Raw genomic sequence first — 51,375 nt, forward strand, 5'->3', positions numbered from 1 at the left:
AACTCCGCCGACCACACGATGTTCGGCCGCCCGCTGATCCCGTCGCCGTCGGCGTCGTCGGGGTCGGCATGGGCGAGGATGTCCGCCGCCGGGATCGCCTCGACGAGCCCGAGCCCGATCATCTGCGGCGCCACCCGCGGCGACATCATCACGTCCTCGGCCATGGGGCCATAGGCGAGGTCGGCCACGCCGTAGCTCGGCCGCCGCAGCCGCGCCGTCTCGCCCCCGGCGAGCGCGACCTCCTCCTCGGCGTAGTCGATGGTGAACCGCCCCTCGGCGGGAATCCCGGCGATCGAGAAGGTCTGGAACTGCCCGCCATAGACCGGCTCCGGCGCCGCCCCGATCCAGTCGGCGATCTCGCCCGCCAGCGCATCGTGGTCCGACGGCACGGAGAGCCGCAGGAACATCTGCGTCGCCGGCTCGCCCGGCGCCGGCGGATGGCCGCGCGCGTCCTTCAGGTGGCAGTTCTGGCAGGCCCGCGAATTGAAGATCGGCCCGAGCCCGTCCGAGGCCTGGGTCGAGGACGGCGCCGAGACCCAGAGCTTGCGGAAGATGCCGTTGCCGACCTTGAAGTCGAGCTCCTTCGCGAAGTCGAGGTTCGCCGACGAGAACGAGAAGGCGTTGGCGTCCGGCCGCCGCCGGTTGGTCGCCGCCCCGCCGGGGTTGGTCTCGAACGGCTCCGGCGCCGCGAAGCTCGTCGCCGGCGCCGTCACGGAAACGACCCGCCCGGCCTCCTCGGCCGTGCGGGGCGTGACGTTCAGGTGCGCGTCCCCGGCGGGTTGCGACGCGGCCAGCGGCGCCGCGAGGACGAGCGCCCCCGCGAGGAGGACGCGCCGCATCGCCGCCGCCTACTGGAAGACGGCGTCGGGGTTGTCGAGGCTGTCCGAGCCCTCGAAGGCGATCTGGCTGAGGCCGAGCGCCGACACCGCCCGCTCGATCGCCCGCGTCTGGTCGATCAGCGCGTTGACGCCGCCCATCACCAGCGCCTCGCCGGCCGTGTTCCCCGTCGCCAGCATCTGGTCGTAGGAGGTGCCCGCCTCGGCGGTCGTCTTGATCGCCCCGAGCGCCGCCATGGTGGCGTCGAGCTTCCCGCGCAGGTCGGCGTCGACCGTCGGGTCGACCGCGGCGACCAGCCCGGACACCGACGGCCCCTCCACGACGCTGCCGTCGATCCGGGTGTAGTGCCCGAGATAGACGTTCCGCACGCCCATCCCGTCGTAGTAGTGGCTGTTGTAGGTGTTGTCCGAGAAGCAGTCGTGCTCCTCCTCCGGGTCGTGCAGCATCAGCCCGAGCCGCATCCGCTCGCCGGCCTGCTCGCCGTAGCTGAGGCTGCCCATGCCGGTCAGGATCGCCACAACCCCGGCGGCCGGATCGGCGAGCAGCGTCTTGCGCGCCTCGCCGTCGTCGCCCCACTGCGCGACCATCCAGCTCAGGTCGTCGACGAGAAGGTCGGTCGCCGCCTGCAGATACTGCCCCCGCCGGTCGCAATTGCCCCCGGTGCAGTCCGCCCCGGAAGCGTAGTCCGTCCACGGCCGCTCGCCGGCCCCGTGGTCGGTGCCGTGCAGGTCCTGCCCCCAGAGCAGGAACTCGATGGCGTGGTAGCCGGTCGCGACGTTCGACTCGATCGCGTCCGCCTCCTGCAGCTTCTCCGCCAGCAGCTCCTTGGTGATGACGCTCGCGTCCACCGTCTCGCCCGAGAGCTCGAAGCTCGGATTGGCGATGACGTTCAGCACCGCATAGGGGTTCTCGTCCGTCGCGCCGCCATAGACCGGATCGACGTAGTCGATCAGCCCCTCGTCGAGCGGCCAGGCGTTCACCTTGCCCTCCCATTCGTCGACGATGGCGTTGCCGAAACGGAACACCTCGGTCTGCTGGTAGGGCACCCGGCTCTGCAGCCACGCCGTCCGCGCCGCCTGCATCGTCTCCGCCGACGGCGTGGCGATCAGCGCCGCCACGGCGGCCTTCAGCCGCTCCGCCGCGGCGAGGCTGTCGCCGTAGCCCGCCTCCGCGATGTCGGCATAGGTCCCGAGCACGTCCGCCCGCTCATCCGCCGCCGCCGCCCCCGCTCCCGCCAGCAGGCCGAGCGCCGCCGCCCCCGTCCACAATCCCCGCATGACCCCACTCCTCGCCTGTCCGCGGCCCGCGGGCCGCCCCTGTCGCGGCGCACCCTAAGCCGGAGCAATCGAGTCGGGAATAGGGGGGCGAGAGAAATCATCGGAAATGCGGGGGTTCGCGCAGGCGATCCTTGGGGCGTGAACTCATAAGCCGGTCTGCCGATGCGAAGGGCAGGCTTCGGCCCGAAGCGACCTTGCCGCGCCATCGGGTGAATGACCGCGTCGAGCCCAAACCGTTGGTGCTGCACCGGTCGCGGAAGGCCATGATGCGCAGAATGGGGGCGGCCTATGAAATATCCCGTTAGGGCGCCAGGTAGTCATCGACGATAACCTCGCAATCCAGTCCGAGCTGCTGGGCGAGATCTTCTGCCCAAGCCTTCATACTCTCATTCCCCACGAAAATCGCAGTGATCAACTTCTGATCCACCGGGTCGAGAACCTGGACCTCGGCATCGTTCCATGTCGGACGGTTATCCGGGATCTGGTAGTGATCTCGTCGGGAGCGGTATCCCCTCTCCTCGGGGATATAGACGTCTTCATCCTCAAACATGCTGTTGAAACCCCAGGGCCCGCCCAAAAAGCCGCGGGCATTCCGAACAGCACTGGTGGACGCATTCTGCCGGCAAAACCGGCAGGAGTGCGTCCAAAGCACTTCGCGTTCCACCCGCAGAATGATCCAGCCCCTGTGATCGACTTTTCGCTTCGCATCGAACATCGAGGAGTTAATGGAGTCGATCGAAAAGGAGATCGCCCGCGGCGTGTCATCCCATCGCGCATCATCGGTGTACGTGTATTGGAGGTTCGTGTCGGCGAGGTCTTCGCGGGAGAGTAAGCCATTGCTCAGAATGCTCAGCAGGTTCTCTCTTCGGGTGAAGTGGTACAGCGCTAGGATGCCGCGGCCTTCGGCGGCCCGCCTGATCTTCTGGCGGAAATGCGCCATACCGCGGTTACCTTTCTGAAAATCAGCTTGGGAGCAGATGAACGTTCACTCCGTCCGTAACTCGGTTTCAGGTCCGCGACTTTCCGGTGACCGCTCTTGGCGCTTTCCGACTGTGGTGTTGGTCTTGGGGTACGCGCCCTTAACCGCCGATGAAAAAACGGCAAGCCGGATTCCAGCCCGGTTCTTCCGGGCCGGAACAACGGGATAACCCCCGCCGTCAGGCGTCGGTGACAAACGTCTGCTTCTGCCGCCCCAGCCCCTCGATGCCGAGCTCCACCACGTCGCCCGCCCGGAGGAACGTCGGCGGCTTCATCCCCATCCCGACGCCCGGCGGCGTGCCCGTCGAGATCACGTCCCCCGGCAGCAGGGTGAAGAACTGGCTGAGATAGCTCACCAGGAACGCCACGCCATAGACCATGGTCGCGGTCGAGCCGTCCTGCATCTTCTTGCCGTTGACGTTCAGCCACATCTTCAGCTTCTGCGGATCGGCCACCTCGTCGCGCGTCACCAGCCACGGCCCGATCGGGCCGAAGGTGTCGCAGCTCTTGCCCTTGGTCCACTGCCCCTGCCGCTCCGCCTGGAACGCGCGCTCCGAGACGTCGTTCGCCACGCAATACCCCGCGACATGCCGCATCGCATCGGCCTCCGCGACATACTTCGCCTTCGCCCCGATCACCACGGCGAGCTCGACCTCCCAGTCGGTCTTCACCGAGCCGCGCGGGATCAGCACGTCGTCGTCCGGCCCGCAGATCGCGCTCGTCGCCTTCATGAACACCACCGGCTCCGACGGCACCGCCATCCCGGATTCCGCGGCGTGGTCGGCGTAGTTGAGCCCGATGCAGATGAACTTGCCCGTCCCCGCGACGCAGGGCCCGAAGCGCACCCCCTCGGGCGCCTTCGGCAGGCCCGCCGGGTCGAGCTTGCGCAGCTTCGCCAGCCCCTCGTCCGTCAGCACCTCGCCCGAGATGTCGAGCACGTGCCCCGACAGGTCGCGGATCCCGCCCTCGGCGTCGATCAGCCCCGGCTTCTCCGCCCCGGGCTCTCCATAGCGAACCAGCTTCATCCCGATTTCCCCCTGTTCAGACGTTGGTCCAGCCGCCGTCGACCACATGGATCGCGCCGGTGGTGAAGGCGCTCTCGTCCGAGGCGAGATAGACCGCCAGCGCCGCGATCTCCTCCGCCCGGCCGAGCCGGCCCATCGGCTGGCGCGCGACAAAGGCGGCGTGCGCCGCGTCGAAGTCGCCGGTCGCGCGCATCCGCTCGTGCAGGCTCGGGCTCTCGACCGTCCCCGGGCAGATGGCGTTGCAGCGGACGCCTTGCGTGACGAAATCCGCCGCCACCGCCCTGGTCATGCCGATGACGCCCGCCTTGGTCGCCCCGTAGACGAAGCGGTTCGGCACGCCGACCACGCTCGACGCCACGGAGGACATGTTGACGATCGACCCGCCGCCCCGCGCCACCATCCCGGGCAGGAAGGCCCGCATCATCCGGTACATCGCGGTCATGTTGAGATCGACGGAGAAGGCCCACCTCTCCTCGGTGCAGTCGAGGATGGTGCCGCCGTCGACATAGCCCGCGCAGTTGAAGAGCACGTCGATCCCGCCGGTCCGGTCGCGCAGCGCCGCGATCGCGCCCGCGTCCGTCACGTCGAGCCGCGCCGTCTCCAGGCCCGCGGCCGCGAGCTCGCCCAGCGTGGCCTCGTTGATGTCCGTGGCGACGACCCGCGCCCCCTCGGCGCGGAACGCCAGCGCCGTCGCCCGCCCGATCCCCTGTCCCGCCGCGGTGACGAGGCAGGTCTTGCCGTCCAGCCGGTTCATCGCACCTCCCCCGCGCGGTCTCCCGCCACGCCGGGAACGGTTGTAGGGGGAGAGCGCAGGACTTGTCCACCCGACGGGACCGCCCGGCCGCGGCGCGTCAGTCCCGGGGCCGGGTCGGCGCGCCCGGTCCTGCCGGTCGCGCCGCAGCTCCGCGCTCTCGGCGCCGTCGGCCCGACCCCGCTCCGCGCCGCGGGCGAGGGCGACCCCGCCGCCCGTCGGTCGCGGATCGAAGCCGGCACGCTCCCCGTCGGGCCAGTCGAGCCGCAACCGGCTCACCCCGAGCGCCGTCGGCCCGGCCCCCGCTCCGCGCCGCGGGTGTGGGCGACCCCGCCGCCCGTCGGTCGCGGATCGAAGCCGACACGCCCCGCCGGGCCAGTCGAGCCGCAGCCGGCTCGCCCCGAGGGCCGTAGGCCCGGACCCGGCGCCCGGTCCACGCCGCAGGCCCCCGCTCCTGCCCTCAGTCGCGGGTCAGCGTCAGCACCCCGCCGTCGTACCAGTCGAGCCGCAGCCGGTTCGCGCCGAGCGGCGTCAGCGTCGCGCCCGGCCCCCAGGCGGCGCCGCCGCAGGTGACCGCGACCCCGCCCGCGCCCGGCGCGAGGCGCGGCGCGGCGCAGCCGTCGTAGGTCCCCTCGCCGTTGGTCCGGCCCGTGTCCCAGGTGATCCCCGACGGCGCGATCCTCAGCACCGCCCCGAGGTAGGACGGGTCGTCGTCCACCAGCGCGGTGGCGCGCATCCCCGGGTCGTTCTCCACCTTCGTCACCACCCACGTCCCCAGCGCCGAGACCGGCGCCGCCGAGGCCGCCCCCGCCAGCCCGAGCCCCACGAGCGCCGCTCCGATCGTCCGCATCCGCCGGACCCTCCCTCTGCAATCCCCGCGCAGCATCCCGGCCGCCGCGCCGGAGTCAACCGGGACGCCAAACCAACCCCATGGAAACACGGGGCAAACGCGATCCCTCCCCGATCTTCTACTTATCCACACCCCGTCCCCCCGTTTCGTTCCGCTTCCCGCCCGCCCGGCGGGCTGTATAACGGCCGCGACCGGGAGGCACGCCGAGGGGGGCAGCGACATGGCGGACGGACCGGCAGGCGCGGACGCGGACGTCGCCGGCGCGCCCCATTCCATCGAGGCCGAGCAGGCGCTCCTCGGCGCGCTCCTCGTCAACAACGACGTCTACGACCGCGTCGCCGCCGTCGTCCGCGCCGAGCACTTCTACGAGCCCGTCCATGCCCGCATCTTCGAGGCGGCGGCCAACCGCATCCAGAAGAACGCGCTCGCCTCCCCGGTCACGCTCAAGGCCTTCCTCGAGGACGACGAGGGCCTGCGCGCCCTCGGCGGCCCGCCCTACCTCGCGCGGCTCGCCGGCGCGGCGATCTCGCTCTTCGCCGCGAAGGACTACGCCCGCCTCGTCTACGACCTCGCCATCCGCCGCGAGCTGATCGGGCTCGGGCAGGACATCGCCGCCAAGGCCTCGCGCATGGACCTCGACGACGAGCCGCGCGACCAGATCGTCGCGGCCGAGCAGGCGCTCTACCAGCTCGGCGAGCAGGGCAAGGTCGACAAGGGCTTCCAGTCCTTCCTGCGCGCCGCCACCGACGCGGTGAACGTGGCCAACGCCGCCTATCGCCGCGACGGCGGCCTCGCCGGGCTCTCCACCGGCCTCGCCGACCTCGACGCCAAGCTCGGCGGGCTCCACCCCTCCGACCTGCTGATCCTCGCGGGCCGCCCCTCGATGGGCAAGACCTCGCTCGCCACCAACGTCGCCTTCAACATCGCCAAGGCCTACCGCAAGGGGATCAGGCCCGACGGCCCCGAGGGCGCCATCGACGGCGGCGTCGTCGGCTTCTTCTCGCTCGAGATGTCCGCCGAGCAGCTCGCCGCCCGCGTCCTCTCCGAGGCGGCCCGCGTCCCGTCCGACCGCATCCGCCGCGGCGACCTGACCGAGGACGAGATGCGCCGCTTCATCGAGGCGGCCAAGGCGCTGGAGGCCTGCCCGCTCTTCATCGACGACACGCCGGCGCTGCCGATCTCCACCCTCGCCGCCCGCGCCCGCCGCCTGAAGCGCCAGCACGGCCTCGACGCCCTCTTCGTCGACTACCTCCAGCTCGCCAAGCCCGCCTCCTCGCGCAGCGAGGGCCGGGTGCAGGAGGTGTCCGAGATCACGCAAGGGTTGAAGGCCATCGCCAAGGAGCTGAACATCCCCGTCGTCGCCCTCTCCCAGCTCTCCCGACAGGTCGAGAGCCGCGAGGACAAGCGCCCCCAGCTCTCCGACCTGCGCGAGTCGGGCTCGATCGAGCAGGATGCCGACGTGGTGATGTTCGTGTTCCGCGAGGAATACTACAAGGAGCGCGAGAAGCCCGGCGAGCACGACGGCGAGGCGATGATGAAGTGGCAGACCGCCATGGACGCGCTGCGCGGCAAGGCCGAGGTGATCATCGGCAAGCAGCGCCACGGCCCCATCGGCACCGTCGACCTCGCCTTCGAGGGCGAGTTCACCCGCTTCTCCAACCTCGTGAAGGCCTATCAGGCCACGGCGCAGGTGGATTTCCGTTGACGAAGGTTGACCGTGAGTTACCGGAATCGCCAAATCTCTGATATCGCGACGGAATTAGCCACTATCGCGCGTGTTAGCGAGGAGCCCGAGCCATCGCCCGCGCCCGCCTGACTATCGACCTCGGCGCCCTCGTCGCCAACTGGCGGGCGCTCGACGCCCTCTCCGGCCCGGGGGTCGAGACCGCGGCCGTGCTCAAGGCCGACGCCTACGGGCTCGGCGCCGGCCCGGTCGGGCGGACGCTCGCAGCCGCCGGGGTGCGGACCTTCTTCGTCGCGCTGGCCGAGGAGGGCGCCGCCCTGCGCGACGCCCTCGGCCCCGGCCCGGCGATCCTGATCCTCGGCGGGCTGATGCCCGGGGACGCCCCCCTCGTCGCCGCCCGCGACCTGACGCCCTGCCTGAACAGCGCCGCGCAGGTCCGCGCCTTCGTCGCCGCCTGCCCGGGCCGCCCCGCGGCGGTCCAGCTCGACAGCGGCATGAACCGCCTCGGGCTCGAGCCCTCCGACCTCGACGCCCTCGCCGATGTCCTCCCCGGCCTCGCGCCCGTCCTCGTCCTCAGCCACCTCGCCTGCGCCGACACGCCGGACCACCCGCAGAACGCCGCCCAGCGCGCCGCCTTCGCCGCCGCTGCGGCGCGCTTCCCCGCCGCCCGCCGCAGTCTCGCCGCCACCGGCGGCGTGCTGCTCGGGCCGGACTACCACCTCGATCTCGTCCGCCCCGGGATCGGCCTCTACGGCGGCCTGCCCTTCGCCGCCGCCCGCCCGGTGGTCACGCTCGCGCTGCCGGTGATCCAGGTCCGCGACGTCCCCCCGGGCGAGGCCGTCGGCTACGGCGCCGCCTGGACCGCCTCCCGCCCGTCGCGCATCGCCACCCTCGCCGCCGGCTACGCCGACGGCCTCCTCCGCGCCCTCGGCGCGGCTTCCGTCCGCCTCTGGGCCGGCGACACGCCCGTGCCCCTCGTCGGCCGCCTCTCCATGGACCTGATCACCGCCGACGTCACCGACCTCGCCGCCGTCCCCCCGACGCTCGACATCCTCAACGCCCGCCAGGGCGTCGACGCGCTGGCCGCCGCCGCCGGCACCATCGGCTACGAGATCCTGACGAGCCTCGGCGGCCGCTACGAGCGCGTCTACCTGGACGCCCCATGACCTGCGCCCGCCCGCTCCTCGTCGTCGCCGCCGCACGACGCGCCCTCGTGGCGCGCCCGTGACCGGCGGCCGGGCTTCGACAAGCCTTGGCGGCCGGGCCCGGGGCGTCTATCTGGGCGGCCCATGACCGCCGCCCACCTGCTCCTCGGCCTCGCCGCCTCGATCGGCCGCTCCACCCTCGGCCTCCTCGCCGCCACCGGGCGCGTGGCGATCTTCGCCGCCGACGCGGTCTCGCAGCTCTTCCGCCCGCCCTGGTACTGGGGCGAGCTCGGCCGCCAGCTGATCCGCATCGGCTACTTCTCGCTGCCGGTGGTCGGGCTCACCACCCTCTTCACCGGCGGCGCCCTCGCCCTCCAGATCTACGCCGGCGGCTCGCGCTTCAACGCCGAGACCGTGGTGCCTTCCATCGTCGCCATCGGCATCGTCCGCGAGCTCGGGCCCGTGCTCGGCGGCCTCATGGTCGCCGGCCGCGTCGCCTCCTCGATCGCGGCCGAGCTCGGCACCATGCGCGTCACCGAGCAGATCGACGCCCTGACCACGCTCTCGACCGACCCGATGAAATACCTCGTCCTGCCCCGCGTCCTCGCCGCCACGCTGGCGCTCCCCGTCCTCGTCGGCCTCGGCGACGTGATCGGGGTGATGGGCGGCTACCTCGTCGGCGTCTACCGGCTCGACATCAACGCGGCCAACTACATCCGCAACACCGTCGACTTCCTCACCACGATGGACGTCGTCTCCGGCCTCGTGAAGGCCGCCGCCTTCGGCTTCATCCTGGCGCTGATGGGCTGCTACCACGGCTACAACTCCGGCCGCGGCGCCCAGGGGGTGGGGCGCGCCACCACCGACGCGGTCGTCTCCGCCTCGGTGCTGATCCTCGCCGCCAACTACCTGCTGACCGAGCTCTTCTTCTGATGACGCCGCGCATCGAGCTTCGCGGCGTGCGCAAGGGCTTCGGCGGGCCCGAGGTGCTGGCCGGCGTCGACCTCGCGGTCCTGCCGGGCGAGAGCCTCGTCATCATCGGCGGCTCCGGCACCGGCAAGTCGGTGACGCTGAAATGCATCCTCGGCATCCTGACGCCGGACGCCGGCCAGATCCTCATCGACGGCACGCCGGCCTCCCGCATCGACCGCCGCGCCTTCCTGCGCGACTTCGGGATGCTCTTCCAGGGCGGCGCGCTCTTCGATTCGCTCCCGGTCTGGCACAACGTCGCCTTCCGCCTGATCCACGCCCGCAAGCCCCTGGCGCGCCGCGACGCCCACGCGCTCGCGGTGGCGAAGCTCGCCCGCGTCGGCCTCGGGCCGGAGGTCGCCGACCTCTACCCGGCCGAGCTTTCGGGCGGGATGCAGAAGCGCGTCGGCCTCGCCCGGGCGATCGCCACCGACCCTTCCACGATCTTCTTCGACGAGCCGACCGCCGGCCTCGACCCGATCATGGCCGGCGTCATCAACGACCTGATCCGCGCGCTGGTCGAGGAGATGGGCGCGACGGCGATCACCATCACCCACGACATGACCACCGTGCGCACGGTGGCCGACCACGTGGCGATGCTCCACGGCGGCGTCGTGCGCTGGGCCGGGCACATCGACGACATGGACGCCGCGCCCGACCCCTACCTCCAGCAATTCATCCACGGCCGCGCCGAGGGCCCGATCCCGGCGATCCGCTGAGGCGCCGGCGGCCGGGCCGCCGGCGCGCCCCGCGCGTCAATGCGCGATCATCTCGCGGACGACGGCCGCGTCGTCGAGCGAGGCGGGATAGTAGGTCGGCCAGTTCGTCAGCTCCCCGAGCAGCGCCGCCCGGTCGTCGCCCGCGTAGAGGTGGAAATGGTCGGACGTCTCCGGCGCGATCTTGTGATCGCTGAACTGGATGAACCCCGGCGCCGCCGCGTCGCCCGCCACCTTGCGGAAGACGAACCGCACGCCGCGGTTGCCCTTCTCGTAGGTCAGGACCTCGAACCCGTCCCCGGCATAGGTCCCCGCCACCGTCCCCCCGGCGCTCTCGAAACGCACCACGTCGCCGTCGATGACGATCCGGTCGACGTCGGTCGCGTAGCCGATCTCGTAGTAGGCGCGATATTCCTCCGCGCTCTTGTCGCCATGCTCGGCCTTGTGCGTCATCACCGGCTCGAGCGTCCCGGCGACGAGCAGCGGATAGACCGAGCGCCATTCGCCCGCCCAGTCGGCGAGCGGCCGCGCCGCGATCCGGGCGTCCTCGAAATAGCCCTCATAGACTGAGCCCTTCGCGCCATGGTCGTGCCCGTGGTCGTGCGCCGCCGTCTCGGCCAGCGCCGCCGCGCCAAGGAGGAGCGCCGCCCCCGCCACGATGGCGCCGACGCGCCTGTTGATCCCCGTTCGCATCCTGTCCCTCCGTTCCGCAGATATGTTATATTGTAACATATCAGACGAGACCCATAGCCGCCCGCGCCGACGGACGCAAGGGCGACCTGCCGCGGCGCCGGCTCGGATCGGGCTTCCGCCCGCGACCTCCTGCGTCTATCCAGCCGGACGTCCGCAGGAACGGCGATCGGCGGCGCGGCGGGGGAGGGACGGGGGAGAGATGACGGCCTTCGACGACCAGACGCCCCCGAGGACCGCCGCATGAGCCGCCGCCTCGCCTATGCCTGCGCGGCCTGCGGCGCGACCTTCGCCAAGTGGGCGGGGCGCTGCGAGGCCTGCGGGGCGTGGAACACCATCGCCGAGGAGGCGGGCGGCGCTCCCGGCCCGCAGGGCCGCCGCGCGCCCCGGGGCCGTGCGGCCCCGCTCGTCGACCTCGCCACCGAGGAGGCCGCGCCGCCCCGCCGCGAGACCGGCATCGCCGAGCTCGACCGCGCCCTCGGCGGCGGGCTCGCCCATGCCTCGGCCGTCCTCGTCGGCGGCGACCCGGGCATCGGCAAGTCCACGCTCCTCCTCCAGGCCGCCGCCTCGGCCGCCCGCGCCGGGGCAAAGGTCGTCTACGTCTCCGGCGAGGAGGCGGCGAGCCAGATCCGGATGCGCGCCGCCCGCCTCGGCCTCGCCGCGGCCCCCCTCCGCCTCGCCGCCGAGACCAACCTCGGCGACGTCCTCGCCGCGCTCGAGGCCGAGCGGCCCGAGATCGCGGTGATCGACTCGATCCAGACCATGTGGCTCGACCACGTCGAGAGCGCCCCGGGCTCGGTCGCCCAGGTCCGCGCCTCGGCCGACGCGCTCGTCAGCTTCGCCAAGCGCCGCGGCACGGCGGTGATCCTCGTCGGCCACGTCACCAAGGACGGCCAGATCGCCGGCCCCCGCGTCGTCGAGCACATGGTCGACGCCGTCCTCTACTTCGAGGGCGAGCGCGGCCACCAGTTCCGCATCCTGCGCGCGGTCAAGAACCGCTTCGGCCCCTCCGACGAGATCGGCGTCTTCGAGATGACCGGCGCCGGCCTCGCCGAGGTGGCGAACCCCTCCGCGCTCTTCCTCTCCGAGCGCGAGAGCGCCGCCCCCGGCTCGGCGGTCTTCGCCGGCGTCGAGGGCACGCGGCCGCTCCTCGCCGAGGTGCAGGCCCTCGTCGCGCCGTCGCCGCTCGCCACCCCGCGCCGCTCCTCGCTCGGCTACGACGGCGGCCGCCTCGCCATGATCCTCGCAGTGCTCGACGCCCGCGCCGGCGTCGGCTTCGGCGGGTTCGACGTCTACCTCAACGTCGCCGGGGGCCTGCGCGTCACCGAGCCGGCGGCCGACCTCGCCGTCGCCGCCGCCCTCCTCTCCGCCCGCGAGGGCAAGGCGCTTCCCCCCGACGCGGTGCTCTTCGGCGAGGTCTCGCTCTCCGGCGCGCTCCGCCCCGCCGCGCAGGCCGACGCCCGCCTGCGCGAGGCGGCCAAGCTCGGCTTCACGGCCGCCTTCGCGCCGCCCGGGCCCGGGGCCGCCGGCCCCGCGCCGCTCGAGCTTCGCCCGGTTGCGGATTTGCCCGGCTTCATAGAGAAGTGCTTCGGCGGCATCGAGGGATAAGGGCCCGACATGGAAGGCTTCAACATCGTCGACGGCGTCGCGCTGGCGATCGTCGTTGTCTCGGCGGTGCTCGCCTGGGCGCGGGGCTTCGTGCGCGAGGCGCTGGCCATCGCCGGCTGGATCGTCGCGGCGGTGGCGGCCTTCGCCTTCGCGCCCTCGGTCGAGCCGCTGATGCGCGAGATCCCGGTGCTGCGCGACGTGATCGGCGCCTCCTGCGAGCTCGGCGTGCTGGCGGGCTTCGTCGCGGTCTTCGCGGTGGCGCTCATCATCGTCTCGGTGTTCACGCCGCTCCTCTCCGGCGCGGTGCAGAACTCGGCGATCGGGCCGATCGACCAGGGCCTCGGGCTCGTCTTCGGCGCGGCCCGCGGCGTGGTGCTGATCGCCATCGCCTTCGTGGTCTACGACCGCGTCCTCGGCGGCGCGGGCGGGGCGCCGATGATCGACGAGAGCTACACCCGCGCGCTCTTCGCCGGCATCGAGGCCGACCTCGCCGCCGTCCTCCCCGACGACGCGCCGCAATGGATCGCCGGCCAGTACGAGCGGCTGATCGGCTCCTGCGCCCAGCCGGCCACGCCGGTCGCGCCCGAAACCCCGCCCGCCTCGGGCGCCTGACGCCCCTGCTCCGCTCTCCCGCGCCCGCCTTCCGCTCTTCGGTCCGGATGCTGCGCGTGCGAAAGATCACGCAATAGCGAAAAAGCGCGGCGGGCGGCTGACATCCCCGGCCGCTCCCGCTATATGACGGCTGCGCGACGCGCGCCCCCCGCGCGCCCCCGGAGAGAACCGGTTTGCTGAGCCACCCGTTCGACGACGACAAGCTGCGCGAGGAATGCGGCGTCTTCGGCGTCATCGGCGTGCAGGACGCCGCGAGCTTCGTCGCGCTCGGCCTCCACGCGCTCCAGCACCGCGGCCAGGAGGCGGGCGGCATCGTCGCCTACTGCCCGCAGGAGGGCTTCTCCTCGGCCCGCCGCTTCGGCTACGTCCGCGACAACTTCACCTCGGCCTCGCTGATGGAGACGCTGCCGGGCTCGCTCGCCATCGGCCATGTCCGCTACTCGACCGCCGGCTCCAAGGGCAACACCCAGATCCGCGACGTCCAGCCGCTCTTCGCCGAGTTCCAGATGGGCGGCTGCGCCATCGCCCATAACGGCAACCTCACCAACGCGCTGGCGCTCCGCGAGGAGCTGATCGCCCACGGCTCGATCTTCCAGTCCTCCTCCGACACCGAGTGCATCATCCATCTGATGGCGCGCTCGATCCAGAAGACCATCCCGGAGCGGCTCAAGGACGCGCTCCGCCGCGTCGAGGGCGCCTTCTCCATCGTCGCCATGACGCGGACCAAGCTCATCGGCGTGCGCGACGCGCTCGGCGTGCGGCCGCTGGTGCTCGGCCGGCTCGGCGAGGCCTGGATGCTCGCCTCCGAGACCTGCGCCCTCGACATCATCGGCGCCGAGTTCGTCCGCGAGATCGACCCCGGCGAGATGGTCATCATCGAGAACGGCCGGGCGCAGAGCTTCTTCCCGTTCCAGCCGCGCAAGCCGCGCTTCTGCGTCTTCGAGCACGTCTACTTCTCGCGCCCCGACAGCGTGATCGGCGGCCGCTCCGTCTACGAGACCCGCCGCCGCATCGGCATGGAGCTTGCCAAGGAGGCGCCCGTCGAGGCCGACCTCGTCTGCCCGGTGCCCGACTCGGGCACCCCCGCCGCGATCGGCTACTCCCAGCAATCCGGCATCCCCTACGCGATGGGGATCATCCGCAACCAGTACATGGGCCGGACCTTCATCGAGCCCTCCGAGCAGATCCGCAACATGGGCGTGCGGCTGAAGCTCAACGTCAACCGCGCGGTGATCGCCGGCAAGCGGGTGGTCCTCGTCGACGACTCGGTCGTCCGCGGCACCACCTCCCGCAAGATCCGCGAGATGGTGATGGACGCGGGCGCCGCCGAGGTCCACTTCCGCATCGCCTCGCCGCCGACGATGTGGCCCTGCTTCTACGGGGTCGACACCCCCGACCGCGCGAAGCTCCTCGCCGCCAGCATGTCCGAGGAGGAGATGCGCCGCCACCTCGGGGTCGATTCGCTGCGCTTCGTCTCGCTCGACGGGCTCTACCGCGCCTGCGGCTCCGAGGCCGGCCGCGACGCGGCGAGCCCGCAATTCTGCGACGCCTGCTTCTCCGGCGACTATCCCGTGCGGCCCTCCGACATGATCGACCGAGGCTTCGACGCCCCGGTCCCCGCGGAATGACGGCGGCCCCGGGCGCCGCCCGCGCGTCAACGCTCCGTAAAAAGATGGCAAGCCGGATTCCAGCCGGATTCCAGCCGCCTTCCAGCCTCGTTTTTTCCAGCCTTTCCAACCGAATGGGCGGAGGCGTCAGCCGATCGCCGGGAGCAATGCCGAAATGACCCCCGGCCCCGACATGATCGCCCTCGTCACCGGCGCGAGCCGCGGCTTCGGCTACGCCGCCGCCGCCGCCCTCGGCGCGGCCGGCGCGACCGTCGTCGGCATGGCCCGCACCGTCGGCGGCCTCGAGGATCTCGCCGACGCCATCGAGGCAGCCGGCGGCCCCGGCCCGGTCCTCGCGCCGCTCTCGATCGCCGACGAGGGCGGCCTCGCCCGCCTCTGCCTCGCCATCCACGAGCGCTGGGGAAGGCTCGACCTCGTCGTCCACGCCGCCGCGCACGCCGCGCCGCTGTCGCCCGCGCATCACATCGCCGCCAAGGACTTCGACGCCAGCGTCGAGGTGAACCTCCGCGGCACGCAGCGCCTGATCCGCATGGTCGCGCCCCTCCTCGAGGCCGCGCCCGCCGGCGTCTTCGTCCAGGTCGCCGACGACCGCGCCGGCCGCCCCTTCTGGGGCAGCTACGGCGCCACCAAGGCCGCCGCCGACGCGCTCGCCGCCTCCTGGGCGCGCGAGACCGAGCGCATCGGCCCCCGCGTCCTCCTGTTCCGCCCCGAGCCGATGCCGACCGCGCTCCGCTCGCGCTTCTACCCCGCCGAGGACCGCAGCCGCCTCTCGCCCTGCCGCGCCGAGGCCGCCCGCCTCCTCGCCGAGCTCGCCGCCGTCCCCTCCCTCGCCTGAGCCGCGCCATTGCCGCGCCGCAGCGAATCCCCTAGATCCGTCCGGCAATCCGGAGGGCCAGCATGATCGGACGCCTGAACCACGTCGCCATCGCGGTGCCCGACCTCGCCGCCGCCGCCGCGCAGTACCGCGACACCCTCGGCGCCGTCGTCCGCGACCCCCAGCCGGAGCCCGATCACGGCGTCACCGTCGTCTTCATCGAGCTCCCGAACACCAAGATCGAGCTGCTGCACCCGCTCGGCGACAATTCCCCGATCGCCGCCTTCCTCGCCAAGAACCCCTCCGGCGGCATCCACCACGTCTGCTACGAGGTCGAGGACATCCGCGCCGCCCGCGACCGGCTGAAGGCCGCCGGCGCCCGCGTCCTCGGCGACGGCGAGCCGCGGACCGGCGCGCACGGCAAGCCGGTCCTGTTCCTGCATCCCAAGGACTTCACCGGCACGCTCGTCGAGCTCGAGGAGGCCTGAGGCCCCATGACGATCACCGGCGCGATCGTCCTCTTCGCCGTCATCTGGTTCCTGACCCTGTTCGTTGCGCTGCCGATCGGGCTGCGCACCCAGGACGAGGCCGGCGAGGTCGAGCCCGGCACCCCGGCCTCCGCCCCCTCCGAGGCCTGGATGCGCCGCAAGTTCCTCTGGGTGACCGTCATCACCGTGGCGCTCTGGGTCCCGCTCTGCGCCCTCATCCTCTGGGGCGGCGTCACCGTCCGCGACCTCGACATCTGGCATCGGATGTGAAGGGCCGCTACACCGCCCAGAAATAGTTCGCGAGGTGGAACAGCAGCGGCGCCGAGAAGGCGAGGCTGTCCATGCGGTCGAGCATCCCCCCGTGCCCCTCGATCATCGTCCCCCAGTCCTTCGCCCCCAGCGAGCGCTTCACCGCCGACAGCACCAGCCCGCCGAGCGCCCCCGCCGCGACCAGCACCAGCGCCATCGCCAGCGCCCCCCACACCCCGAAGGGCGTCAGCCCGTGCAGCGCGCCGCCGAGCAGCGTCGCCGCCGCGCCGCCGTAGAGCAGCCCCTCGCGGGTCTTGCTCGGGCTGATCGCCGGCGCGAGCGGCGTCCGGCCGAAGCGCTTGCCGGCGAGGTACTGCGCCACGTCGCTGCCCTGCGTCACCAGCAGCAGGAAGGCGAGAAGCCCGAACGGCCCGGCGGCATGGTCCTCGAAGCGCAGCAGCAGCAGGGCAGGGGCGTGGCTCAGCGCATAGACCGTCAGCATCAGCGCCCACTGGATCTTCGCCACCCGTTGCAGGAAGTCCGTCGTCTCGCCGAAGGCGAGCGACAGCGAGGGCAAGGCGAGAAAGCCGTAGACCGGGATCGCGATCACGAAGACCGCGAGCCACGGCCAGAGCAGCAGCGCGTATTGCAGCGGCAGGAACACGTAGAACGCCGCCGCCAGCGCGTAGTGGTCGGCGAGCCGCGTCGGCGTCAGCGACAGGAACTCGCGCAGGCACCAGAACGACGCCAGCGCGAACAGGAGGATCGTCGCCGTCGTTCCCGCCGCGAAGGCGATCGCGAGGATGATGGTGATCGCCCACCAGGCGCGGATGCGGTCGTTGGCGTTACGGATCGTCGCGCTCTCGGGATGCCGCCGCGCCAGCGCCGCCCCGGCGAGGCTCGCGGCCAGCAGGAACACGAAGAGCGCCTCGAAGGTGAGCGGCATCGGCGCGAGCAGCGTCTCACGCATGGGCGGGCTCCGGGGCGGGCTCCGGCGCCTCGACCGGCAGGTCGGGATGCAGGCTGACCCCGAGCGCCACCACCGCGTCGCGGGCCCGCGCAAGGAAGGCGTCCCTTGCCTCGCCGGGGCCGGGCGCGATCGGCGCGCCGATCAGCGCCCGGGTGGAGACCGGGATCGGGATCGACACGCCCTTCGGCAGCGCCCGGCCGACGTCGTCGAGCCAGACCGGCACCAGCTGCACGTCGGGGTGCGCCATCGCAAGGTGGTAGAGCCCGGTCTTGAAGCGCAGCGGCGCCGGCCCCGGCCCCCGGCCGCCCTCCGGGAAGATGATGAGCGAATCCCCCTCGGCCAGCGCCGCGTGGAGCGGGTCCAGCGCCTCGCGCCCGCCGCCGCGCTCGATCAGCACCGCGCGCAGCACGTCGAGCGCGAAGAGCCGCCGCAGCCGCCCCGTCGCCCAGTAATCCTTCGCCGCCACCGGCCGCGTCCGCCGCCGCAACGGCGGCGGCAGCGCCGCCCACAGGACCACGGTGTCGAGGTTCGAGCGGTGGTTGGCGAAATAGATCCGCTGCCGCGAGGTCGGCTGCGCCCCCAGCCAGTAGGCGCGCCCGCCGACGAGAAACCGGGTCAGCCCGACCAGCGCCGCCTCGAGGATCATGCCCGCCCCCTCAGGTCCCGGGCGGTCCCGCGCCGCCGCCCTGTCGTCGCCAGCGCGCCCGGGGTCATGCCCGCGCCCTCGGGTTCCAGGCGAGGCGCCCGGCCGCCGCCGCCGCGCCCGGAATCGCCGCCGTTTGCGCGGAGCCGCCGCTCCGCCGCTGCGAGCGCGCGCCCTGTCATGCCCGCGCCCTCAGGTCCCGGGCGATGGCGCGGAGCCGCCGCGCCGCCGTCGCCAGCGCGCCGAGGAACACCGCCCACAGGATCAGCCGCGCCAGCCGCGGCTCGCCGTCGAGCGCCGCCTCGGCGAAGCCGACGACGCAGCCGAGCGTCACCGCCGCCATCCGGTGCTGCTTCGCCATCGGCCCCGCGAAGCTCTGCGCCAGCCCCAGCGTGCCGCCGAGCACCCGGACGTAGGCGGTGAAGAGCGCCGCGACGGCGGCCCAGAGCCCGAGGCCATAGGCGCCGACGGCGATCCCGAAGCCGACTAGGATCGCGGTGTCCTCGACCCGGTCGGGCGCCTCGTTCCAGAGCGCCCCCACCGGCCCGCCGCGCCCGCCCTCGATCGCCACCATGCCGTCGAGCAGGTTCGCCGCCAGCCGCAGCTGCACGAGGACCGCCCCGACCAGCCACAGCCACGCCCGCTCCGGCGCGAAGGCGAGGGCCGCGCAGGCGAGCCCCGCCGCGACGATCCCCGCCGCCGAGATCGCGTCCGGGCTCGCCCCGGCCCGCGTCAGCGCGCCCGCCGCCGCCCGCGCCCAACGCGTCCTCCGCGACGCCAGCGGCCGCCGCTCCCCCGCCCCGCTCACAGCCGCGCCGCCACGGCGTCGAGCGCCCGCGTCGGCAGCGCCCGGGTCAGCCCCGCCATGATCCGCGTCGCCGTCGTCACCCGGTAGCGCGGCGCCGGCCGCTTGCTCTCCAGCGCATGGACGAGCTTCGCCGTCACCGCCGAGGGCGGCAGCTCGAAGCGGCTCTTCGGCCCGTCCGCGGGCGCATAGAGCCGCCGCATCAGCCGGGTCTCGTAGGCGTCGCGATGCGGCGAGGCGCGCCAGTCGATCCACTTCTCGAAGCGCGGGACCGACTTCGCTCGGAACGGCGTGCCGATCGGCCCGGGCTCGATCGTCGAGACATGCACGCCCGTCCCCCGCAGCTCCAGCCGCAGCGTGTCCGTCAGCCCCTCCAGCGCGAACTTCGTCGCCACGTAGGCCCCCCGCCATGGCAGCGCCACGAAGCCGAGCACCGAGGAGTTCATCACCACCCGCCCCGCGCCCGCCGCCCGCATCGCCGGCAGCACCCGATTGGTCAGGTCGAGCTGCCCGAAGAGGTTGGTCTCGAAGATCTCCCGCATCGCCGCCCGCGGCAGGTCCTCCGTCGCCCCCGGGATCGCGAAGGCCCCGTTGTTGAAGAGCGCGTCGAGCCGCCCGCCGCCGCGCCCCAGCGCCTCCGCCGCGCCCTCCGCCACGCTCGCCTCGGAGGCGAGGTCGAGCGCCCAGCTCTCCAGCCCCTCCGCCGCCAGCGCCGCGGCGTCCTCCGCCGCCCGGCAGGTCGCGAACACCCGCCAGCCGCGCGCCCGGAGCGTCCGCGCCGCGTCGAGCCCGATGCCCGAGGAGCAGCCGGTGATCAGGATCGTCCGCAATCCGCCCGCCGCTCGACCACGACCGCCCCCGGCAATCCCCTCGCCTCCCTTCTAGGCCTCGCCCCGAGCACCGCACAAGACCCTCGCACCCCAGCGCCGCTCCCTGCCCGCCACCTTATGTTCCCTTAACGTTCCGGAAAAGCCGCCGCCCAATCCATGGTTAACGCAACGGCTCTGGATCTCGCGCGACCCAAGGGCTACACAACATCTATGGCCGACCTGACCGACGACCCCGACATCCCGTCCGGCGACGTGACCGTCGAGCCGCTCGCCCGGGCGCTCGGCGAGCGCTACCTCACCTACGCCCTCTCCACCATCACCCACCGCGCGCTGCCCGACGCCCGCGACGGGCTGAAGCCGGTGCATCGCCGCATCCTCTACGCCATGCGCGGGCTCCGCCTCGACCCGACCGGCGCCTTCCGCAAATGCGCCAAGATCGTCGGCGAGGTGATGGGCAACTACCACCCGCACGGCGATCAGGCGATCTACGACGCGCTCGCCCGCCTCGCCCAGGACTTCAACGTCCGCTATCCGCTCGTCGACGGCCAGGGCAACTTCGGCAACATCGACGGCGACAACCCGGCGGCGCAACGCTACACCGAGGCCCGCCTGACCGCGGCCGCCGCGGCGCTGATGGAGGGCCTCGCCGAGGACGCGGTCGACTTCCGCGACAACTACGACGGCTCCGAGCAGGAGCCGGTGGTCCTGCCGGCGGCCTTCCCCAACCTGCTCGCCAACGGCTCCTCCGGGATCGCCGTCGGCATGGCGACCAACATCCCGCCCCACAACATCGACGAGCTGGTCGGGGCCTGCCTCCACCTCGTGAAGCACCCGGGCGCCACGGACGAGAAGCTCCTCGACTTCGTCCAGGGCCCGGACTTCCCCACCGGCGGCGTCATCGTCGAGCCGCGCGCCGCCATCAAGGAGGCCTACCGCACAGGCCGCGGCGGCTTCCGCCTGCGCGCCCGCTGGGCGGTCGAGGACCTCGGCCGCGGAACCTGGCAGATCGTCGTCACCGAGATCCCCTACCAGGTCCAGAAGGGCCGCCTGATCGAGCGCCTCGCCGAGCTCATCAACCTCAAGAAGATCCCGATCCTCGCCGACGTGCGCGACGAGAGCGCCGAGGACGTCCGCATCGTGCTGGAGCCGCGCGCCCGCACCGTCGATCCCGCCGTCCTCATGGAGACGCTGTTCCGCTCCTCCGACCTCGAGACGCGCTTCGCGATGAACATGAACGTGCTCATCGATGGCCGCACCCCGCAGGTCGCCTCGCTCCGCGAGGTGCTGCGCGCCTTCCTCGACCACCGCCGCGACGTGCTCCTCCGCCGCTCGCGCCACCGGCTGGAGCGGATCGACGCGCGGCTGGAGATCCTCGAGGGCCTGCTAGTCGCCTACCTCAACCTCGACCGCATCATCGCGATCATCCGGACCGAGGACGAGCCGAAGCCGGTGATGATGGCGGAGTTCGCCCTCACCGACGCCCAGGCCGAGGCGATTCTCAACACCCGGCTCCGCGCGTTGCGCCGCCTCGAGGAGATGGAGCTGCGCGCCGAGCGCGATGCGCTGGTCGCCGAGCGGGCGGAGCTCGCGGCGCTCCTCGGCTCGGAGGAGCTGCAATGGGCGCGCATCGCCGACGAGTTGCGCGACGTCCGCAAGGCGTTCGGCAAGGACGCCCGCGGCGGCGCCCGCCGCACCGACTTCGCCGACGCGCCCGGGATCGAGGCGGCCGCCCCCGAGGCGATGATCGAGCGCGAGCCGGTCACCGTCATCCTCTCCGCCATGGGCTGGGTCCGGGCGATGCGCGGCCACCTCGCGCCCGACGCCGAGATCAAGTTCAAGGACGGCGACGGGCCGGGCTTCCTGCTCCACGCCGAGACCACCGACCGCATCCTGATGATGGCCTCGAACGGGCGGATGTTCACCCTCGCGGCAGTCAACCTTCCCGGCGGCCGCGGCATGGGCGAGCCGGTGCGGCTGCTCGTCGACCTGCCGAACGAGGCGCAGCCGGCGGCGCTCCTCGTCCATCGCCCGGGCGGGCGGCTGCTCCTCGCCTCCGACGCCGGCGACGGCTTCGTCCTGCCCGAGGACGAGGCGGTGGCGCAGACCCGCGCCGGCAAGCAGGCGATGAACCTCGGCGAGAAGGCGCGGGTGCGCGTCTGCCGCCGCGTCGCCGGCGACCACGTCGCCGCCGCGGGCGAGAACCGCAAGCTCCTGGTCTTCCCGCTCGCCGACCTGCCGGAGATGGGCCGCGGCAAGGGCGTGCGGCTGCAGAAGTACAAGGACGGCGGCCTCTCCGACGCGCTCGCCTTCACCCTCGCCGACGGGCTGAGCTGGAAGGACCCGGCCGGCCGCACCCGCACGGTGACGGCGGCCGAGCTTGCCGACTGGATCGGCCCGCGCGCCTCCGCCGGGCGGATGGCCCCGCGCGGCTTCCCGCAATCCAACCGCTTCGACTGAGACCTCGACTTACAGGGAAGGGAACCCCGATGCGCTCCATCCTGCTCGCCGCCGCCGCGGCGATCGCGCTCGCCGGCTGCGACAGCCTGTTCCAGCGGGAGGTCTCGCACGCGGCGGAGGTCTCGGCCACCGTCACCGCCGTCCGCCCGGCGACGCGCAGCATCGACCTCGCCACGGCGAGCGGCGAGACGCTGACGCTGACCGCCTCGCCCGACATGCGCAACTTCGACCAGATCGAGCCGGGCGACGTCGCCACGCTGCAGATGTTCGGCTCGATGTCGGTGCGCGTCGCCGATTCGACGGCGCCGAACCAGACCGACACCTTCGCGCTGATCGGCCGCGCCCCCAAGGGCGAGCGGCCGGGCTCGATCTTCGGCGCGGTGACGACGACGACGGTCACCTTCGTCTCCTACGACCCGCGGACCTTCGAGGCGGTGGTTACGCTCCCCTCCGGCGAGCGCCGCGCCGTGCGGGTCCAGCCGGGGATGCGCGCCTTCGCCGCCGCCCGCACCCCGGGCGAGCGCATCGAGGTGACGATCAGCGACGCGGTCGCCCTCTTCGTCGACGCCCCGGCCTGACCCCTTCCGCCCTTGCCTCCGCCGGGTCCGCCGGCCTCGCGGCCGCCGCCGCCCGGCGGACCCGGGCGCCGCGTCGAGGTCGCACGGGCTCCCCCGTTCCGCCCGCGGCGCGCTGCGGCGTGGCGCGGGCTTCGCCGTCTCCCCGCCCTGGAGGTGTGGGGACGAAGGGGTCGCGGGGGGCGCTTGATCTCTCGCGTTTGATCGCGGAGGTACCAAGCAATCTCATCAACCAAGCACGCCGATGTGCATTTTTGGCGAAGCCGAATTTGCGCGCAAATATATTTCGAAATATTTTTAATATAAACGGTGAAAATCATTGCATCGTTATCAGCGCCGCATTTCGCGGCGCCGTTCAACTCACTTCGAGGTTCGGCCGTCGCCGCCCCGGCCGCTCCTCGTCGAGCAGGTTGACATGCGCATGTCAACCTGCGGGCGCCGTCGCGGGACCAACCTTGCCGTTCGGAAGAACCTGGAGACGCGGGGCGCCCGCCGGAGCCTCACAGCCCCCCTCAGTCGATCGTCGCCGCCACCGCCGCCGCGTCCATGCCCTCGTCGAGCTCCCGCAGCCGCAGGTAGGCGAGCGCGGTGAAGCAGGCGACCAGCCCGTAGTAGACCGCGGTCAGCGCCGCCTCGATCCCGGCGGCGAGGAGCGGCGGCCCGCCGGCCGCCAGCATCAGCGGGCTGACGGCGAGGAGGAGCGCGACGACGACGAGCCCCATCCCGGCGATCGCGGCCGCGAGCGGCCAGCGCCGGCCCTCGGTCAGCGCCTGCGCCCGGCCCATCGCCTCCCAGCCGAGGTTCTCGAACAGCATCGCCGGCGCCCAGGGCAGCCAGCGCGCCGCGATGTAGAGCCCCGGCAATACCAGCGCCACCAGCCCGACCGCCGTCGCCAGCGACAGCAGCGTCCCGAGCACCACGAGCGGCCCGCCATGGCGCAGCGTCTGCGACAGGTAGTCGCCGAGGCCGTGGCGCTTGCCGAGCGCCACGTCGAGCCCCGCGAGGCACATCACCCCGGTGACGATGAACCCGACGACGATGTTGACGGCGAGCGCCAGCACGCCCGCCGCGGCGCCGCCCGGCCCGGCGACCGCCGCCGCCTCCGGCGCGGGGCCGCCGACCAGCGCATAGGTGGCGAGCGTCAGCCCGAGCGCCGGCACGAAGGCGAGCGGGAACAGGAAGCCGAAATGCCGCAGGAACAGCCCGACGCTGCCGGCCACCAGCCGGCCGATTCCGAGCGGCGGGGTCACCTCGCGCCCTTCCGGAACGCCTCGGGCTGCGCCTCGCGCGCCATCTGGTCGAGGACGCCGTTCACGAACTTCGCCTCCTTGCCGTCGGGATAGAACGCCTTGGCGAGCTCGAGATACTCGTTGATCGTCACCTTCGGCGGGGTGTCCGAGCCGAAGAGCTCGGCCCCGGCGGCGCGGAAGATCGCGCGCAGCGTCGGGTCGATCCGGTCGATCGGCCAGCGCGCCACCAGCGCCCGGTGCGTCAGCTGGTCGATCCGCGCCTGGTCGGCCACCGCCTCCGAGACCAGCCGGCGGAAATGCGCGCGGTCGGCGTCGTTGAGCCGGATCCCGTCGATCTCGGCGCCGATGCGCAGCGCCTCGAACTCCTCGATCACCTCCTCGAGCGGCGTGCCCGAGGCCTCCATCTGGAAGAGCGCCTGCACGGCGTAGAGGCGCGCCGCGGTGCGCATCCGCCGGGCCTGCGCCGCGGTCGGCTTCTTCGGCTCTGCGGGCGCGGTCATTTGCGGAAACCGAACCCCCGGGCCGCCGGCGCGAAGCGCCGCGCCAGTGCGATCAGGTGCAGGCAGGCCTCCGCGGCCCCGCCGCCCTTGTTCCCGCGGGCGGGATCGGCGCGCACCTCGGCCTGCTCGACGTTCTCCACCGTCAGGATGCCGTTGCCGACCGGCACGCCGTCGAGCCCGAGCAGCATCAGCCCCCGCGAGCTGTCGTTGCACACCGTCTCGTAATGCGTCGTCTCGCCGCGGATCACGCAGCCGAGCGCCACATATCCGTCGAACGCCCCCGCCCGCGCCGCGAGCCGGATCGCCGTCGGCACCTCCAGCGCCCCCGGCACCTCGACGATCTCGTGCCGCGCCCCGGCCTCGCCGAGCGCCGCCGTCGCCCCCGCCACCAGCGCGTCCGCGATGGCGCGATAATAGGGCGCCACCACGATCAGCACGCTCGTCTCGCCCTCGAGCCTCGGCGTCGCCAGCCCGTGATGATGATCCCGCTCCGCCATGGCTCAGCCCTGCGCCGCGGCGATCGGCCGCGTGCCGACGATGGCGAGCCCGTAGCCGTCGAGCCCCACCACCTTCGGCGTCGGCGAGTTGGTCAGCAGGACCAGCTCGCAGAGCCCGAGCGCGTTCAGGATCTGCGCCCCGATCCCGTATTGCCGCAGCCGGTTCGGCGACACGTGGTCGCCGGTGTCGAGCTTCATCGCCACATCGCGCAGCACCACGATCACCCCGCGCCCCTCCGCGGCCACCGCCAGCATCGCGTCGCGCAGCTGGTGCGTCCGCCCGGCATGGAGCCCCAGCAGGTCCTCGAACGGGTTGACCGCATGCATCCGCACCAGGATCGGCTCGGGCGTCGAGATGTCGCCCTTGCTCAGCACGATATGCTCGCCCCCCGCGACGACGTCGCTGAACACCCGCATCTGCCAGGCGCCGCCATACTCCGACTGCACCGCCTGCGCGCCCGTCTGCCGCACCAGGTTGTCGTGCCGCCGCCGATAGGCGATCAGGTCCGAGATCGTGCCGATCTTCAGCCCGTGGCGCTGCGCGAAGGCGACGAGGTCGGGCAGCCGCGCCATCGACCCGTCGTCGTTCATCACCTCGCAGATCACCCCCGACGGGTTCAGCCCGGCGAGCCGCGAGATGTCGACCGCCGCCTCCGTATGCCCCGCCCGCACCAGCACGCCCCCCGGCCGCGCCCGCAGCGGGAATATGTGCCCCGGCGTCGCGATGTCCTGCGGCCCCGAGCGCGGGTCGATCGCCACCGCCACGGTCCGCGCCCGGTCATGCGCCGAGATGCCGGTCGTCACCCCCTCGCGCGCCTCGATCGACACGGTGAACGCCGTCTCGTGCCGCGACGAGTTCGACGACGACATCAGCTGCAACCCGAGCGCGTCGAGCCGCTCGCCCGGCATGGACAGGCAGATCAGCCCGCGCCCGTGCGTCGCCATGAAGTTGATCGCGTTCGGCGTGCACATCTGCGCCGGGATCACGAGGTCGCCCTCGTTCTCGCGGTCCTCGTGGTCGACGAGGATGAACATCCGTCCGTTGCGCGCATCCTCGATGATCTCCTCGACCGAGGAGATCGCATCCCGCAGATACTGGTCGTCAGCCACCGTCCGGCCCACCCCGCATTTTCGCGAGCGGAGTATCCCAGCCCGCGGCGGTTTTCCAGCGGCGTCATGCGGGCGGCGGCGCCGACGAGCCCCGCACCACCAGAGTCGCGTCCAGCCGCTCGCGGCGCACCTCGTCGCCGGCGTCGAGGATCGCCGCGACCGCGCGCCGGCCGATCTCCTCGATCGGCTGCGCCACCGTGGTCAGCGGGGGCGTGCTCGCCTCGCCGTCGCGCACCCCGTCGAAGCCGACCACCGACACCCGCTCCGGCACGGCGATCCCCTCCGCCCGCAGCCAGCGCAGCGCCGCGAGCGCGATCCGGTCCGACTGCGCCAGCAGCGCCGTCGGCGGCTCCGGCGCGGCGAAAAGCTCGGCCAGCGCCGGCCCGACCTCCGCGTCCGTCCCGATCTCGAAGACCGGCAGCGCCGCCACGTCCACCCCGAACGCGCCCAGCGCCTCGCCGTACCCGCGCAGCCGCTCCGCCGACGAGGCGTAGCGCGCCGCCGCGATCCGCTCCGGCGTCGTCCGCCCCGAGCCGCCCTCCGAGAACGGCATCGCCAGCACCGCGAAGCGCCGGTGCCCCAGCTCCGCGAGGTGCCGCGCCGCGATCCGCGCCCCCGCCGCGTCGTCGACCGCCACCACCGAGGCCCCCTCGCCGCCCTCGCCGAAGGCGAGCGCCACGAAGGGCAGCCGCCGCTCGCGCGACGCCTCGATCAGCCCGCCCGCGTCCTCGAGGCAGAACAGGATGAAGCCGTCGACCAGCGCGCTCTTCATGTTCCAGGCGAGCTCGCGCTCGCTCGCCGCCGAGATGAGCGAGATCCCCGCCCCGCGCGCCTCGCAGGCCGCGGCGACGCTCGTCATCATCTCGCGCGAGTAGGGGTCCTCGAAGAAATACGACAGCGGCTCGCTCGTCGCGACGCCGATGGCGTTGACCTTGCCCGCGCTGAGCAGCCGCCCCTTGGGGTCCGGCCCGCGATAGCCGAGCTCCGCCGCCGCCGCGCGCACCCGCTCCTGCACCGCCGCGCTCACCACGTCCGGCCGGTTGAACACGTTCGAGACCGTCGCCTTCGACACGCCCGCCGCCGCCGCTACATCGGCCAGCCGCGCCGCCCCCCCCGCGATTCGCGCCATCTCGCCTCCCCGTCGCTGCGGTCCCGCGCCACTTCTAGCACAGCCGCTGAACCGGTTCAAAATCTGCTTGACGACTCGGTGCCCGCGGCGTATTGAACCGGTTAAACAAAACATTGAACCGGTGCAATCCGTCACCGCCGCCGCAAGGAGGCCGCCATGGCCATGACCTTCGACATCCCGGGCCGACCCGCGTCCCCCGCCTTCCTCCCCGACCTGGCCGCCGCGCTCCGCGCCGGCTGGCGCGAATGGCGCCGCCGCAGCGCCGACCGCGCCGCCTTCCGCCGCCTCGCCCGCCTCGACGCCCGCCTCCTCCGCGACATGGGCGTCGACCCCGAGGCGACCGCCCCCTTCCGCGAGGATCCGCTTCCCTTCGGCCTCCGCATCCTGATCTCCAGGGGCCGCTACGTCTGACCCCTCCCCCGATCGTCCGGCCCCTTGGCCGGGCGCGTCGGCGGCGCAGCCGCGAGGCGCGCGCCCCTGCGCGCCTTCGCGCAACGCCCCCCTGATCCGGTGCATGAAGGCGCGGCCCCCGCCGGAGGAACGCCATGCCCGACCACGCCCCCGAGATCCGCCTGATTCCCATCGCCGAGATCGACGCCGAGGCGCTGCTGCGCGACCGCGGCACGCCCGACCCCGAGGGCCTGGCCGAGCTCCGCGCCTCCGTGCTCGTCCACGGCGTCCGCCAGCCGATCGAGGTCTGGGAGGCCCCCGAGGCCGCCGACCTGCCGCCCGGCGCCTTCCGCTTCGGCCTGATCACCGGCTGGCGCCGTCTCCACGTCGCGACCGCGCTCAACGCCGAGACCGGCGGCCTCCTCTGCAGGACCATCCCCGCCCTGATCCGCCCCGCCCCCGAGACCAGCGAGGAGGGGATGGTGGCCATGGTCGAGGAGAACGAGATCCGCGCCGACCTCTCGGCCTGGGAGCGTGGCCGCCTGATCGTCCGCGCCCGCGACCACGGCATCTTCCCCACCCTCGACGCCGCCATCGAGGCGCTCTACCGGAACGTCGGCCGAAACAAGCGGATCCGCCTGCGCCAGCTCGCCACGGTGGTCGAGGAGCTGGACGGGCTCCTTCATGCGCCGGAAGGGCTGAGCCAGCGCCAGGCGCTCCGGCTCGCGGAGGCTTGCCAGCGCGGATACGCGGACCTGATCCGCGCCGCGCTCTCGAGCCTCGGCCGCGCCGCGCGGGCGGCCCAGTGGGACGCGCTCGCCCCCATCCTGCGCGAGATGGACGAGACCCCGGAGACGCCGGCGGCCGTCGCCCGCCCGGGCCGGCCCCGCCGCCTCTCGGAGCCCCGCCCCGGCCTCGTCATCCGCCGCGAGCGGACGCGCGCCGGCTATTCCCTCCACTTCAACGGCCCCGACGCCACCCCGCTCCTGATCGATGCGGTCTTCGACGAGATCGACCGGCTCTTCTCGCCGGCGTGAGGTCGGGGCCGGAACGTCCCCCGGGGGCCGTTCCTGCGTGCCCAACGTCGCGACGTTTCGGCGTCGTTGCCCGGCCGGCTCGCGGCGCATTCGCGCCGCGGGTCGCGAGCCCAGGCAGACACGAACGGACGACGCCTCGATCATGTTTATATTGCGCGCAAATATAATTCGAAATATATTTGTAAATATTTTGAATATAGATGGCGAAAATCATCGCCTCATTGGCAGCGCCGCATTTCGCGGCGCCGTTCGACTCCCTTGGAACTGGCGCCCCCCTTGTCCGAACCGCTCCGCGTCGGGCAGGTTGACATGCGCATGTCAACCTGCGGGAGCCGTCGCGAGGCGGGACATCGCCGCTGGCGAACCCTTGCCGCCTCCGTCGTGGAGCGCGCCGCTGGCCAGATGCGAAATTCTCGCTCACGTAAAATCAATGGGTTAGGCAATTTTCACGCGTGAACACCCGCGCTCCGGCACGCGTTCCCGTCTGGACTCCGCCCCCCGGCTCCCCTAGAGCAGCCCCGGCCTGAGAAACGGGGGAAGAGACGCCATGCGGGTCTACTATGATCGCGACTGCGACATCAATCTGATCAAGGACCGCAAGGTCGCCATCGTCGGCTACGGCTCGCAGGGCCACGCCCACGCCCTCAACCTCCGCGACAGCGGGGTGAAGAACGTGGTCGTCGCCCTGCGGCCCGGCTCGCCCTCGGCGAAGAAGGCCGAAGGCGAGGGCCTCCAGGTCATGGAGATCGCCGAGGCGGCGAAATGGGCCGACCTCGTCATGATGACCATGCCGGACGAGCTGCAGGCCGACACCTACCGCAAGTACATCCACGACAATCTCCGCGACGGCGCCGCCATCGCCTTCGCCCACGGCCTCAACGTCCATTTTGGCCTCATCGAGGCGAAGAAGGCCGTCGACGTCATCATGATGGCCCCCAAGGGTCCCGGCCACACCGTCCGCGGCGAGTTCGTCAAGGGCGGCGGCGTCCCCTGCCTCGTCGCCGTCGACAACGACGCCTCGGGGAACGCCCTCGAGATCGCCAAGTCCTACTGCTCCGCGATCGGCGGCGGCCGGTCGGGCATCATCGAGACCGACTTCAAGGAGGAGTGCGAGACCGACCTCTTCGGCGAGCAGGCCGTGCTCTGCGGCGGCCTCGTCGAGCTGATCCGCCTCGGCTTCGAGACGCTGGTCGAGGCCGGCTACGAGCCGGAGATGGCCTATTTCGAGTGCCTCCACGAGGTGAAGCTGATCGTCGACCTCATCTACGAGGGCGGCATCGCCAACATGAACTACTCGATCTCGAACACCGCCGAGTACGGCGAGTACGTCTCCGGGCCCCGGGTGCTGCCGCGCGAGGAGACCAAGGCGCGGATGAAGGCGATCCTCGAGGACATCCAGACCGGCCGCTTCGTCTCGAGCTTCATGGCCGAGAACGCCGTCGGCCAGCCGTTCTTCAAGGCCACCCGCCGCCGCAACGACAGCCACCAGATCGAGGCGGTCGGCGAGAAGCTCCGCGGGATGATGCCCTGGATCGGCAAGGGCAAGATGGTCGACAAGGCCCGCAACTGACCCCGCCCATCCCGGGCCGTCCTCCGCGGCCGGCCCGGGATGGACAGCCCGGGCAGCCGGGCGCATAAGGTCGCGGCCGACACGGGAGGGTCCGATGGAGAAGTTCACCAAGCTCGACGGCGTGGCCGCGCCGCTGCCCCTGATCAACGTCGACACCGACATGATCATCCCCAAGCAGTTCCTGAAGACCATCGCCCGCACCGGCCTCGGCAAGAGCCTGTTCTTCGAGATGCGCTACGACGAGCAGGGGAACGAGATCCCCGACTTCGTCCTCAACCGCCCCGCCTACCGCAACGCCAAGGTGATCGTCGCCGGCGACAACTTCGGCTGCGGCTCCTCCCGCGAGCACGCCCCCTGGGCGCTCCTCGATTTCGGCATCCGCTGCGTGATCTCCACGAGCTTCGCCGACATCTTCTACAACAACTGCTTCAAGAACGGCGTCCTGCCGATCGTCGTCTCCCCCGAGATCCTCGAGAAGCTGATGGACGACGCCGAACGCGGCGCGAACGCGACGCTCTCGATCGACCTCGAGAGCCAGACCATCAAGGGCCCCGACGGCGGCACGGTCTCCTTCGACATCGACCCGTTCCGCAAGCACTGCCTGCTGAACGGCCTCGACGACATCGGCCTGACGCTGGAGAAGGCCGACGACATCGACGCCTACGAGGCCCGCCAGCGCGCCGACACGCCCTGGCTCGCCGCCGGCTGAGCTTAACCGCGGCGTAACGGAGCTGCGGCAAGGCTCGCCGCATGCTCCGCCCCATCCTCCTCGCGCTCGCCCTCCTCGCCGCCGCCTCCGCCCGCGGCGAGGCGATCCGCCTCGCCACCTACAACGTCGACCTCTCCCGCGACGGCCCCGGCCTTCTCCTGCAGGAGCTGGCCGACGGGCCCGGCCCCAAGGCGCGCGCCGCCGTCGCCGCGATCCAGGCGGCGCGGCCCGACGTCCTCGTCCTCCAGCAGTTCGACCACGACCTCCGCGGCTACGCGCTCGCCGCCTTCGCCGACCTGCTGGCGCAGGGCCCGGACGGGCTCGACTATCCCCACCGCTTCGCGCCGCCGGTCAACGCCGGCGTGCCCTCGGGCGAGGACCTCGACGGCGACGGCTCCCGCACCGGCTGGGGCGACGGCCACGGCTGGGGCAAGTTCCCCGGCCACGGCGCCATCGCCATCCTGTCGCGCCTGCCCCTCGACGCCGCGGCCGCCCGCACCTTCCGCGCCTTCCGCTGGGCCGACCTCCCCGGCGCGCGCCTCCCCGACCGGCCCGACGGAACGCCCTTCCTGCCGGCGTCGGCGCGCCTCTCCTCCCGCGCCCATTGGGACGTCCCGGTCGTCCTGCCCGACGGCGGCCGCCTCCACCTCCTGACGGCGCACCCGACCCCGCCGCTCTTCGACGGCCCGGAGCGGCGCAACCTCCTCAGGAACGCCGACGAGATCCGCTTCTGGACGCTCTACTTGGACGGCGCGCTGCTCGGCGACGACGCCGGCCACGCGGCCGGCGCTCCGGACGACCCGGTGGTGCTGCTCGGCGACCTCAACCTCGACCCCTTCGACGGCGCCGGCGACCACGAGGCGATCCGCGCCCTCCTCGCCCATCCCCGCCTCCAGGACCCGGCCCCCGCCGGTCCCGGCGCCGCGGCCGCGGCCGCGCAGGGGGGCGCCAACGCCGGCCAGGCCGGCCCGCCCGGGCTCGACACCGCCGACTGGCGCGACGACCCCGGCCCGGGCAACCTGCGGGTGGACTACATCCTCCCCGACGCCCGCCTCCACGTCCTCGCCGCCGGCCTCGCCTGGCCCGAGGCCGCCGGGACCGGGGAGGCTCCGGCGCACGCGCTGGTCTGGGCCGACGTCGAGGCAGGCGGCCTTTCGCGCGAGGCCGCCGCGCTAGCAAGGGCTCCGGGCGCGGCGCTGGCGGCGCGATAGGGACGACCTCACCGATGAAGGCGATCCTTCGTCGCCGCCAGAAGGAAGGGTCTCCTTAGCCCGGCCGCGCGTTGTTCACGCGTGAAAATTGCTTAAGTCATTGATTTTGCTAGAGGTGATCTGCGGCAGGCGCGGTCGTCGGCGCAGGTCCGTCGCTCAGCCTCGGACCGCGCGCTCGATCGCCTCGCGGATCAGGCGCTGATAGGGGATGCCGCGCTCGGCGGCGCGGGCCTTGACGGCGTCGATCAGCGGCTGCGGCAGGCGCATGTTGACGCGGGCGGTCTTGGGCTCCGCCTCCCAGGTGAGCGGCTTGAAGGCGGCGAAGTCGAGGTCGGAGAGGTCCTGGTCGAGGAAGGCCTCGGCCTCCTCGTCAGTGGTCATGGTCGGAACCGAACGCGGCTTCATAGCGGGCGATCTCCCTTGCGTGCATGTAGCGGGCGCTGATCGGGCGGACGCGCGCGCCGCGAAAGCAGAAGGCGATGAAGACCGGGCGACCGGCGGGAGTGCGCCCGATCGCGATGAACCGCTGTTCTGACAGCGAGTGCGCCGGATCGGGCGCGACGCGGGCGCCGGTCCGCATCGCAAGTTCGATCTCCGAAAGGGTCAGGCCGTGCTTCTGCGCCTTGGCGCGGTTGCCGTCGTCCCAATCGAAGAGCATGGGGGAATGTACATACGGATGGATGTACGTTCAAGTCGCGGCGGCCTTACTGGAGCGACGCCGGCACGGGGTGGTCTGAGCGATCGGGGACTAAACAGAGATAGTGTGCGCAAGCGGCCCGCCCTCCTATGCTGGCCGTTCTTGCTTTGCCGTTAAGGATAGCTCAAGAGGAAGGTTGATGACCTCGCCTAGCAACCATTACAGTACGGCAGATTTTCCGGAGGAGACAATGAGAAAGGCTTCTCTTAGCAAGGAATTGGAGAAGCAACTGCGCAAGCAGAAAAAGCGATTCATCAAGAAGTTCGGCCGCGAACCCGGTCCAAACGATCCGATTTTCTTCAATCCGGACACCGACAATCCCGAGCCGATCACCGAGGCGCAGGTTGAGGAAATGGCGCGTGCAATGCTAAAGGCTATGATATCCTCTGGACTGCCCGCCCATCTGATCTACGCCTACCAAAAGACAGGTCTGGTGGTTTCGGAAGAGGGCTATAAGAATATATCTCCAGAGGATCGCGCGGCATATAATTCTGCAATCGATGAGTATTTTGCCATCGAAAAGGCTAGCAGCAGCAACCCGCAGTAGAGTTTCTATCTGGCGAACTTCTTATACTTGATCCGCTTCGGCTCCACCGCGTCGGGCCCCAGCCGGCGGATCTTGTCGGCCTCGTAGTCCTCGAAGTTGCCCTCGAACCACTCGACGTGACCCTCGCCCTCGAAGGCCAGCATGTGGGTGCAGATGCGGTCGAGGAAGAAACGGTCGTGCGAGATCACCACGGCGCAGCCGGCGAAGTCGACGAGGGCGTCCTCCAGGGCGCGCAGGGTCTCGACGTCGAGGTCGTTGGTGGGCTCGTCGAGGAGGAGGACGTTGCCGCCGGAGCGGAGGAGCTTCGCCAGGTGGACGCGGTTGCGCTCGCCGCCCGACAACAACCCGACCTTCTTCTGCTGGTCGCTGCCCTTGAAGTTGAAGGCGGAGCAGTAGGCGCGGGAGTTCATCTCGGCGTCGCCGAGCTTCACCACGTCGAGGCCGTCGGAGATCTCCTCCCAGACGGTCTTCGTCGGGGTCAGCGCGTCGCGGGACTGGTCGACGTAGGAGAGCTGGACGCTGTCGCCGTAGACGATCTCGCCGGAATCGGGCGCCTCCTGGCCGGTGAGCATGCGGAAGAGCGTGGTCTTGCCGGCGCCGTTGGGGCCGATCACGCCGACGATGCCGCCGGGGGGGAGGCGGAAGGTCAGGTCGTCGATCAACTCGCGGTCGCCGTAGTGCTTCTCGAGGCCCGTGACGTCGATGACGTTCTGGCCGAGGCGGGGGCCGTTGGGGATGACGATCTGGGCGGTGGCGATCTTCTCGCGCTCGGATTTGGAGGCGAGCTCGTTGTAGGCGTTGATGCGGGCCTTCTGCTTGGCCTGGCGGGCCTTGGCGCCCTGGCGGATCCAGTCGAGCTCGCGGGAGAGGGTCTTCTGGCGGGCCTTGTCCTCGCGGGCCTCCTGCTCGAGGCGCTTGGCCTTCTGCTCCAGCCAGGCGGAGTAGTTGCCCTCGTAGGGGATGCCGCGGCCGCGGTCGAGCTCGAGGATCCAGCCGGTGATGTCGTCGAGGAAGTAGCGGTCGTGGGTGACGATGAGGATCGTGCCCTTGTACTCGATCAGGTGCTTCTGCAGCCAGGCGATGGTCTCGGCGTCGAGGTGGTTCGTCGGCTCGTCGAGGAGCAGCATCTCGGGGGCCTCGAGGAGCAGCTTGCAGAGGGCGACGCGGCGCTTCTCGCCGCCGGAGAGCGTGTCGACGGAGGCGTCGTCGGGGGGGCAGCGCAGCGCCTCCATGGCGACGTCGACCTGTGAATCGAGGTCCCAGAGGTTCTGGGCGTCGATCTGGTCCTGGAGGGCGGTCATCTCCTCCATGAGCTCGTCCGAGTAGTCCTCGGCGACCTTCATGGCGACCTCGTTGTAGCGGTCGAGGAGCGCGCGCCTGGCGGCGACGCCTTCCATGACGTTACCGCGGACGTCGAGGGCGGGGTCGAGCTCGGGCTCCTGGGGGAGGTAGCCGACGCGGGCGCCCTCGGCGGCCCAGGCCTCGCCCTGGAAGTCCTTGTCGATGCCGGCCATGATCCTGAGGAGCGAGGACTTGCCCGAGCCGTTGACGCCGACGACGCCGATCTTCACCCCGGGGAGGAAGTTGAGGCGGATGTTCTCGAACACCTTCTTGCCGCCGGCATAGGCCTTGGTCAGGCCGTCCGTGTGGTAGACGTACTGGTAGGCGGCCATGGCGTTCCCTCCGGCTTGGACGGGCGGGGATGTAGCGGCTCGGCGGTCGGGCCGCAATGCCCGCCGAGGGCGCAGGCGTCGCGCCCTGCACGCGCCAACACGCGTGATATTCCGGTCAGATCATTGTATTTGTGAGATAAGTTCTGAGGCGTCAACCCTTTGTTCAGGAAGGTTGACGGCGTTGCGGGTCAGGCCGGGGCGGCGCCGGCGAGGGCGGGGAAGAGGGCGCGGAGGCCGCCGGCCATCATGGCGATGGCGATGGCGAGGAGGATGAGGCCCATCAGCCGGGTCATGATGACGCGCAGCGTGTCGGAGAGGTGCCGGCCGATCCACGCCGCGGAGAGCAGCGCCACGGCGAGGAGCCCGATCATGAAGGCGACGACGGCGACGTAGACGATCATGTCGCGCGGCGTGCGCGCCTCCTGGACGAAGAGGAGCAGGGTGGCGATCGACCCGGGCCCGACCACCATCGGGAAGGCGAGCGGGTAGAAGGCGATGGCGCTGCCCCGGGCTTCGCGGGCGTCGGTGGGGACGCTCTCGCGCTGGCCGCCCTCGTGGGCGGGGTTGCCGCCGCCGTTCAGCATGTTGAGCCCGATGATGGCGACGACGAGGCCGCCGGCGACGCGGAAGTCGTCCACGGTGATGCCGAAGAGGCGCAGTATCTGCTGGCCGGCGACGGCGGAGACGGCGCAGATCACCGCGGCGTAGAACACGACGGCGAGACCGGTGCGCCGGCGCTCGCCCGCGGTCATGCCGTCGGTGAGCGCGAGGAAGAGCGGCATGACGCTGATCGGGTTCATGATCGCCAGCAGCGCGCCGAAGAAGGTGACGCCGAAGGTGTGCTCCATGGGGCCGCTCCCGGTTCCGCGCGTCCGGGGCTAGCCGTCCCGGGGCGTGCGGTCAATCGGGCGCCCGCCGTGGGCAGGGGTCGGGTCGGTTCCGGGGGAATGTCGGGGCGCCCTTGCGCCCCGAAGTCGTCTGTTCCGCGCAAGCGGGGGCGGGCCCCCACGATGGCGGAAGCCTGCGGCCCCTGGATGGTCTGTTCCGCGCAAGCGGGGGCGGGCCTCCTGCGCGCCGTTGCGCGCATTCCCCATCCCCGACACCGCCGCCGTCGCGCTCGCGCGGGCCGGGCCTGGAAGACGCGGGGCTTCCCGGGGCGAGGTTCCGCCGGATAGCGGGCGGGCTACGGATCGCCGGTCGCGGCGCGACGGATCCCGTAGCGCGCAGGCGGGCGCCGGAGGCAGAAGGGCGGGTCGCCGGCGCGGTCGCCGGCGCGCGCCTGACGCGCGCGGCGCGGAGGCGATTGCGTGGTCGGAGGGGCGGCTGCTAGATGGCGGGCGCGGCGTGTCGGGGAAGGCGCATGGTTCATCTCGTCTTTCAGGGCGTTCTGCTCGGGATCGGCGCGACGCTGCTGCTCGATGTCTGGTCGGCGGCGCTGGGGATGCTGCCGGGGCAGTCGGCGCCGAACTGGGCGCTGGTCGGGCGGTGGTTCTGGCGCCTGCGCGAGGGCAGGGTGTTCCACGACGACATCGCGAAGGCGGAGCCCTGGGCGCATGAGCTGGCGCTGGGCTGGGCCGGGCACTACGCGGTGGGCGTGGTCTACGGGGTGGCGTTCGCGCTGATCGTGGGGCCGGGGTGGATGGCGGCGCCGAGCTTCCTGCCGGCGTGGATCTTCGGGATCGTGACGCTGGCGGCGGGGTGGTTCCTGCTCCAGCCGGGGATGGGGCTCGGCTGGGCGGCGTCGCGGACGCCGAACCCGGGGATGCGGCGGCTGATCGGGCTCGCCGGGCATACGGTGTTCGGGCTCGGCCTCTATGCGACGGCGCTGCTGATCGGCTGAGGCCGGCCTTGCCCGGAGGGAGCGCCGTGCCACACTGCACGACGCCTGCGTGCTGGATCCACGGGGCGCGCGCGCCGAGCGACCGACCGACCGAAGCGGCTTGCCCGCGAGGCCCGGCGCGACAAGCGAAAGCCCGGCTTTCGCCGCGCCGACGGCTGGAGCGCGGTTGCGCGCGGAAGCCGTGAGGGGTGAAGATTTCCCCGTAGCGCGCAATCCGTCCGTGAGCGCCCCGGCGAGCGCGGAATCGCGCTCGCCGGGGCGATCGCGGACGGATTTGCCACGGGTCAAATCCGTCTGGCGTCACCGTCGCGACCTGCTTCCGGCCGGGCTTCGGCTCCACTGTCGTGCAGTGTGGCGTCGTGCTACGGTTGCGGAATTCCTCAAGGGGAGCGCCGGGGATGACGCAGAAGCTCCGCCTGATCGCCGTGGCGGCCGCGTTCGCGGCGGCGTCGGGGGCCGCAGAGGCGGCGACGGTGCGGTTCGACCGGATGATGGTGCTGGGCGACAGCCTGAGCGATGTCGGGAACGCGCACGAGTTGAGCCTCGGCCTGGCGCCGGAGAGCCCGCCCTATGACCGGCTGCGCTTCTCGAACGGCAAGATCTGGTACGACCACGTCGCCGCGGTGATCGAGGAGGCGGGCGGGCGGGCGCGGAACTATGCCTACGGGGGCGCGCACGCGATCGGGGACCGTGACCAGATCCCGGATCTGCAGGACCAGCGCCGGCGGATGGTGGACAACGTCACGCCGCGCGACGGCGACCTCGCCGCGATCTGGATCGGGGGGAACGACCTGCTGGAGCGGGTGGGTCGGGACAACATGCGCAATGTAGCGAGGAACGCCGCGGACCAGGTGTTCGATGCGGCGCGGGCGTTGCAGCGGAACGGCTTCGACACGGCGATGATCTTCAACATGCCGAACCTCGCCGACATCCCGCGCTATGCGGGGGCGAGCGCGGCGGACCGGAACTCGGCGCGGGGCGGCAGCCGGGCCTACAACGAGCGGCTGGACGCGCGCATCGACCAGCTGCGTGGCCGCGGGATGCAGGTGATCGAGGTCGACGTCTACGGGCTCTTCGCCGACGTGGTCGCGAATCCGGGGAGCTACGGGATCGAGAACCTGACGACGCCCTGCATTCGTGGCGGCCGCGACCGCTGCAGCGGGGCCGAGGCGCGGGTGACCGCCTTCGCCGACGACATCCATCCGAGCGCGGCGCTGCACCGGATCCTTGCGGACCACGTCCTCGGACTGCTGGCGCCGGAGACGCTGGCCGGCCTCCTCGACGGAGCCGCGGCGACGGCGCCCGCAGCGCGAGCTCCGTCCGCCGAGGTCGCCGCCGTGCCGGCGCCGGCCCCGGGGCTCTTGCTCGTCGCCGGGCTCGGCGTGCTCGGGGCGGCGGCGCGGCGGCGGGCGGCGGGGCGCGCGCGCGGACACCCCTTCCCATTCGCGCCGGAAGCGGCTATGTGAGCCGCGCCGCGGGCCGCAAGGTCCGCGGTCCTCGTTTTCGCGACCCCGCTGGACGACATCCCGGCCGCGGCCGCGGAATCCGGGGCTTTCCGCAATCCCGAACCGAGAGGGAGCCTCCCGATGTCGATCACGCCCGACGTGAAAGAGCAGCTGATCAAGGACTACGCCGTCAAGGCCGGCGACACCGGCTCGCCGGAGGTGCAGGTCGCGATCCTGACCAGCCGCATCAACACGCTGACCGATCATTTCAAGACCCACGTCAAGGACAACCACTCGCGCCGCGGCCTGCTCAAGATGGTCTCGCAGCGCCGCAAGCTCCTCGACTACGTCAAGCGCAAGGACGAGGCGCGCTACCAGTCGCTGATCCAGCGCCTCGGCATCCGCCGCTAGAGCCGACACGGGCGCGCCCCCTCCCCGGGGGGCGCGCTTCGCCTTTCTCCGAGGCGCGGGACGGCGCGCCGCCTTCGCCGTCCAGAGGCACGCCGGACCCCCTCCCCGACCCCGAGGGCAAGTCCAAGAGGTGATCCGAGGGGTTTTCGCGGGCAGCGGCCCGCGCAAGCGGCGCACGCCAGGGGGCGGCGCCGGACGCAAGGAAGAGACATGTTCAACATCGTCAAGAAATCGATCGAGTGGGGCCACGACACGCTCACGCTCGAGACCGGGCGCATCGCGCGCCAGGCCGACGCGGCCGTGCTCGCCACCTACGGCGAGACCAGCGTGCTCGCCACCGTCGTCTACGCCCGCGCGCCGAAGCCGGGCCAGGACTTCTTCCCGCTGACCGTGCATTATCAGGAGAAGACCTACGCCGCGGGCAAGATCCCGGGCGGCTTCTTCAAGCGCGAGGCGCGGCCCTCGGAGAAGGAGGTGCTGACCTCCCGCCTGATCGACCGGCCGATCCGCCCGCTGTTCGTGGACGGGTTCAAGAACGAGGTCCAGGTCATCGCGACGGTTCTGTCCTATGACATGGAGAATGACCCGGACGTGGTCGGCATGATCGCCGCCTCGGCGGCGCTGACGCTCTCGGGCGTGCCGTTCATGGGGCCGGTCGGCTGCGCCCGCGTCGGCTTCGTCGACGGCGAGTACGTGCTGAACCCGGCCGTGGACGACATGGAGAAGCTGCGGGACAACCCCGAGCAGCGGCTCGACCTGATCGTCGCCGGCACCAAGGACGCGGTCATGATGGTCGAGTCCGAGGCCTATGAGCTCTCCGAGGCCGAGATGCTCGGCGCGGTGAAGTTCGGCCACGAGCAGATGCAGCCGGTGATCGACCTGATCATCGACATGGCCGAGGAGGCGGCGAAGGAGCCCTTCGCCTTCGAGGCGCCGGATTACGCCGCGCTCTACGAGCGGGCGAAGGCGATCGGCGGCGAGGCGATGCGCGCGGCCTTCGGCGTGCGCGACAAGCTCGCCCGCCAGACCGCGGTCGGCGACGCCAAGGCGCTGATCCGCGCCGGGCTGACCGAGGAGGAGCAGGCCGACCCGTCGCTCGACACGGTGATCAAGAAGCTCGAGTCGGACGTGGTGCGCTGGGACATCCTCGACCACGGCCGCCGCATCGACGGGCGCGACCTCGTGACCGTGCGCCCGATCCTCGCCGAGGTGGGCGTGCTGCCGCGCACCCACGGCTCCTCGCTGTTCACGCGGGGCGAGACCCAGGCGCTGGTGGTGACCACGCTCGGCACCGGCGACGACGAGCAGATCATCGACGCGCTGCATGGCTCGGGCCGGGCGAACTTCCTGCTGCACTACAACTTCCCGCCCTATTCGGTGGGCGAGACCGGCCGCATGGGCTCCCCGGGCCGCCGCGAGATCGGCCACGGCAAGCTCGCCTGGCGCGCGCTGCAGGCGGTGCTGCCGGCGGCGACGGACTTCCCCTACACGATCCGCGTCGTCTCGGAGATCACCGAGTCGAACGGCTCCTCCTCGATGGCGACGGTCTGCGGCTCGTCGCTCTCGATGATGGACGCGGCCGTGCCGCTCAAGGCGCCGGTCGCCGGCGTCGCCATGGGGCTGATCCTCGAGGGCGACCGCCACGCGGTCATCACCGACATCCTCGGCGACGAGGACCATCTCGGCGACATGGACTTCAAGGTGGCCGGCACCGAGAAGGGCATCACCTCGCTGCAGATGGACATCAAGGTCGCGGGCATCACGCCGGAGATCATGGAGACCGCGCTGGCGCAGGCCAAGGACGGCCGCATGCACATCCTCGGCGAGATGGCCAAGGCCCTGACCGCCGGCCGCGCCGAGTTCTCGGCGCACGCGCCGCGGATCGAGACGATGCAGATCGCCGTCGACAAGATCCGCGAGGTGATCGGCTCGGGCGGCAAGGTGATCCGCTCCATCGTCGAGGAATCGGGCGCCAAGGTCGACATCAACGACGACGGCACCATCAAGATCGCCTCGCCGAACGGCGCCGCGATCGAGAAGGCGCGCGAGCTGATCTCGGCGATCGTCGACGAGCCCGAGGTCGGGCGGATCTACACCGGCAAGGTGGTGAAGATCATGGACTTCGGCGCCTTCGTGAACTTCTTCGGAAAGCGCGACGGGTTGGTCCATGTCAGCCAGCTGTCGGCCGACCGGGTGAGCCACCCGAAGGACATCCTGACCGAGGGCCAGGACGTGAAGGTGAAGCTGATGGGCTTCGACGACCGCGGCAAGGTGCGGCTGTCGATGAAGGCGGTCGACCAGACGACCGGGCAGGAGATCAAGGAAGACGCCTGACGCCTTCCGCGGGCGCGCCGACGGCGCGCCCCGGTTCTTGCAGCGCCTCCGCCGGTCGGCGGGGGCGTTTTTCGTTTGCGGAATGCGTGGCTGGCGGGTCCCGGCTCACTGTACGGACGCTCTCCGAAGGTGGCCGTCGATGTCGTGGGCCAGCCACGTCGGGCTCGCCGTCCGTTCGGTCTTCGCCCGGGACCGGGCGCATGAGCTTGCGAAGCTGACCGCCCGCGCGGCCATGTTCCGCCGGGCGGCGTGGCGACCGCCGGCGATCTCGTCCGGCGGGGGCGGATCCTCGTGAAGCCGACGGGCGGCAGGATCGTGGGCCCGGCGGCGGCGGAAGCGGCTCTGAACGCGGCGCGCGAGAGGGACGTCGAGGATTGAGGCGCCGGATGCCGGCAATTTGGGGTCGGGAAGGGTCAGGACCTCGAATCCGGGGCTTCAAAAGCCGGGCGGAAGGGACTAGATTCGCGGGCGGCGGGCTCTGGCCTTCCCGTGAGGGGCACCAATCCTAGTGGCCTTAATCATTCTCGAGGGAGCTGGCTCTGCGACTGGCCCTGGCCTATCGCACCCGGCGCCCACCTGGTACGCCAGGCTCTCGAGGATCGGCAGCGCCCACGGTCGCGCCGGGCCCGCCGCCCGCCTCCGCCGTCGCCCCCGCTGATGAGCGCGCTCGCCGCCGAGAAGGCCGCGGCCCGCGCGGTCGCGATGGAGCGCCGCGCCGAGCTGCACAAGGACGGCGCCGGGGCTGCACGGCGCGCCGCGGCCCATGCGCTCGACGTCATCGCGCCGCTGCGGCATGTGCGGGTGGTCGCGGTCTACCTGCCGATGCGGAGCGAGATCGACCCGACGCCGCTGATGCTGGCGCTGGGCGGGCTCGGTCATGTCGTCGCGGCGCCGGTGATCGGCGGGCGGGGGCTGCCGCTCAGCTTTCGCGCCTGGCGGCCGGGGGCGGCGCTGGCGCGCGGGCCGCTCGGCGCGCCGCATCCGGCCGAGGGGGAGACGGTCGAGCCGGACCTCGTGGTCGCGCCGCTCCTCGCCTTCGACGCCGGCGGCTGGCGGCTCGGCTATGGCGGCGGCTACTACGACCGCACGCTGGCGGGGCTGCGCGCGGCGAGGTCGCTGACCGCGCTCGGCTTCGCCTATGCGGGGCAGGAGGTCGAGCGGGTGCCGCGGGGCCCGGACGACGCGCGCCTCGACGCGATCGTGACCGAGGCGGGGCTGATCCGGCCCGCCTGACCCGTTGCCGGGGAGGGCGTTCGCGGATAAGGCGAGCGCCATGCGGCTGCTCTTCCTCGGAGACGTGATGGGACGCGCCGGGCGCGTCGCGATCGCGGCGGAGCTGCCCGGGCTGCGCGCGCGCCTCGCGCTCGACTTCGTCGTCGTCAACGGCGAGAACGCCACCGGCGGCATGGGCCTGTCGGGCGCGCATGCGACGGAGATCCTCGCGGCCGGGGCCGATTGCATCACGCTGGGCGACCATGCCTTCGACCAGCGCGAGATGATGGCGTTCGTCGAGAGCGAGCCGCGGGTGCTGCGGCCGCTGAACTACGCCCGGGCCGCGCCCGGGGCCGGGGCGCGGCTCTTCGACGCGCCGGGCGGGCGGAAGGTCTTCGTGGCGCAGGCGCTGGGGCGCGTCTTCATGAAGCAGCCGTTCGACGATCCGTTCTCGGCGCTCGACGCGGCGCTGAAGGCGGCGCCGCTCGGCGGGCGCGCGAATGCGGTGGTCGTCGACGTCCATGCGGAGGCGACCTCGGAGAAGGTGGCGCTGGGACACTGGTGCGACGGGCGGGCGAGCCTCGTCGTCGGCACGCATACCCATGTGCCGACCGCCGACACGCAGATCCTCGCGCGCGGGACGGCCTACCAGAGCGATGCGGGCATGTGCGGCGACTATGACAGCGTGATCGGCATGGACAAGCTGGAGCCGATCTCGCGCTTCGTCACCGGCATGAACCGCGGCCGCTTCGAGCCGGCGAGCGGGCCGGCGACGCTGTGCGGGGTGTTCGTCGAGACCGACGACGCGACCGGGCGCGCGCGGCGCGCCGAGCCGCTGCGCCTCGGCGGGCGGCTCGGAGAGGCCGTTCCGGCCTGACCATGCCCGCCAAGCCCGCGACGCCGCGCCTGCTGCCGGTCCTCGTCCTCGTGGCCTGCGGCGCGACCTGGGGGCTGACGCTGCCGCTCATCCGGGTCGCCGTCTCGACCGGCCATGCCCCCCTCGGGATCATGCTGGCGCAGCAGCTCATCATGGCGGCGGTCTGCGGCGCGCTCCTCGTCGCCCTGCGCCTGCCCGTCCCGGGCCTGCGCGGCCATCTCGGGCTCTACGCCGCCGTGGCGGCGTTCGGCGCCGTGCTGCCCGGCTACTTCACCTTCCTGACCGCGGCGCTGATGCCGGCGGGGGTGCGCTCGATCCTGATCGCCATCGTGCCGATGTTCACGCTGCCGATGGCGCTCGCCCTCGGCTTCGAGCGGCCCGATGCGCGCCGGGCGATCGGGGTGCTGCTCGGGGCCGCGGCGATCGTCCTCATCGCCGCCCCCGGCGGCGGGGTCGGCCAGCCCGTCGCGGCCGGCGTGGTGCTCCTCGCGCTGGTCTCGCCGGTCAGCTACGCGGTCGAGGCGAACTTTCTCGCCTGGCGCGGGTCCGACGGGCTGCACCCGCTCCAGCTGCTGCTCGGGGCCTCGCTGGTCGGCGCCGCGATGACGTGGCCGCTCGCCGCCGCGACCGGCGAGACGCTCGATCTCCCTGCATCCTGGGGGCCGGCGGAATACGCCATCCTCGCCTCCGGCGTGCTCAACGCCGTCGCCTATGCCGGCTACGTCTGGATGGTCGGCCATGCCGGCTCGGTCTTCGCGAGCCAGATCGCCTATCTCGTCACCGCCTTCGGCGTCGGCTGGTCGATGCTGCTGCTCGGCGAGCGCTACCCGGCCACGGTCTGGGCGGCCTTCGCGGTCATGCTCGGCGGCGTCGCCCTCGTGCAGCCGCGCGCCGCCGCCGTAACCGGCTCTCCCGAAGAGCCTTGAGGCGCCCGGCCCTTTGCGCCATGGTGCGCCTCGGCCTGGCGGGGACCGGGCCATTGTAGATGGGGTCACTGGTTGTTCGAGATCGCCGCTAGCCCGGATCTCCCGGCGTACCTGACGCTTGGAGTCCTGGCAGGGATGTTCCTGCTCTTCGTCCTTGAGGTCCTTCCGGTCGAGGTCACGGCGATGATCGGCGCCGCCGCGACCGTGCTCCTCGGCCTCGTGCCGTCGAAGGAGGTGCTCGAGGTCTTCGCCAATCCCGCGCCCTGGACGATCGCGGCGATGTTCATCGTCACGGGCGGGCTGGTGCGCACCGGCCTCGTCAGCGCCATCGGACGCCTGATCTCGCGCCGGGCGGCGAAGCACCGGATGGCGACGCTGCTCGGCGCGGGCCTCTTCCTCTGCGCCGTCTCGCCGTTCTGCAACAACACGCCGCTCGTCGCGGTGATGATCCCGGTGACGGTGCAGCTCGCCCACAGCATGGGGCTCGCGCCATCCAAGCTCTTGATCCCGCTTTCCTACCTGACCGTGCTCGCCGGCATGATCACCATGATCGGCACCTCGACGAACATCCTCGTCGACGGCGTGGCGCGCGAGCAGGGCATGGTGCCGTTCGGGCTCTTCGAGATCGCGCCGCTCGGGATCGTCGTCACGATCGTCGGCTTCGCGATGATGCTGCTGCTGGTGCCGAAGCTCCTGCCGAACCGCGACTCGATGGCGGACCTCCTCGGCGGGCGCAAGCGGCTCAAGTTCTTCACCGAGGTGGTGGTGCCCGAGGGCTCGCCGCTGATCGGCGCCAACGTCATGGAGGTGCAGATCTTCCGCCGCCAGGGGATGCGGGTGATCGACGTGCTGCGCGGCGAGGAATCGCTGCGCCGGCAGTTCCCCAACGTGAAGCTGATCGAGGGCGACCGCATCGTGCTGCGCACCGAGATGCAGGAGCTGCTGGGGCTGAAGGATTCGAACAAGGTCACGCTGGTCGACCGGGTGGGCTCCAAGCGCACGACCACGGTCGAGACGCTGATCATGCCGGACTGCAAGCTGGTCGGCCGCTCGCTCGGCAGCCTGCGCCTGCGCCGGCGCTACGGCGTCTATCCGCTCGCCGTCCACCGCCGCAGCCAGAACATCGGCCGCCAGCTCGACGAGGTGGTGGTGCGGGTCGGCGACACCCTGCTGCTCGAGGGCGCGCCGGAGGACATCCGCCGGCTGGCCGCCGACGTCGACCTGGTCGACCTGACCGAGCCGGCCGACAAGCCGTTCAAGCGCGAGCGCGCGCCCCTCGTGGTGCTGGTGCTGATCACCATCGTCACGCTGGCGGCGCTCGACGTCGCCTCGATCCAGATCCTGTCGATGATGGGCGTGGTGGCGCTGCTCGCCACCGGCACGATCGAGCCGGAGGAGGCCTACAACAACGTCAGCGCCTCGCTCCTGGTGCTGATCCTCGCCATGCTCGTCGTCGGGGCGGCGCTCGACCATTCCGGCGCGGCGCAGCTCGTCGTCGACGAGATATCGCCGAGCCTCGCGACGATGTCGCCGCTGATGGTGCTGTTCGTCCTCTACTTCATGACGCAGATCCTGACGGAGATCCTGTCGAACAACGCCGTCGCGGTGATCGTGACGCCGCTCGCCATCGCGCTCGCCCACAACCTCGGGCTCGACCCGCGGCCCTACGTGATCGCGGTGATGTTCGCGGCCACGCTCGCCTTCGCCACCCCGATCGGCTACCAGACCAACACGATGGTCTATGGCCCCGGCGGCTACAAGTTCACCGACTTCACCCGCATCGGCCTGCCGCTCAACATCGTCACCGGCATCGCCGCCTGCCTCGCCATCCCGTATTTCTGGCCGCTCGTGCCGGGCTGATGAAGCCGATCGTCACCCTCACGCTCAACCCGGCGATCGACGGGGCCTGCGAGGCCGAGGCGGTGCGGCCCACCCACAAGGTGCGGACGCGCGGCGAACGCTACACCCCTGGCGGCGGCGGGGTGAACGTGGCCCGCGTCATCGCCGAGCTGGGCGGGCCGGCGCTGCCGGTCTACCTCGCCGGGGGCGCGACCGGCGACGTGCTCGACGAGTTGATGGCCGAGCTGAGGGAGGGGCGCGGGCTCGACGTCCGGCGGGTGGACATCGCCGGGCACACCCGGATCAGCCTCGCGGTGATGGAACGGTCGACGGGGCTCGAGTATCGCTTCATCCCGGAGGGGCCGGAGGTGACGCCGGCGGAATGGCTGGCCTGCCTCGACCTGATCGACGGGCTCGACCACGACTGGCTGGTGGTGAGCGGCAGCCTGCCGCGCGGGCTGCCGGGGGACGCCTTCGTGACGCTCACGCGGCGGGCGGCGGACCGCGGCGTACGGGTGGCGCTCGACAGCTCCGGTCCCGCGTTCCGCGCCACGCTCGACGCGGGCGGCCTTGCGCTGATCAAGCCGAGCATCGGCGAGTTCCGCGCCCTGACCGGCCTCGCGCTGGAGGAGCCCGGGGACGCGGCCGAGGCGGCGCGGGAGATCGTCGAATCGGGGCGCGCGGAGATCGTCGCCGTCACGCTCGGCCGCGACGGCGCGGTGCTGGCGAGCCGCGAGGCCACGCTGGTCCGGCCCGCCCCCGAGGTGGCGACCCAGAGCGCCACCGGCGCCGGCGACAGCTTCGTCGGCGGCATGGTGCTGGCGCTGGCCGAGGGCCGCCCGGTCGTGCAGGCCTTCCTGCTCGGCATGGCCGCCGGGGCCGCCACGGCGATGGCCCCGGGCACCGACCTCTGCCGCCGCGCCGACGTCGAGCGCCTGCATTCCGGGCTGTCGCAGGGGTGAGCGCCCGCGCGGGACGCGAAAAACCCTCACGACCGCGCGACTTGCGAGCCGGAAGGCTTGTGTAGTATGCGATCCGCAGTAATCGGGCATTTTGAGTGGGATGGTGCGCATGACGGCGGGCACTCGCAGTTCCGGGGCGATCTTCGGGAAACTCGCTGACGAGGCGAAGCGTCTCGTGCAAAGGGCGCAGAGCAGCCGCGATATTTCGGGGCGGTTCACCAGTTCGGAGCTCGACCGGGCGCGGCGCGTCGAGGTGGTCGTCCTGCCGCTCGGCCCCTATCGCAACCTCACCACGATGACGGCGGCGCTATATGCGTTGCATCCGAACGGGCTGGTGCTCAACCACGCGGCGCAGCGCGTGCTCGGTTCCCCGGTGGACCCCTTCGCCGACCTCGGCGACGAGCGCTGGCTGCGGTTCAAGGCCGCCGCCTTCCGGCTGGCGCAGCACGGCCGCGGCGGCAACTTCGGCGGCAACGTGCTCTTGTCGCACGCCTTCGCCAACTCGGAGCTGGCGAAGGCCTACGCGGCGCGCTTCGGGGAGGCGATCGTCAAGCCCGACACGAAGGCGCTGTTCTGGAAGGATTCGACCCGGCTGCAGAACCGCATCATGGAGCGGGAAGGGCTCATCGACGAGCTGCTGGAGCGGCAGCCGGGCGCGCGGTTCCTGTTTCCCGTGCGCAACCCGATGGACTGCGCGCGCTCCAACATGCGGACGGGGCACTGGCGCTATCTGGTGGCCGAGGGGGCCGGGTTCGATGCGGTGCTGCGCAAGATCCTCGAGCTGCTGCAGTGGTTCCGCCGGCAGGAGCGGGCGCGGCCGGACCGGTTCCTGTCGTTCACCGAGACCGAGATCGACGCGGGCTTTCCCGAGCGCATCGCCGCCTTCAGCAACCTGCCGGCGCCCGCGAGCTGGGCCGTGGACGACGCCCCGAAGGCGATCGAGGTGGTGCAGCGCTCCGCCCATGCCCCCGAGGTGGTGGCGCGCTACGCCGAGCTGGTGGCCGATCTCTTCGGCGACGACCCGGAGATGCGGCGTCGCCTGGAGCAGTTCGCCCAGTAAGGAGCCGGCGCCGCCCGGCGCCGGCGCGCGATCCCGGCCGGGAGCTCAGTCGACCGCGAAGCAGTAGAAGAGGCCGGCGCCGCCGGTGCCTTTCAGCGCCTCGAGGCTGCAGCCGCCGCGGGAGGGGTGGGCGGCGTTCCACGAGGCAGCCGTCGGGACATCCGCGCGACCCTGGCGGTCGTGGTGGCCGAGCATGGCCGCGCCCTCGGCCCCGCCGAGGGTCCAGTCGCCGCAGGTGTCGCCGGAGCGCGTGCCGTCGGCGAGCGAGCCGGTGAGGATGTCGTGCATGTTGGGCTCGTCGCCGCGGCCGTTGACGACGGCGCCGGTCTCGGTCAGCGCCGTCTCCTTGGAGAGGGCGTTGGCGTCCGAATGCAGCTCGTCGACGCTCGCGGCGATGACCACGCCCCTGGCGTTGGTCCAGGGGCCGGTCCCGATGCGGTCGCGCGCGTCGACGCCGGAGGTGGAGAGGTAGGCCGCCCAGGTCCGGCCGGCGACGCCCGCGGCCTCGGCGAGCGCGGCGCAGTGGGCGTCGGCCCCGGCGAGGCCGCCGAGGTCGCCGCCCTTGCCGGGATTCACGCTGGTCACGAAGAAACTCGTGCTCTGGTCCTGCGCCAGGGCGGCGCCGGCAGAGAGGAGGAAGGCGCAGGCAAGCGTCCGTCTCATCTCGCGCTCCCTTCGGGCTCGGGGAAATCCCCGGGCGAGCATACGCCGTCGCGGGCCTCGCGTCATCGGAGGCGTGGCCCGGAGCGCGTCAGAGCGGCAGGAAGGGGGCGAGGGTGGCGAGGAGCAGGGCGGCCATGGCGTAGTTGACGCGCCGGAGGATGGCGGGGCGCGCGACGAGGCGGCGGAGCTCGCGGCCCATGGCGACCCAGAGCAGGTTGCAGGGCGGGCCGACCAGCAGGAAGGTCCCGGCCACCGCGGCGACGCCCGTCCAGCCCTGCCCGAGCGCGTAGACGCCGAGCGCGGTCAGCGCCATCGCCCAGGCCTTGGGGTTCACCCACTGGAAGGCGGCGGCCTGCAGGAAGGTGAGCGGCCGCCCGGCCGGCGCGGCCTCGGAGGGGGGCGCGGCCGTGGCGATCTTCCAGGCGAGCCACAGCATGTAGGCGACGCTCGCGAGCTTCAGCGTGGTCATCGCCGTCGGGTGGGTGGCGATGGCCTGCCCGATCCCGGCCCCGAGCAGCACGATCATGAAGACGACGCCGCAGGTGAACTCGATCGCCACCTATGTCGTCATCGCCTCGCCCAAGGACGAGCGCGATTGACGGGGTTCTCGATTATCCAGTAAGATCATTAGGTTGATGGCGGCCCCAGGTGGGGCCTGCCCCGCAGGGAGCCGTCCCGATGTCCCATCCCGCCCTCGTACCCGGATCGGTCGCCGTCGTCACCGGCGGCGCCTCGGGCATCGGCCTCGCCGCGGCGCTGCGCTTCGCCGCCCTCGGGCTCAAGGTCTGCGTGGCCGACCTCGGGCCGGAGAAGCTGGCCGCGGCCGCCGACGCGCTGGCCGCCGCCGCGCCGGGCGGGGCCGAGGACGTGCTGGCGGCGGAGGCCTCGGTGGCGCGGCCCGAGGACATGGACCGGCTCGCCGCCGGGGTCGAGGCGGCCTGGGGCGGCACGGACGTGCTGATGCTGAACGCGGGCGTGCAGCCGGGGTCCAGCGTGTTCGGGCCGATCGAGGACTGGATCCGGGTGCTCGACGTGAACCTCTGGGGGGTGATCCACGGCGCCCGCGCCTTCGTGCCGGGGATGCTGGCGCGCGGCCGGCCCGGGGCGGTGATCGCCACGGGATCGAAGCAGGGCATCACCACGCCGCCGGGCGACCCGGCCTACAACGTCTCCAAGGCGGGCGTGAAGGTCTTCACGGAGGCGCTGGCGCACGAGCTGCGGAACGCGCCCGGCCATGCGCTGACCGCGCATCTGCTGATCCCCGGCTTCGTCTTCACGCCGCTCGCCGCGGGCGGGCGCACGGAGAGGCCGGCGGGGGCGTGGACCGCCGACCAGACCGCGGATTTCCTGCTGGAGAAGCTCGGGGCGGGGGATTTCTACATCCTCTGCCCGGACAACGACGTCGACCGCGCGCTCGACGAGAAGCGGATCGCCTGGGCGGCGGGCGACATCATCGAGAACCGCCCGCCGCTCTCGCGCTGGCACCCGGACTTCGCCGAGGCGTTCAAGGCCTTCGTCAGGGGCTAGGGCCGGACGGCCTCACGGCGCCCGGACCGTCCCGGTATCCACTACCGCGGCACGCCGGAGGCCCCCGCCCGGGCCGGACGGCCTCGCGGCGCCCGGACCGTCCCGGTCGCCAGGCCGCCCCGGGGTCAGGCCGCGTCCGCCATCGCCTTCCTGTTGGCCTCGGAGGTGGCGAGCTTGGTCAGCGTGGCGTCGGCCTTGGTCTCCTCGGCGAGCGTCGCGTCGAAGAGCTTGGCGGCGTCGGCGTGGCCGAGGGTCTCGGCCCAGGCGCGCAGCGTGCCGTAGCGGGACATCTCGTAGTGCTCGACCGCCTGCGCCGCGGCGACAAGGGCGGCGTCGAGCGCCGGCGAGCCGTCGAAGGATTCGATCGCCTCGTCGCCCTCGCCGAGGATGCCCTCGATCGCCTCGCAGGTCTTGCCGCGGGCGGGCTTGCCGATGATCTCGAACACCTGCTGCAGGCGCTCGACATGGCCCTCGGTCTCGCCGCGGTGCGCCTCGAAGGCGGCCCTGAGCTCGGGCGCGTCGGCGCCGCGGGCCATCTTGGGCAGCGCCTTCAGGATCTTGCGCTCGGCGTAGTAGATGTCGCGGAGCGTGTCGTGGAACAGCGTGTCCAGGGTCTTCTCGGCCATGGCCTCCTCCGGGGTCGCGGGGTGCGTGGACCGGGGCAACGCAAGCGGGCCGGGTCCGTTCCGCCCGTGCGGCGGAGGCGGGTCTGGCGCCGCGGGCCGGGGGCGCATATATCGCCATCGGTCGGAGAGGGGGCCTCATGGACGGCGATCGGTTTCCGGGCTGGCACGGCACGACCATCATCGGCGTGCGCAAGGGCGGCCGGGTGGTGGTGGCGGGCGACGGGCAGGTGAGCCTCGGCCAGACCGTCATCAAGGGCACGGCGCGCAAGGTGCGGCGGCTGGAGCCCGGCGGCAGGCCGGTGCTGTGCGGCTTCGCCGGCTCGACGGCGGACGCCTTCACGCTGCTGGAGCGGCTGGAGAAGAAGCTCGAGGCGGCGCCCGGGCAGTTGCAGCGCGCCGCGGTGGAGCTCGCCAAGGACTGGCGGACGGACAAGTACCTGCGCAACCTCGAGGCGATGCTGATCGTCTCGGACGGGCGCGACCTGCTGGTGATCACCGGCGCGGGCGACGTGCTGGAGCCGGAGCACGACGTCGCGGCGATCGGCTCGGGCGGGAATTATGCGCTGGCGGCGGCGCGGGCGCTGATGGACCAGGACCTCGACGCCGAGGCGATCGCGCGCAAGGCGCTGGCGATCGCGGCGGAGATCTGCGTCTACACCAACGGCAACCTGACGGTCGAGGCGCTCGATGCAGCCTGACCGGGCCGCGCCCGGCGCGCCCCGCCCACCCACC

Annotated in this window: 53 protein-coding genes (1 of these 53 only partly in view); 30 read left to right on the top strand and 23 right to left on the bottom strand. The window is 72.1% G+C overall.

Going from position 1 to position 51,375, the window contains the following annotated elements; genetic code table 11:
- The 6 genes from KBB57_RS07195 to KBB57_RS07220 form a co-directional block, all read right to left on the bottom strand.
- Nucleotides 1-839, bottom strand: partial view of a di-heme oxidoredictase family protein gene (locus KBB57_RS07195; protein WP_290748083.1) — the 5' portion only. 661 nt of this gene lie to the left of the window's left edge; 839 of the gene's 1,500 nt are visible here — the first part of the coding sequence; its start codon is at nt 837-839; its stop codon lies beyond the left edge, outside the window.
- Between the two features lie 9 nt (nt 840-848).
- Entirely contained in the window at nt 849-2,114 is a 1,266-nt protein-coding gene (locus tag KBB57_RS07200) for an imelysin family protein (RefSeq protein ID WP_290748086.1), read from the bottom strand.
- A 301-nt stretch (nt 2,115-2,415) separates the two neighbouring features.
- Nucleotides 2,416-3,054 carry a DarT ssDNA thymidine ADP-ribosyltransferase family protein gene (locus tag KBB57_RS07205; RefSeq protein ID WP_290748089.1) on the bottom strand — a complete coding sequence of 213 codons (639 nt, stop codon included), beginning with the start codon at nt 3,052-3,054 and terminating at the stop codon, nt 2,416-2,418.
- A gap of 217 nt (nt 3,055-3,271) precedes the next feature.
- The gene (locus KBB57_RS07210; protein WP_290748092.1) at nt 3,272-4,117 is read right to left on the bottom strand and encodes a fumarylacetoacetate hydrolase family protein; all 846 of its coding nucleotides are present in this window, start codon (nt 4,115-4,117) and stop codon (nt 3,272-3,274) included.
- Nucleotides 4,118-4,133: 16 nt separating this feature from the next.
- Nucleotides 4,134-4,871: an SDR family oxidoreductase gene (locus KBB57_RS07215; protein ID WP_290748094.1), complete on the bottom strand. Its 738-nt coding sequence runs from the start codon at nt 4,869-4,871 to the stop codon at nt 4,134-4,136.
- A 457-nt stretch (nt 4,872-5,328) separates the two neighbouring features.
- On the bottom strand, nt 5,329-5,718 hold the full coding sequence (locus KBB57_RS07220; protein ID WP_290748097.1) for a hypothetical protein: 390 nt from the start codon (nt 5,716-5,718) through the stop codon (nt 5,329-5,331).
- 220 nt (nt 5,719-5,938) lie between these two features.
- Here KBB57_RS07220 and KBB57_RS07225 point away from each other — a divergent pair, with 220 nt between their 5' ends.
- The 4 genes from KBB57_RS07225 (at nt 5,939) to KBB57_RS07240 (ending at nt 10,235) form a co-directional block, all read left to right on the top strand.
- The gene (locus KBB57_RS07225) at nt 5,939-7,423 is read left to right on the top strand and encodes a replicative DNA helicase (protein ID WP_290748099.1); all 1,485 of its coding nucleotides are present in this window, start codon (nt 5,939-5,941) and stop codon (nt 7,421-7,423) included.
- A 92-nt stretch (nt 7,424-7,515) separates the two neighbouring features.
- Nucleotides 7,516-8,568: an alanine racemase gene (gene alr, locus KBB57_RS07230; RefSeq protein ID WP_290748225.1), complete on the top strand. Its 1,053-nt coding sequence runs from the start codon at nt 7,516-7,518 to the stop codon at nt 8,566-8,568.
- A gap of 123 nt (nt 8,569-8,691) precedes the next feature.
- Nucleotides 8,692-9,480 carry an ABC transporter permease gene (locus tag KBB57_RS07235; protein ID WP_290748101.1) on the top strand — a complete coding sequence of 263 codons (789 nt, stop codon included), beginning with the start codon at nt 8,692-8,694 and terminating at the stop codon, nt 9,478-9,480.
- Complete coding sequence (locus tag KBB57_RS07240) at nt 9,480-10,235, top strand: ABC transporter ATP-binding protein (RefSeq protein WP_290748105.1); 756 nt, start codon at nt 9,480-9,482, stop codon at nt 10,233-10,235. Before KBB57_RS07235 ends, KBB57_RS07240 begins: the two co-directional genes overlap by 1 nt.
- A gap of 36 nt (nt 10,236-10,271) precedes the next feature.
- Here KBB57_RS07240 and KBB57_RS07245 read toward each other — a convergent pair whose 3' ends face one another.
- Nucleotides 10,272-10,925, bottom strand: a complete 654-nt coding sequence (locus tag KBB57_RS07245; RefSeq protein ID WP_290748107.1) for a metal-binding protein ZinT — start codon at nt 10,923-10,925, stop codon at nt 10,272-10,274.
- 240 nt (nt 10,926-11,165) lie between these two features.
- Here KBB57_RS07245 and radA point away from each other — a divergent pair, with 240 nt between their 5' ends.
- The 6 genes from radA (at nt 11,166) to KBB57_RS07275 (ending at nt 16,342) form a co-directional block, all read left to right on the top strand.
- Nucleotides 11,166-12,530 (top strand): DNA repair protein RadA, encoded by a 1,365-nt coding sequence (gene radA / locus KBB57_RS07250; protein ID WP_290748110.1) that lies wholly within the window; start codon nt 11,166-11,168, stop codon nt 12,528-12,530.
- A gap of 9 nt (nt 12,531-12,539) precedes the next feature.
- Entirely contained in the window at nt 12,540-13,142 is a 603-nt protein-coding gene (locus KBB57_RS07255; protein ID WP_290748113.1) for a CvpA family protein, read from the top strand.
- A gap of 173 nt (nt 13,143-13,315) precedes the next feature.
- Nucleotides 13,316-14,770: an amidophosphoribosyltransferase gene (gene purF / locus KBB57_RS07260; RefSeq protein WP_290748116.1), complete on the top strand. Its 1,455-nt coding sequence runs from the start codon at nt 13,316-13,318 to the stop codon at nt 14,768-14,770.
- Nucleotides 14,771-14,924: 154 nt separating this feature from the next.
- Nucleotides 14,925-15,605: an SDR family NAD(P)-dependent oxidoreductase gene (locus tag KBB57_RS07265; RefSeq protein ID WP_290748119.1), complete on the top strand. Its 681-nt coding sequence runs from the start codon at nt 14,925-14,927 to the stop codon at nt 15,603-15,605.
- A gap of 62 nt (nt 15,606-15,667) precedes the next feature.
- A complete protein-coding gene (gene mce, locus KBB57_RS07270; RefSeq protein ID WP_290748121.1) occupies nt 15,668-16,072 on the top strand; it encodes a methylmalonyl-CoA epimerase in 405 nt (134 codons plus the stop codon).
- Between the two features lie 6 nt (nt 16,073-16,078).
- Nucleotides 16,079-16,342: a DUF1467 family protein gene (locus KBB57_RS07275; RefSeq protein WP_290748122.1), complete on the top strand. Its 264-nt coding sequence runs from the start codon at nt 16,079-16,081 to the stop codon at nt 16,340-16,342.
- 7 nt (nt 16,343-16,349) lie between these two features.
- On the opposite strand, the gene KBB57_RS07280 is transcribed toward KBB57_RS07275, so the two are convergent.
- The 4 genes from KBB57_RS07280 to KBB57_RS07295 form a co-directional block, all read right to left on the bottom strand.
- Nucleotides 16,350-17,291: a phosphatidate cytidylyltransferase gene (locus KBB57_RS07280; RefSeq protein WP_290748125.1), complete on the bottom strand. Its 942-nt coding sequence runs from the start codon at nt 17,289-17,291 to the stop codon at nt 16,350-16,352.
- Entirely contained in the window at nt 17,284-17,937 is a 654-nt protein-coding gene (locus KBB57_RS07285) for a 1-acyl-sn-glycerol-3-phosphate acyltransferase (RefSeq protein ID WP_290748128.1), read from the bottom strand. Before KBB57_RS07285 ends, KBB57_RS07280 begins: the two co-directional genes overlap by 8 nt.
- A 175-nt stretch (nt 17,938-18,112) precedes the next feature.
- A complete protein-coding gene (locus KBB57_RS07290; RefSeq protein WP_290748131.1) occupies nt 18,113-18,742 on the bottom strand; it encodes a CDP-alcohol phosphatidyltransferase family protein in 630 nt (209 codons plus the stop codon).
- Entirely contained in the window at nt 18,739-19,569 is an 831-nt protein-coding gene (locus KBB57_RS07295) for an SDR family NAD(P)-dependent oxidoreductase (protein WP_290748134.1), read from the bottom strand. Before KBB57_RS07295 ends, KBB57_RS07290 begins: the two co-directional genes overlap by 4 nt.
- Before the next feature lie 210 nt (nt 19,570-19,779).
- Here KBB57_RS07295 and parC point away from each other — a divergent pair, with 210 nt between their 5' ends.
- Together parC and KBB57_RS07305 are read left to right on the top strand one after the other, a co-directional pair.
- Complete coding sequence (gene parC / locus KBB57_RS07300) at nt 19,780-22,026, top strand: DNA topoisomerase IV subunit A (RefSeq protein WP_290748137.1); 2,247 nt, start codon at nt 19,780-19,782, stop codon at nt 22,024-22,026.
- A 29-nt stretch (nt 22,027-22,055) separates the two neighbouring features.
- Nucleotides 22,056-22,604, top strand: a complete 549-nt coding sequence (locus KBB57_RS07305) for a hypothetical protein (RefSeq protein WP_290748139.1) — start codon at nt 22,056-22,058, stop codon at nt 22,602-22,604.
- 509 nt (nt 22,605-23,113) lie between these two features.
- Here the strand turns inward: KBB57_RS07305 and KBB57_RS07310 are convergent.
- The 5 genes from KBB57_RS07310 to KBB57_RS07330 all read right to left on the bottom strand — a co-directional run bounded on the left by KBB57_RS07310 (nt 23,114) and on the right by KBB57_RS07330 (nt 27,087).
- Nucleotides 23,114-23,851: a hypothetical protein gene (locus KBB57_RS07310; RefSeq protein ID WP_290748142.1), complete on the bottom strand. Its 738-nt coding sequence runs from the start codon at nt 23,849-23,851 to the stop codon at nt 23,114-23,116.
- The gene (gene nusB, locus KBB57_RS07315) at nt 23,848-24,351 is read right to left on the bottom strand and encodes a transcription antitermination factor NusB (protein ID WP_290748145.1); all 504 of its coding nucleotides are present in this window, start codon (nt 24,349-24,351) and stop codon (nt 23,848-23,850) included. The genes KBB57_RS07310 and nusB overlap by 4 nt, the downstream gene beginning before the upstream one ends.
- On the bottom strand, nt 24,348-24,848 hold the full coding sequence (locus KBB57_RS07320) for a 6,7-dimethyl-8-ribityllumazine synthase (RefSeq protein WP_290748148.1): 501 nt from the start codon (nt 24,846-24,848) through the stop codon (nt 24,348-24,350). Before KBB57_RS07320 ends, nusB begins: the two co-directional genes overlap by 4 nt.
- A 3-nt stretch (nt 24,849-24,851) precedes the next feature.
- On the bottom strand, nt 24,852-25,958 hold the full coding sequence (ribB, locus tag KBB57_RS07325; protein WP_290748152.1) for a 3,4-dihydroxy-2-butanone-4-phosphate synthase: 1,107 nt from the start codon (nt 25,956-25,958) through the stop codon (nt 24,852-24,854).
- Nucleotides 25,959-26,022: 64 nt separating this feature from the next.
- Nucleotides 26,023-27,087: a LacI family DNA-binding transcriptional regulator gene (locus tag KBB57_RS07330; protein ID WP_290748155.1), complete on the bottom strand. Its 1,065-nt coding sequence runs from the start codon at nt 27,085-27,087 to the stop codon at nt 26,023-26,025.
- Between the two features lie 156 nt (nt 27,088-27,243).
- Here KBB57_RS07330 and KBB57_RS07335 point away from each other — a divergent pair, with 156 nt between their 5' ends.
- From KBB57_RS07335 to KBB57_RS07355, 5 genes are all read left to right on the top strand, one after another.
- Entirely contained in the window at nt 27,244-27,498 is a 255-nt protein-coding gene (locus tag KBB57_RS07335) for a hypothetical protein (protein ID WP_290748158.1), read from the top strand.
- A gap of 134 nt (nt 27,499-27,632) precedes the next feature.
- Nucleotides 27,633-28,514 carry a ParB N-terminal domain-containing protein gene (locus KBB57_RS07340; protein ID WP_290748161.1) on the top strand — a complete coding sequence of 294 codons (882 nt, stop codon included), beginning with the start codon at nt 27,633-27,635 and terminating at the stop codon, nt 28,512-28,514.
- A 547-nt stretch (nt 28,515-29,061) separates the two neighbouring features.
- Entirely contained in the window at nt 29,062-30,084 is a 1,023-nt protein-coding gene (ilvC, locus tag KBB57_RS07345; protein WP_290748164.1) for a ketol-acid reductoisomerase, read from the top strand.
- 94 nt (nt 30,085-30,178) lie between these two features.
- Complete coding sequence (leuD, locus tag KBB57_RS07350) at nt 30,179-30,793, top strand: 3-isopropylmalate dehydratase small subunit (RefSeq protein ID WP_290748167.1); 615 nt, start codon at nt 30,179-30,181, stop codon at nt 30,791-30,793.
- Nucleotides 30,794-30,834: 41 nt separating this feature from the next.
- A complete protein-coding gene (locus tag KBB57_RS07355) occupies nt 30,835-32,004 on the top strand; it encodes an endonuclease/exonuclease/phosphatase family protein (protein WP_290748170.1) in 1,170 nt (389 codons plus the stop codon).
- 156 nt (nt 32,005-32,160) lie between these two features.
- On the opposite strand, the gene KBB57_RS07360 is transcribed toward KBB57_RS07355, so the two are convergent.
- A complete protein-coding gene (locus tag KBB57_RS07360; protein WP_290748171.1) occupies nt 32,161-32,385 on the bottom strand; it encodes a CopG family antitoxin in 225 nt (74 codons plus the stop codon).
- A complete protein-coding gene (locus KBB57_RS07365; protein WP_290748174.1) occupies nt 32,375-32,662 on the bottom strand; it encodes a BrnT family toxin in 288 nt (95 codons plus the stop codon). Before KBB57_RS07365 ends, KBB57_RS07360 begins: the two co-directional genes overlap by 11 nt.
- Nucleotides 32,663-32,891: 229 nt before the next feature.
- Between KBB57_RS07365 and KBB57_RS07370 the strand changes: the two genes are divergently transcribed.
- Nucleotides 32,892-33,248 carry a hypothetical protein gene (locus tag KBB57_RS07370; RefSeq protein WP_290748176.1) on the top strand — a complete coding sequence of 119 codons (357 nt, stop codon included), beginning with the start codon at nt 32,892-32,894 and terminating at the stop codon, nt 33,246-33,248.
- 5 nt (nt 33,249-33,253) lie between these two features.
- Here KBB57_RS07370 and ettA read toward each other — a convergent pair whose 3' ends face one another.
- Nucleotides 33,254-34,921, bottom strand: coding sequence for an energy-dependent translational throttle protein EttA (gene ettA / locus KBB57_RS07375; RefSeq protein ID WP_290748178.1), 1,668 nt, complete (start codon nt 34,919-34,921; stop codon nt 33,254-33,256).
- Nucleotides 34,922-35,109: 188 nt separating this feature from the next.
- Nucleotides 35,110-35,769 (bottom strand): MarC family protein, encoded by a 660-nt coding sequence (locus KBB57_RS07380; RefSeq protein ID WP_290748181.1) that lies wholly within the window; start codon nt 35,767-35,769, stop codon nt 35,110-35,112.
- Between the two features lie 512 nt (nt 35,770-36,281).
- Here KBB57_RS07380 and KBB57_RS07385 point away from each other — a divergent pair.
- The 10 genes from KBB57_RS07385 to KBB57_RS07430 all read left to right on the top strand — a co-directional run bounded on the left by KBB57_RS07385 (nt 36,282) and on the right by KBB57_RS07430 (nt 47,827).
- Nucleotides 36,282-36,761 (top strand): DUF2938 domain-containing protein, encoded by a 480-nt coding sequence (locus tag KBB57_RS07385; protein ID WP_290748184.1) that lies wholly within the window; start codon nt 36,282-36,284, stop codon nt 36,759-36,761.
- Nucleotides 36,762-37,159: 398 nt separating this feature from the next.
- Complete coding sequence (locus KBB57_RS07390) at nt 37,160-38,227, top strand: SGNH/GDSL hydrolase family protein (RefSeq protein WP_290748187.1); 1,068 nt, start codon at nt 37,160-37,162, stop codon at nt 38,225-38,227.
- A gap of 120 nt (nt 38,228-38,347) precedes the next feature.
- Nucleotides 38,348-38,617, top strand: a complete 270-nt coding sequence (rpsO, locus tag KBB57_RS07395; RefSeq protein WP_290748190.1) for a 30S ribosomal protein S15 — start codon at nt 38,348-38,350, stop codon at nt 38,615-38,617.
- Between the two features lie 210 nt (nt 38,618-38,827).
- On the top strand, nt 38,828-40,951 hold the full coding sequence (gene pnp / locus KBB57_RS07400) for a polyribonucleotide nucleotidyltransferase (protein WP_290748193.1): 2,124 nt from the start codon (nt 38,828-38,830) through the stop codon (nt 40,949-40,951).
- A 657-nt stretch (nt 40,952-41,608) separates the two neighbouring features.
- Entirely contained in the window at nt 41,609-42,184 is a 576-nt protein-coding gene (locus KBB57_RS07405; protein ID WP_290748195.1) for a 5-formyltetrahydrofolate cyclo-ligase, read from the top strand.
- A gap of 40 nt (nt 42,185-42,224) precedes the next feature.
- The gene (locus KBB57_RS07410) at nt 42,225-43,040 is read left to right on the top strand and encodes a TIGR00282 family metallophosphoesterase (protein ID WP_290748198.1); all 816 of its coding nucleotides are present in this window, start codon (nt 42,225-42,227) and stop codon (nt 43,038-43,040) included.
- 2 nt (nt 43,041-43,042) lie between these two features.
- Nucleotides 43,043-43,966: a DMT family transporter gene (locus KBB57_RS07415; RefSeq protein ID WP_290748201.1), complete on the top strand. Its 924-nt coding sequence runs from the start codon at nt 43,043-43,045 to the stop codon at nt 43,964-43,966.
- Nucleotides 43,967-44,101: 135 nt separating this feature from the next.
- Nucleotides 44,102-45,826, top strand: a complete 1,725-nt coding sequence (locus KBB57_RS07420; RefSeq protein WP_290748204.1) for an SLC13 family permease — start codon at nt 44,102-44,104, stop codon at nt 45,824-45,826.
- The gene (locus tag KBB57_RS07425; RefSeq protein ID WP_290748207.1) at nt 45,826-46,767 is read left to right on the top strand and encodes a 1-phosphofructokinase family hexose kinase; all 942 of its coding nucleotides are present in this window, start codon (nt 45,826-45,828) and stop codon (nt 46,765-46,767) included. The genes KBB57_RS07420 and KBB57_RS07425 overlap by 1 nt, the downstream gene beginning before the upstream one ends.
- A 175-nt stretch (nt 46,768-46,942) precedes the next feature.
- The gene (locus KBB57_RS07430; protein WP_290748210.1) at nt 46,943-47,827 is read left to right on the top strand and encodes a hypothetical protein; all 885 of its coding nucleotides are present in this window, start codon (nt 46,943-46,945) and stop codon (nt 47,825-47,827) included.
- Between the two features lie 45 nt (nt 47,828-47,872).
- On the opposite strand, the gene KBB57_RS07435 is transcribed toward KBB57_RS07430, so the two are convergent.
- On the bottom strand, nt 47,873-48,490 hold the full coding sequence (locus tag KBB57_RS07435) for a hypothetical protein (RefSeq protein ID WP_290748212.1): 618 nt from the start codon (nt 48,488-48,490) through the stop codon (nt 47,873-47,875).
- A gap of 88 nt (nt 48,491-48,578) precedes the next feature.
- Complete coding sequence (locus tag KBB57_RS07440; protein ID WP_290748214.1) at nt 48,579-49,049, bottom strand: LysE family transporter; 471 nt, start codon at nt 49,047-49,049, stop codon at nt 48,579-48,581.
- A 119-nt stretch (nt 49,050-49,168) separates the two neighbouring features.
- On the opposite strand from KBB57_RS07440, the gene KBB57_RS07445 reads away from it, so the two are divergent.
- The gene (locus tag KBB57_RS07445) at nt 49,169-50,017 is read left to right on the top strand and encodes an SDR family oxidoreductase (RefSeq protein ID WP_290748217.1); all 849 of its coding nucleotides are present in this window, start codon (nt 49,169-49,171) and stop codon (nt 50,015-50,017) included.
- Between the two features lie 125 nt (nt 50,018-50,142).
- Here the strand turns inward: KBB57_RS07445 and KBB57_RS07450 are convergent, their stop codons facing one another.
- Nucleotides 50,143-50,643: a ferritin-like domain-containing protein gene (locus KBB57_RS07450; RefSeq protein ID WP_290748218.1), complete on the bottom strand. Its 501-nt coding sequence runs from the start codon at nt 50,641-50,643 to the stop codon at nt 50,143-50,145.
- A 137-nt stretch (nt 50,644-50,780) separates the two neighbouring features.
- On the opposite strand from KBB57_RS07450, the gene hslV reads away from it, so the two are divergent.
- Nucleotides 50,781-51,341: an ATP-dependent protease subunit HslV gene (gene hslV / locus KBB57_RS07455; protein ID WP_290748222.1), complete on the top strand. Its 561-nt coding sequence runs from the start codon at nt 50,781-50,783 to the stop codon at nt 51,339-51,341.
- Nucleotides 51,342-51,375 lie beyond the last annotated feature (34 nt).

It is taken from the genome of Amaricoccus sp. (assembly GCF_017993425.1).
In the GTDB taxonomy this organism is placed as follows: domain Bacteria; phylum Pseudomonadota; class Alphaproteobacteria; order Rhodobacterales; family Rhodobacteraceae; genus Amaricoccus.

Bases quoted from the DNA above. Each gene is read 5' to 3' on its own strand.
- KBB57_RS07200 (WP_290748086.1), bottom strand. From the start codon at position 2,114: ATGCGGGGATTGTGGACGGGGGCGGCGGCGCTCGGCCTGCTGGCGGGA.
- KBB57_RS07205 (WP_290748089.1), bottom strand. From the start codon at position 3,054: ATGGCGCATTTCCGCCAGAAGATCAGGCGGGCCGCCGAAGGCCGCGGC.
- KBB57_RS07210 (WP_290748092.1), bottom strand. From the start codon at position 4,117: ATGAAGCTGGTTCGCTATGGAGAGCCCGGGGCGGAGAAGCCGGGGCTG.
- KBB57_RS07215 (WP_290748094.1), bottom strand. From the start codon at position 4,871: ATGAACCGGCTGGACGGCAAGACCTGCCTCGTCACCGCGGCGGGACAG.
- KBB57_RS07220 (WP_290748097.1), bottom strand. From the start codon at position 5,718: ATGCGGACGATCGGAGCGGCGCTCGTGGGGCTCGGGCTGGCGGGGGCG.
- KBB57_RS07225 (WP_290748099.1), top strand. From the start codon at position 5,939: ATGGCGGACGGACCGGCAGGCGCGGACGCGGACGTCGCCGGCGCGCCC.
- KBB57_RS07235 (WP_290748101.1), top strand. From the start codon at position 8,692: ATGACCGCCGCCCACCTGCTCCTCGGCCTCGCCGCCTCGATCGGCCGC.
- KBB57_RS07240 (WP_290748105.1), top strand. From the start codon at position 9,480: ATGACGCCGCGCATCGAGCTTCGCGGCGTGCGCAAGGGCTTCGGCGGG.
- KBB57_RS07245 (WP_290748107.1), bottom strand. From the start codon at position 10,925: ATGCGAACGGGGATCAACAGGCGCGTCGGCGCCATCGTGGCGGGGGCG.
- radA (WP_290748110.1), top strand. From the start codon at position 11,166: ATGAGCCGCCGCCTCGCCTATGCCTGCGCGGCCTGCGGCGCGACCTTC.
- KBB57_RS07255 (WP_290748113.1), top strand. From the start codon at position 12,540: ATGGAAGGCTTCAACATCGTCGACGGCGTCGCGCTGGCGATCGTCGTT.
- KBB57_RS07265 (WP_290748119.1), top strand. From the start codon at position 14,925: ATGACCCCCGGCCCCGACATGATCGCCCTCGTCACCGGCGCGAGCCGC.
- mce (WP_290748121.1), top strand. From the start codon at position 15,668: ATGATCGGACGCCTGAACCACGTCGCCATCGCGGTGCCCGACCTCGCC.
- KBB57_RS07275 (WP_290748122.1), top strand. From the start codon at position 16,079: ATGACGATCACCGGCGCGATCGTCCTCTTCGCCGTCATCTGGTTCCTG.
- KBB57_RS07280 (WP_290748125.1), bottom strand. From the start codon at position 17,291: ATGCGTGAGACGCTGCTCGCGCCGATGCCGCTCACCTTCGAGGCGCTC.
- KBB57_RS07285 (WP_290748128.1), bottom strand. From the start codon at position 17,937: ATGATCCTCGAGGCGGCGCTGGTCGGGCTGACCCGGTTTCTCGTCGGC.
- parC (WP_290748137.1), top strand. From the start codon at position 19,780: ATGGCCGACCTGACCGACGACCCCGACATCCCGTCCGGCGACGTGACC.
- KBB57_RS07305 (WP_290748139.1), top strand. From the start codon at position 22,056: ATGCGCTCCATCCTGCTCGCCGCCGCCGCGGCGATCGCGCTCGCCGGC.
- nusB (WP_290748145.1), bottom strand. From the start codon at position 24,351: ATGACCGCGCCCGCAGAGCCGAAGAAGCCGACCGCGGCGCAGGCCCGG.
- KBB57_RS07320 (WP_290748148.1), bottom strand. From the start codon at position 24,848: ATGGCGGAGCGGGATCATCATCACGGGCTGGCGACGCCGAGGCTCGAG.
- KBB57_RS07330 (WP_290748155.1), bottom strand. From the start codon at position 27,087: ATGGCGCGAATCGCGGGGGGGGCGGCGCGGCTGGCCGATGTAGCGGCG.
- KBB57_RS07335 (WP_290748158.1), top strand. From the start codon at position 27,244: ATGGCCATGACCTTCGACATCCCGGGCCGACCCGCGTCCCCCGCCTTC.
- KBB57_RS07340 (WP_290748161.1), top strand. From the start codon at position 27,633: ATGCCCGACCACGCCCCCGAGATCCGCCTGATTCCCATCGCCGAGATC.
- ilvC (WP_290748164.1), top strand. From the start codon at position 29,062: ATGCGGGTCTACTATGATCGCGACTGCGACATCAATCTGATCAAGGAC.
- leuD (WP_290748167.1), top strand. From the start codon at position 30,179: ATGGAGAAGTTCACCAAGCTCGACGGCGTGGCCGCGCCGCTGCCCCTG.
- KBB57_RS07355 (WP_290748170.1), top strand. From the start codon at position 30,835: ATGCTCCGCCCCATCCTCCTCGCGCTCGCCCTCCTCGCCGCCGCCTCC.
- KBB57_RS07360 (WP_290748171.1), bottom strand. From the start codon at position 32,385: ATGACCACTGACGAGGAGGCCGAGGCCTTCCTCGACCAGGACCTCTCC.
- KBB57_RS07365 (WP_290748174.1), bottom strand. From the start codon at position 32,662: ATGCTCTTCGATTGGGACGACGGCAACCGCGCCAAGGCGCAGAAGCAC.
- KBB57_RS07370 (WP_290748176.1), top strand. From the start codon at position 32,892: ATGAGAAAGGCTTCTCTTAGCAAGGAATTGGAGAAGCAACTGCGCAAG.
- ettA (WP_290748178.1), bottom strand. From the start codon at position 34,921: ATGGCCGCCTACCAGTACGTCTACCACACGGACGGCCTGACCAAGGCC.
- KBB57_RS07380 (WP_290748181.1), bottom strand. From the start codon at position 35,769: ATGGAGCACACCTTCGGCGTCACCTTCTTCGGCGCGCTGCTGGCGATC.
- KBB57_RS07385 (WP_290748184.1), top strand. From the start codon at position 36,282: ATGGTTCATCTCGTCTTTCAGGGCGTTCTGCTCGGGATCGGCGCGACG.
- KBB57_RS07390 (WP_290748187.1), top strand. From the start codon at position 37,160: ATGACGCAGAAGCTCCGCCTGATCGCCGTGGCGGCCGCGTTCGCGGCG.
- rpsO (WP_290748190.1), top strand. From the start codon at position 38,348: ATGTCGATCACGCCCGACGTGAAAGAGCAGCTGATCAAGGACTACGCC.
- pnp (WP_290748193.1), top strand. From the start codon at position 38,828: ATGTTCAACATCGTCAAGAAATCGATCGAGTGGGGCCACGACACGCTC.
- KBB57_RS07405 (WP_290748195.1), top strand. From the start codon at position 41,609: ATGAGCGCGCTCGCCGCCGAGAAGGCCGCGGCCCGCGCGGTCGCGATG.
- KBB57_RS07410 (WP_290748198.1), top strand. From the start codon at position 42,225: ATGCGGCTGCTCTTCCTCGGAGACGTGATGGGACGCGCCGGGCGCGTC.
- KBB57_RS07415 (WP_290748201.1), top strand. From the start codon at position 43,043: ATGCCCGCCAAGCCCGCGACGCCGCGCCTGCTGCCGGTCCTCGTCCTC.
- KBB57_RS07420 (WP_290748204.1), top strand. From the start codon at position 44,102: ATGTTCCTGCTCTTCGTCCTTGAGGTCCTTCCGGTCGAGGTCACGGCG.
- KBB57_RS07425 (WP_290748207.1), top strand. From the start codon at position 45,826: ATGAAGCCGATCGTCACCCTCACGCTCAACCCGGCGATCGACGGGGCC.
- KBB57_RS07435 (WP_290748212.1), bottom strand. From the start codon at position 48,490: ATGAGACGGACGCTTGCCTGCGCCTTCCTCCTCTCTGCCGGCGCCGCC.
- KBB57_RS07445 (WP_290748217.1), top strand. From the start codon at position 49,169: ATGTCCCATCCCGCCCTCGTACCCGGATCGGTCGCCGTCGTCACCGGC.
- KBB57_RS07450 (WP_290748218.1), bottom strand. From the start codon at position 50,643: ATGGCCGAGAAGACCCTGGACACGCTGTTCCACGACACGCTCCGCGAC.
- hslV (WP_290748222.1), top strand. From the start codon at position 50,781: ATGGACGGCGATCGGTTTCCGGGCTGGCACGGCACGACCATCATCGGC.